The sequence below is a fragment of the Pseudomonas sp. 31-12 genome (genome assembly GCF_003151075.1).
Taxonomy (GTDB): Bacteria; Pseudomonadota; Gammaproteobacteria; order Pseudomonadales; family Pseudomonadaceae; genus Aquipseudomonas.
On sequence record NZ_CP029482.1, the window covers coordinates 4,231,030 to 4,287,681 of the forward strand.

A 56,652-nucleotide genomic window follows, 5' to 3' on the forward strand; every position below is an offset into this window, starting at 1 on the left:
TGTGACCCAATTGCGGATTACCACCATGGTCAGTGCTCCACACGTTGTTTTCGTCTGACTTGTTCCAGCGGCTCCATCCCGGACTTCAGCCCGCCAGAATGGCCAGGACCCTGCTTCCGCAAGCACACAGAAAAACTCAGTTCAGACTTGCCTGTCAGTGTCCGGTTTTACGGAAATGGGTTTGATGGGATACAGCCGATCATCGAATTGACTCAAGCGCGGGTACTCAATGGGCTCATCCGCATCGATGTTCTCCAGGCGCTGGCGATAGCTGAGCAAAAAATCTTGTCGAGCCTCAGCACTGATGTACGGCACATGCCAACTGACAAAAGGCTTCAGCACCTCCAGCCCAACATAAGCCAGAGTCCCGCGCAAGAGCGGGCGCAACATCTCTTCCAGGGAACCATGGATCGCGCCCTCGCCGAACATATGTTCGCGCCCGCCCAGTGTCACCGCTACCAGAGCTTTTTTGCCGCTCAGGCCTCCCTGGTCGTAGAACCGTTTACCGCCATAGCAGATGCCGGACACCAATACCCGATCTATCCAGCCTTTGAGAATGGCCGGTGTCGAGAACCAGTAAATCGGAAAATTGAGGATCAGCAGGTCTGCCCATAACAACTTCTCAAGCTCCTGTTGTATATCAGCGGCGAGGGCTTGTTCTTTGCTGTTCCGTCGCTGTTCGAGCGCGTAAACCAGATACTCGGGATTCTCTCTGATAGAGAAATCCTCAGCACTGGCCACCGGGTTCCAGTCCATCTCGTAAAGGTCGGATACCCGGACCTGATGCCCCTGGGCCTGCAAAGTCTCAACGGCCTGGTCGCGCAGCGCAGCGGTAAAGGATTTTGGCTCGGGATGGGCATGCACGATTAAAACGTTCATGGTAATTCCTTGATATTCAGGTGGCGTGATACATGCCGCATCAAAATTGATCGGCATTTAGCATGTACAGGCTTTCGCTACCGGCCTTCACCGACGCGCTCAACGAATGAATACGCGGCAACAGACGGGCGAAATAGAACCGCGCCGTGCCCAACTTGCTCGCGTAGAAATCGTCCTGCGCTTCTTTGCCCAGGGCTGCCTTGGCCATGAGCGCCCACATGTAGGCGTACGCCACGTAACCGAAAGTTTGCAAGTACTCGACCGACGCCGCGCCGATTTCGTTCGGGTTGTTTTTTGCCCGGTCCAGCAACCACGAGGTCAGTTCATCGAGGGTGGTCACGGCATCGTTGAGAGGCTTGGTGAACTCTGCCAAGTCAGCGCTGGCACTGGCGGTGAAGTGACGGATTTCGTCCGCAAACAGGTTGTAGAACGCTCCGCCGGTGCCGACGATCTTGCGCCCTACCAGGTCCAGCGCCTGAATACCGTTGGTGCCTTCGTAGATCTGGGTGATGCGCACATCACGAACCAGTTGCTCCTGGCCCCACTCACGGATGTAACCGTGGCCGCCGAACACTTGCTGGCCGTGAACGGTGGTCTCCAGACCGAGGTCGGTGAGGAACGCCTTGGCCACCGGGGTCAGCAAAGCGACCAGATCTTCCGCACGCTTGCGGGTGGTCGCGTCTTCGCTGAACTTGGCGGTGTCCAGTTGCATGGCCACGTAAGTGGAGAAGGCACGACCGCCTTCGTTTGAGGCTTTCATGGTCAGCAGCATGCGACGCACGTCTGGGTGGACGATGATCGGGTCAGCGACCTTGTCCTTGTTCTGCGCGCCGGTCGGCGAACGGCTTTGCAGACGGTCGCGGGCGTATTCGACGGCGTTCTGGTACGAGCGCTCGCCGGTGGCCAGGCCCTGAATACCGACACCCAAACGCTCGTAGTTCATCATGGTGAACATCGCCGCCAGGCCTTTGTTCGGCTCGCCGACCAGGTAACCCACGGCTTCGTCGAAGTTCATCACGCAGGTCGCGGAGGCCTGGATGCCCATCTTGTGTTCGATCGAACCGCAGTTCGCCGGGTTGCGCGCGCCCAGGCTGCCATCGGCATTGACCATGAACTTCGGCACAAGGAACAGCGAAATACCTTTTGGCCCCGCCGGTGCGTCCGGCAGTTTGGCCAGCACCAGGTGGATGATGTTTTCGGTCAGGTCGTGTTCGCCACCGGTGATGAAGATCTTGGTGCCGCTGACTTTGTAGGAACCGTCGGCCTGAGGCTCGGCCTTGGTGCGGATGATCCCCAGGTCCGTACCGGCGTGCGGCTCGGTCAGGCACATGGAGCCGGCCCAGACCCCGGCGTACATGTTTGGCAGGTACGCGGCTTTCAGCTCTTCGCTGGCGTGGGCGTTGATCGACAGGCAGGCGCCCGCGGTCAGCATCGGGTACAGACCGAAGGACAGGCTGGCGGAGTTGACCATTTCTTCGACTTGCGCGGAAACCGCCTTGGGCATGCCCATGCCGCCGTAGGTCGGATCGCCACCGACACCGACCCAGCCGCCTTCGGCATACGTCTGATAAGCCTGTGGGAAACCGGCCGGAGTGGTGACGGCACCGTCCGCCCAATGGCAACCTTCTTCGTCAGCCGCACGGCTCAGGGGCGCGATGCTTTTGCTTGTGACCTTGCCGGCCTCTTCGAGAATGGCTTCGACGGTTTCCGCATCGACGGTCTCGGCCAGCGCCGGCAACTCAGCCCAGAGTTTGGCGACCTCGAAAACTTCATTGAGGACGAAGCGCATATCGCGCAGGGGTGCTTTGTAGTCAGCCATGATGAAATCGCTCGCTTGGAGGTTGGACATTGCACATTCAGGATTCGCCAGTGCCGACAGAGAGGGCTGCGACTTGACCTTGCGGGACAACCGTTTCTTTGCTGCGTCGTTCACCGTTCAGGAGGAAGTACGACAGCGCCGGAATCAGGATCAGCGCCCCGAGCATGTTCCACAGGAACATGAAGGTCAGCAGGATGCCCATGTCGGCTTGGAACTTGATGGGCGACCACGCCCAGCAGATGACCCCGGCCGCCAAGGTAATACCGACTAGCCCAACCACCCGCCCGGTAAATGCCACCGCATTGCGGTAGGCCTGCGATAGCGACAAACCCTGGCGTTGGTACTGCAGCTGTACGCTGAGCAAGTACAGCGCATAGTCCACGCCAATGCCGACACCCAAGGCAATCACCGGCAAAGTCGCCACCTTCACGCCGATGCCCATGGCCACCATCAAGGCTTCGCAAAGGATCGACGTCAGCACCAGCGGCAACAGCGCAACCAGCGTCGCGCGCCAGCTGCGGAAGGTGATCAGGCAGAACAACGTCACCGCCAGATAGACGTACAGCAGCATGGTGCGGTTGGCCTCGCGCACCACGATATTGGTCGCGGCTTCAATTCCGGCGTTGCCGGCGGCCAGCAGGAACTGGCGATCGCCGGTGCTGTTTTCCTTGGCGAACTGGTCGGCAATCGCCACCACCGCGTCGAGGGTTTCGGCCTTGTGATCCTTGAGGTAGGCGATCACCGGCATCAGCGAACAATCGGTGTTGAACAGCTCCGGAGCGTTGACCGAGGCCTGTTGCGCAGCGTAATTCAGCACGTCCTGGTTGCGCTGGATGTTGTTTAGCTTGGGATTGCCTTCGTAGGTGCCAGCGGTGATCTGTCGTACCGCGTTGACCAGTGACACGGTGGTCTGCACACCCGGATGCTGTTGCAGCTTCCAGGCCAAGCGGTCGGCCAGCACCAGGGTCTTGTAGTTCAGGCAGCCTTCCGGCGCGGTCTTGATCATCACCGCGAACTGATCGCTGGACAGCGCGTAATGGCTGGTGATGTAGGCGTTGTCGCGGTTGTAGCGCGAGTCCGCGCGCAGCTCCGGGGCACCGCTGTCGAGGTCACCGATTTTCAGTTGCAGGCTGACCACGAATCCACCGACACCCAGCATCAGCGCCACCAGCACGGTCCCGGTGGCCCATTTTCGCGTGGTGAAACGGTCGAGCAAATCCCATAGTTTGCCGAAGCCTTTGTGGTGTTCGGCGCGGTTGTCGATTTTCAGCGCACGCTCGGCAGCCTTGCGCCCGACGCCGATGTAGGACAGCGCTACGGGCATCAGCAACAGCGAAGTGAAGATCAGCACTGCGACACCGATGCTGGCAGTGATCGCCAGGTCCTGGATCACCGGAATATCGATCAGCATCAGCACGGCGAAGCCTACGGCGTCGGCCAACAGTGCGGTGACGCCAGCGATAAACAAACGGCGGAAGGTGTAGCGCGCGGCGATCAATTTGTGCGTGCCACGAGCGATGTCCTGCATGATGCCGTTCATCTTCTGCGCCGCGTGGGACCCACCGATGGCGAAGATCAGGAACGGCACCAGCACCGAGTACGGATCGATCGCGTAGCCGAGCCAGGCAACAATACCCAGTTGCCAGACCACCGCGATCAGCGAGCAGCCGACCACCAACAGCGTGCTGCGCACGCAACGGGTGTAGGCGTAGATGATCAGCAACGAGGTGATGACCGCGAGGCCGAAGAACATCATCACCTGAATCAGGCCATCGATCAGGTCGCCCATCAGTTTGGCGAAACCGATCACCCGGACCTTGTACTGGCCCGTGCCCTCCTCCCCGGCCTTGTGTACGGCGCCGTTGGCGAACTCGAACTTGTCACGCAAGCGCTCTTCGAGCAGACGGGAAAACTGGTGGTAGTTGATGCCCTGGCCGGCGGCCGAGGTTTTATCCAGCAGCGGCACGATCAGCATGCTCGACTTGAAATCACTGGCCACCAGGCTGCCGACAATGCCGGCGCGGCTGATGTTCTGCCGCAGTTGTTCGATGTCCGATGGCGAGCCCTTATAGCTGTCCGGCATCACCGCGCCGCCCTGGAAGCCTTGCTCGGTGACTTCGGTCCAGCGCACGGCCGAACTCCACAGCGATTTCATCCAGGCGCGATCGACGCCCTGCATGAGGAACAGTTCGTCATTGACCTGCTTGAGAACCGTCAGGTAGTCCGGATCAAAAATATCGCCCTGGGTGTTCTCCACCACCACGCGCACCGTGTTGCCCAAACCTCGCAGCGACTGGCGGTTCTCCAGGTAGTTCTGGATGTAGGGCTGGCTCTGCGGAATCATTTTTTCGAAGCTGGGGCGCAGCTCCAGACGCGTCACCGCCATGAAGCCCAGCACCACTGTGGCCAGCGCCATGAGCAGCATGAACAGCGGGCGATGGTTGAATACCAGCCGTTCCAGCAGATTGCCGGAGTGCCGGTCGAAGTCCGGCAGTTCGCGGATCACCGGCATGGTGTCTTGCTTCAAATTGCCCATGTCTGGGTACTCACTCTGATTCTTATAATTATTCGACGGACAGCGTACGCACACCGCGGCCACCGACCAGCACCAGCGGACCATTGCCGGCCAATGCTGCACCGGCGACCGGCGTTTGCCCGGCCTGCGGCATCAATTGCAGCGCGGCATTGCCGCCTCGGCTCATGAGCATGTGCCCGGCCTGGGTGAACAGGCGGAAATGGCCATCGGCGTCCAGCGTGGCAGCGGTGACGCTGACCTGTAGGCCGCTATCGAGCCGGGCCCAGCTCAGCCCGCCATCGGTGCTGCGAAACACATGCCCGCGCAGGCCATAGACGAGCACTTCGCCAGGCTGGCCGACTACGCCGAAAAAGCTGCCTTGATAGGGTGTCGCAACGGCTGCGAAGCGTTGGGCGTTGTCATCCCATTTGAGCAGCAGACCTTGTTCGCCGACGATGTAGAGCGCATCGCCCGTGTAGGTGATGGCGTTGAGGTGAAAGCCTTGCGGGTTGTCGGTGCGATCCTGAAACGGAACCCAGTGCTGTCCACCGTCTTCGGTGCGCAGGATCAGGTTGAACACCCCGATCGCATAACCGAGTTTGTCGTTGGCGAACCAGACGTCGAGCAACGGTTTGTCGGCGCCCTCCTCGATCCACCGCTGGCCATCAGCGGCCAGCACGGCCCACTGTTCGTTGTCCGGTTCAGCCTCCGCCAGAGCGGTGTAATGCTTGAATATCAGCTCGCCGATCTGGCGGCCGTCAAGTTGTCGGGTCCAGGTGACACCGGCATCGCTGCTGTGCAACACCACGCCATCGTTGCCGACCGCCCAGCCTTGGGTGGCCGAAGGACAACTCACCGCCGTGAGATCGGAGCTGACCGGTACTGCGGCCTGCTGCCAGTTCTGTCCGACGTCATCGGAATAAAGAATGTGTCCGCGCTGCCCCACTGTGACCAGACGCTGCCCCGCCTGGACAACACCCAGCAAGGGACTGCGCGCCGCCAGGGCACTCGACTGGGCCGGCAAATCCAGCACGTCAACGTAGGTCGATGCCAGCGCGCCGCCCTGCAGCAACCCCAGCAGCATTCCCAGCACCAGTGGCGCGATCTTCTTGTTACAGGAGCCCATGTTGCGCCCTCTTGGCAAAAAGGCGCCGGGAGGTACGTACGACCCGGCGCAAAAACTGCTCGATTGACAATCGGCAGTAGCGACGAAGGTGTTAACGGATACCGGCACCTGCCAGCGATTCCGGTGCCCACTGGGTCTTGCTCAGCGCCTCGCTGTACTTGATACCGCCGTATGGGCCTGGGAAGCCGACGGCGCTGTAGGTGCCGCCGACCAGATCGTAAATCAGATAAGGCGAGGCATCCGGCACCTGTTGGTCGTAGCTTTGGCTGAGGAAGCTGTAGACGCCGCGGTACAGCTGGCCGTTGGCATCGTATTGGTCGGATGCCAGAGCGACCCAGGTGTCTTCATCCAGATAGAAGCGGCGCTTGGCGTAAATGTGCCGTGCCCCCGGCTTGAGCGTCGCCTCGACCACCCACACCCGATGTTTTTCCCAACGAACGAACTCGGGGGCCAAATGGTTGGGGGTCATTACCGGTTTCAAATCGCGCTGGTACGTCACACGGTAAGTGTTGTACGGAACGATCACTTCCTGTTTGCCCACCAGTTTCCAGTCAAAGCGATCCAGCGCACCGTTGAACACAAAGGAGTCGTCCCACGTTGAGGCCCCGGCGCTGCCCGGGTTAGGCGTGTCGTAGGCCAGGCTCGGTGCCAGTTTCACGCGGCGTTGCCCCGGCAGGTATTGCCAGCCACGGCGCGGTTGCACCAGCGGGTTGACCGAGTCGCGCAGCATCACAGCCTCACCGGCACGACGGGCCGGGCCGGTGAAGGTCAATTTGGTCTGGTAATAAGTGTCCGCGGCCGCCAGCTGTTTGGACAGGTCGTCATAGGCGGCGTAGTTGATCTGCGCGATACCGGTCGTGGCCAGACTGGCAACACCCGCGGAGTCGACGTTCCAGTTGTCATACTTGACCTGGAGATTGACGCCCTGGTAGCGCAGCAAGTGGTTCCAGATGGCTTCGGCGCCTGTCTTCGGGATCGGAAATGGAATGCCTGGCAGCGCATTTTCGATGGAGTTGCCGCCTTCGGTGGAGCGCGCCGCAGTGGCATTTTTTACTGTGTTGTCCAGCACGCCTTTAGGCAACGCGGCCGTGCGGTGGGTCGGGAACACCTCGACACGGAAGCTCGGATAACGCTTGACCAGTTCGGCGGTCACTGCGGTCAGTTGGCCCTTGTATTGATCCACGTTCTTGCCATCGATCACCAGCACTGGCTTTTCAGAAGCGAACGGATCAGGGCGCGATTTGTCGCCCGTCTTGAAGCTGGCCGGCGGGGTAGTCAAGCCCCCCTGATACGCAGGAATGGAACCGTCGGCATTACCGGCTTTTTCGGCACCGACCAGGGTCAATTGAGTGCCCAGTTTCGCAGCTTCCGAGGCATCGACAGCAGCGTGGGTCGGCCCGGCAAGGGCCATGGCCAGGGAAGCGGCCATCAGGGTATAGGCGAATTTCATCTTGGTGTTCTCCTGCTTTCGCGAGGCTGGGTGAATCAGAAGGTGGTTTTCAGGGTCAGGTAAAGCGCACCCCGATCCTCGGTGGCACCGGAGCCGGACGCCGACGCCAGACCGCCCGCGTAGCAGGTGTAGCGCTGTGTGCCGTCAAGGGCGTTAGGGGTCGAACCATCGTTTGCGCCGTCGTCGCAGTCAGTGGTTTTGCCGAAGGCGTCGACGTACTTGAGGTCGACGTAATACTTGTTGTAGATCGCAGCGCTCACCCCGACGGCGTAGTTGCCGGCATCTTCCGCGCCGCCCGCTACCACAGGTGAAACACCGTCGATACCGACGTTGACCGACATCGGAGCGCTCAGGTCCACACCGGGAAACACCTGATACCAGGTTGGTGTGAAGTTGACGGCGATGCCCCAGTTGTCACGGGTGGGTTGGTCGATGCCGCGATAGGTGTCCTCGCCCTTGTAGAGCGCCTTGTTTTTGCTATCGAGGCTCAGCAGGTTGCTGTAGTACAGCTCGCCCAACAACGTGGCGGAATCGAACAGCGGCGTGTCGGCGATTGCCACCAGGCCATTGATGGTCCAGTGCAGCGTGTCGCCCGTGGCGGCCAGGCTGTCACCGTCCCGTGGCACATCGGTGATTACGCCGGTACCCGCGCTACGTGCCGGGAGCAAGCCAAGACCCGCCTGCAAGCCGCCAGGCCCCGGGGCACTGATGATCGCCGGAATACTGGCCAGCGGCATGTTGTGGCGAATGTTCAAATCACTGCCAACGCTGACCCCGCCCACTTCCTTGGACAGGCTCAGGCCGTAGATATCGATGTCATCGCCATAGGCGAATTCATAGGTGGCGGTACCGATCGAGTTACGCAGCCCCGCGACCCCGCCCACGCTGGTCAGGCCCCGGGTATCGAGGACGGCTTGCGGGAGAATGTCCGAGGTCTTGCGGTAGTACGCACTCAGCGTCCCGTCCAGCCACTCGGGCGACCATTTGAGCATCAGGCCCCAATCACCGCGATTGTCCGGGGTGTAGTCATGTCCGCGCCGAACGGTGGTCAGGGTGCCGTTCGGCCCCGCCAGCCCCGCGCCGCCGGTATGCCCTAGCAGGAACGACTGCGCACCGAAGCCGACCACGTCGGAACCGCTATAGAACGTACCGGCCTCAGGCAGGCGAGCACCTTCCCAATCCAGGAAATACTGGGCGCCGAAGGTCAGTTCGGGAGTGAGGGTGAAGGTGCTGGAAATCTGGTTGCGCGGAACGAACAGTTCCTTAGCTTCGGTACCGGGCGAAGCCGCCGCCTTGGCCAAGTCGAGTGATGCCTGGCCATAGCTCAGCGAGTGCACCGGGTTGAGTACCGTCTCGCCCCAGAACACGTTGTGTTGACCGGCCTTGATACTGAGCTGGGAATCGTCGCCCACCTGGGTGTTGTAGAACACGAAGGCATCGAGCACTTCGCCGGACGGCCCGCTGTAGTAGCGCTGGGCATAGTTGCTCAGGTGCGGGCTGCCGAAAATGGCCGGTGCCACCGGACGCCCGCCAAACCCGGAAATCGACGAGTATTCATCGTTGCCGTTCACGAACGGGTTGGAGTTCGAGCCGGTGTTGTCATAAGCCTTGTCGTACCAACTGGCGGTGCTGACACGAAAGCCGGTTTTGTTCTGGTAGATCACATCCAGTTCGGTTAACAGGTCGACACGGTTGGTGATGTTGGTGCCGGCCTTGCGGAAGTTGTAATCACCGTCGTTGCTATTGGGCGTCCCCAGAATGCGCTTGTCGGCACTCTCCGTACGCACGCCATAGTTGTATTTGACGGTGTTGTCGAAACGAATGGACCAGTCCTCGCTGCCCATATCCAACTCGACAGCGTGGGCGGCCGGCAGACTCGAGGCCAGGATAGCGGTGGCGAGCAGTTGGCGCCGCGCGCAGAGATTGCGACTCTTCATCGGGTGATACACCTTTATTGTTTTTGTTGTGGCTTGCCGTCAGACCTGGCGGCTAACGACGGGTAATGGGGTTTCAGGCTACGGATGGGTACGCGCTAGTCCCGGAACCCACTCTAAGAGCAGCGCGGTGATCGGGATTGACTTATCGGGGCAACGGTTTGACATTTCGGGACGTCCGACAGACCGTCCCGAAAACTCAGATGTAGGTGCCGCCACCGGCGTTGATGATCGAACCGACCAGGTAACACTCGTCCGACGCCAGGTGGGACACCAGCGCCGCGTACTCCTCGCCCTTGCCCAAACGCCCCAGCGGCATGACCTGTTTGAACACACTGAGTTGCTCGGGCGATTGCTGTTCCAGGTAGCGCTCGAAGGCTGGCGTCTGGACGCCACCCGGACAGATCGCATTGACCTGCACATTGGCGCCGGCCACTTCATAGGCCACCGCACGGGTGAAGGCGATAACCGCACCTTTGGCTGCCGAGTAATGCGGGCTGTGCGCGCCCATGGCGGAAATGCCGGCAATGCTGGCGATGTTGATGATTTTGCCGTAGCCCTGGGGCTCCATGCGCTGCAAGGCGGCGCGGGTGCAATAGAAAACGCCGTCGACGTTTACCGTCCAGAAGCGCTTCCATTCTGCATCGTCCATGTTGCGAGTGATCTCCAGCGACTGACGGGGCAGCGGTTGGGTCACCAGCGCGTAATGGCGCTTGCGTCGCTCGTCATCATGGGGTTTGTCCGGCACCAACGCAGCATTGTTGACGAGGATGTGCAGCGTGCCGAATCGCGCATCGATCCGGTCGAACATGGCGTTCACTTCAGCGCTCGACGAGACATCACATCGCACTGCCAGGCATTGCGCGCCCAGCTCCTCGATCATGCCGCGTGTGGTTTCAAGCGCCGCCTCGTTGATATCGCAAATCACCACATTGGCCCCTTCGCTGGCCATGCGCAGGGCAATCGCCTGGCCCAACCCACCTGCACCACCGGTGATCAACGCAACTCGACCATTCATTTTCATGAGGCAACACTCCGTCTTATGGAAGACGCAGTGTCGCCCAGCCTTGGGGCTTGAGCCTTGACCTGGCGGGACATCGACCGTTCAGGTGGATGAATCGTTGCCAGCCTGCTTGCTGCGGTTGCGCCATTCCCGTGGCGAACAACCGAATTCAGTGCAAAACCAGCGCGTAAACGACGTCGGAACCGCGTAACCGATCATCATGCCCACACGCTGCAGGGAATAATTTTTGTTTGCCATGTAATGCAAGGCGAGTTCGCGACGCACAGCGTTGAGAAGTTCGGAAAATGTCAGGCCGGCCTCATCGAGTTCTCGTTGCAGGGTTCGCACGCTAACGCCTTTGGCATAGGCAACCTGATTGATGGTGGCGCGCCCGACCGGCATCAGCAAATAGATTGCCTTGCGCACATCGAAAATCACCGAGTGCTCGCTGGCGTCTGCCATCGAATCCATGAACTGGCGAGCGTAAACAGCCATCGCCGGGTCGGCCTGGGGATTGAGTTGATCAATATCCTCGGCGTCGCAAACGATGCCATCGAACTCAGCGTCGAACACGACCCGGCAACGAAAGAATCGCGTGTGCTCCTGCTGGCTTGCCGGGGCCTCATGGCTGAAATGAATGCTATGCGGATGCCATTGACTGCCCATCAGCGATTTGCAGGTGCGATGCAGTATGCCGATCGCCAGTTCGGCCGCCTGGCGCTTGGGTACGCCCGCCTCAGCCATGATTTCATCGCGGATCAGCACCGTGTTTCCCACCGTTTCCAGGTTCATGGCCAGTGTTCGGTTGAGCAGGTGTCGATACTCGATGCTGGTGAGCAGCATGTCTCGCAGTGTGCGCTGATGACTGAATAGCAAGCTGATGGCGCCGAGATCCGAGAGTCGTCGAGCGTCTGCCATGCGCAGGCCAAAGGCCGGGCAGGATGATTGAGCCGCGGAGGACTCCAGCAGCTTGAGTGCCGCCTCCAGCGGCAGCATGCATTCCGGGTCATTCAACATGACGGGAGTCAGGCCGACGCCACGCAGCATCTCGCCCGGATTCAGACCGAGGCTCTGGGCAATCTCCGTGTAGTTCTTGAGGGTTGCAGCCCGTACAAACGCGTCCATCGCACCTCCTCCCGTGATCTCCAATAGCTTCTGCAATCGATTATATGGGCACTCATTGAACACTGGTATTGGCACGTATTGAAAGGTTTTTGGCACGTGATGAGAGGTTTTCATCCGCTGGCTGCAGCAAAGTACAAGCCATGCACCACCGACAACGACACCCTCAAAGCACAAAAATAACAACCGATTGGAGACATGCATGAACTTTCTTGACGGATCCATGTACCCCGAAAACCAGCAAAAACTAGTCATTACCGCCGCCCCGTTTGCACCTTCCTGGATTCCAGCGGACTTCCCGGAAGAGATTCCAGTCACGATGGAAGAACACATTCAGATGGCCGTCGACTGCTACAACGCCGGGGCCACGGTGCTACACCTGCATGTGCGCGAGTTGGACGGCAAGGGCTCCAAGCGTCTGTCCATGTTCAACGAGTTGATCGCCGGCGTGCGCGAAACCGTGCCGGACATGATCATCCAGGTCGGTGGCTCGATCTCCTTCGCCCCGGAAGATGATGGCGATGTTGCCAAGTGGCTGTCGGACGATACGCGGCACATGCTCGCCGAACTCTCGCCCAAGCCCGATCAGGTGACGATTGCGATCAACAGCAACCAGATGAACGTCGTCGAGCAAATGCTCGAGGCCGACATTGCCGGTACCAGCATGGGCACGCCCGAGGGCTTTCGTGCCTATCGCGAGATGACCATCCCGGCCGGCCCGGAATGGGTCGAGGAGCACATCAAGCGCCTGTCGGCCAACGGCATTCAAACGCAATTCCAGCTCGGCAACATCCCTTCATTCGAAACCGTCGAGCGGATGATGCGCCGCGGCGTCTGCAACGTGCCGCTGATCCTCACCTGGGTGGCGATTGGTGGTGGTGCCGACTCCCCTAACCTCTACAACCTGGCGAATTTCGTGCGTGCCTGTCCGGACGGTTCCGTGCTGACACTGGAATCCTCCGTCCTCAACGTGCTGCCACTGAACGTGATGGCGATTGCCCTGGGCCTGCATGTGCGTTGCGGCACCGAGGACAACATCTGGACCCAAAGCCGCGATCGCAAGATGGGCACAGTGGAGCAGATCGAGCAACTGGTGCGCATTTCCCGGGAAATGGGTCGCGAAATTGCCAACGGCAAAGAGGCTCGCGAGATCTACAAGATCGGCACGTTCTACAAGGACGCTGATGAGACGCTGGCCGAGAACGGCTTCGCGCCTAACCGCAAATCCGGTCAGAAAGGCTTTACCCAATTCGGCTAAGTCGAACCTTGCGGGGCACACGCTAGCAGTACCTGCGTGCGTCCCGCGAGTCCCGCTACACATCATTTCAAGAGCTGCGAATGAACGCGGCCGTAACAAGAGGAAAGACTACGTGACTTTGCATGCTCCAATGGAAGTACGCAGTGACACCTGGCGACGTGTCGCACGACCCTACGCCTGGGTGGTCTTCGCCCTGACCTTCGGCCTGTTGCTGTCAGACTTCATGTCCCGACAGGTACTAACGGTGGTTTTCCCGCAGCTGAAAGCTGAGTGGGGTCTCTCCGATTCCGAACTCGGCGCCCTCTCCGGCGTCGTCGCCATCGCCGTCGGCGTGCTGGCCTTCCCTCTGTCGGTCGTCGCTGATCGCCTCGGTCGCATCCGCAGCCTGATCCTCATGGCCGCGATCTGGAGCTTCGCCACCCTGATGTGTGGTTTTGCCTCCGACTATCAAGAGATGTTCGTGGCGCGCTTTTTCATTGGCGTCGGTGAAGCGGCCTACGGCAGCGTCGGCCTTGCCGTGGTGCTGAGCATTTTTCCGCCGCAGCAAAGGTCCACGATCACCGGCGCGTTCCTGGCCGGGAGCATGGTCGGTTCCGTACTTGGCATTGGCCTCGGTGGCGTCCTGGCGACACATTTCGGCTGGCGTGCGTCCTTCGTTGGCATGGCGATTTATGGTATCGCGCTGACGGCGGTGTATGCGCTGGTCGTCAGGCCTGGCCGCCTTGAATCGCCGCGCCCGGCTGCCGGCTCGGATCAGCGTCAGGTTCTTCCTCCGCTCAGGAGCCTGTTCTCGACGTCTTCCGTCTTGAGCATCTACATCGGCAGCGGCCTGCAATTGTTCGCCATCGCCGCCCTGCTGACCTGGCTGCCCAGCTACCTGAGTCGCTTCTACGACATGCCGCTGACGAAAGCCGGTGCGGTCGCGGCCATTTTCATGCTCTGCACGGCGGTCGGCATGCCTCTGTGTGGCGCCATCGCCGACCGCTTGTGCCACGGTTCGCCGACGCGAAAAATCAGATTGACCATGGGGTACTGCCTGCTCTGCAGTGCGCTGTTGACCGTGGCCTTTCAACTGCCGGTGGGCATTGCTCAACTGGTCATGATTGGCCTGGCGATGTTCATTGGCGGTGGCATCGTCGGCCCGTCCGGCACCATGGTCGCCGACCTGACGCCACCTGCCTTGCACAGCACCGCGATGGCCACGCTGGCCATTGCCAACAACCTGCTGGGCATGGCTCCGGGCCCCTTCGTCACCGGTTTGCTCGCCGATCGCATCGGCCTGGCCTCAGCGCTGCAACTGCTGCCATTGGCTGGCGTTGCCGCCGCGCTGGTCCTGATGGTGGGCGTGCGCAACTACCAACAGGATCTTCAGCGCGTCTGTGTTCAACCCTGCTCCTGAGGCATGCACGATGACATGTAACGCCCATCGTCGAAGCATCCTCACCTTCTGCGAGACCTTGTCATGAACAACACCCTGGAACTGCCGGTCTCTGTCGATCCGGGTATCGGAAAGCGCACGCGCGTGCAGGCCGACGGTCGCTATATCGCGTTGTTCAATGTCGAAGGCCGGATTTACGCCATCGACGACAGCTGCCCGCACAACGGCGCCTCGTTGTTGTTCGGCCAAGTCGATGGTTGCTGGGTGCAGTGCCCTGCCCATGGCCTGCGTTTCGACCTGGCCACCGGCTGCATGCGCGGTGGCGGGTTGAATGTACGCACCTATCCCGTCGAGGTTGCCGAGGACTGCATTCGAATCACCCTACCCACTCCAATCACCCGCCACCAATAACTTCAATAGCAGGTTGATCATGACCCAATCATTCACCACCGCCCGTCATTGGCAACAGAGTTACGACGCCCGCGTACCGGCGGATATCAACCCCGACACCTGGCCTTCGGTGGTCGCGATGGCCGAAGATGCCATGCAGCGTTACGCCAGCCACACGGCATTTCACTGCTACGACCGTTCACTCAGCTATGCCGATGTCGACTCGCAGTCAGGCGCGTTTGCCGCTTACCTGCAACATCTTGGTGTGCAACGTGGCGACCGTATTGCGGTGATGCTGCCGAACATCCCGGCGTTTCCCGTCGCCATGTTTGGCGTCCTGCGGGCCGGTGCGGCGCAGGTCAATGTCAACCCGACGTACACCCCGCAAGAACTCTTGCACCAGCTCAACGATGCCGGGGCCCAGGTCATTGTCATCATCGCCAGTGCCCTCCCTGCACTGGAAGCGATCCTGGTCAGCACGACCATCAAAAAAGTCATCGTGGTACAGCCGCGCGACACTCTGGACGGGCCCGTCGGAACCGGCGATTTTGACATCCCGTCATCATCGGCATTTCCAATGACGCGTTTCACCGCTGCCCTGCACGAGGGCGGCAAGCTACCGCTGACACCGGTCGAGCTGACGGGCGATGACTTGCTCTTTCTGCAATACACCGGCGGGACGACTGGCCCCTCGAAAGGTGCTGCGTTGTCTCACCGCAACCTCATCGCCAACATCATGCAGGCGCGGGCATTTCTACCCGACATGTTTGACCCCGACGGAAACAACGTGGTGGTCACGGCGCTGCCGCTGTTCCACGTGTTTGCCCTGACGATCAATCTGCTGATCGGTTTTTCGGCCGGGGCCGAGAACTGGCTGGTCCCCGATGCACGCAACAGCGATGACCTGGTCGGTACGTTGATCAAGGCTCGGCCGACGCTGCTGACCGGGGTCAATACCCTGTACGGCGCGCTGGTACGCCACCCGCGCATTGGTGAAGTGGATTTCTCGCGCCTGCGCCTGGCCATCGGCGGCGGAGCAGCGGTATTGCCGGCTACCTCGACGCTGTGGAAGAACATCACCGGCCAGGAAATACTCGAAGGCTACGGCCTCTCCGAAACCTCGGCCATCCTGTGCCTGAATGTCATGGGTCGCAGCCAGTTCTCGGCGGCCGTCGGACTGCCATTGCCGTCGACCGACATCGTGTTGCTCAAGGATGATGATCAACCCGCCGAGTTAGGCGAGGCGGGAGAAATTTGCGCCAAGGGGCCGCAGATCATATCCGGCTACTGGCACAAGCCCACTGCCAACGCCAACGCGTTCACCGCCGATGGTTACTTTCGCACCGGTGACATCGGCATCTTTGCCGCCAACGGCCTGCTCAAGATCGTCGATCGCAAAAAGGACTTGATCATTGTCTCGGGTTTCAACGTTTACCCCAACGAGGTCGAGGTCGTCGTCGCCAGTTGCACAGGTGTCAGCGAATGCGCCGTGATCGGCATGCCGGATGAGCGCAGCGGGGAATCCGTGTGCCTGTACGTCGTCAAAGCCGCCAACGCCACGCTTGATGAAGCCCTCCTGATCGAACACTGCCGTGCCCACCTGGCGGCCTACAAAGTACCTCGCCAGGTGCGGTTCCTTTCGGCGTTGCCCAAGTCCACGGTGGGCAAGATATTGCGCAAGGACTTGCGCGTACTTGCTACTGCGGGCAGTCCGACTGAAGCGACCATGGCCAGTTGAAGCACGCCGCTTCCACGCCTTGATACCCCTTCTCAACCCAGCCATCCCATAGGCGAATGAAGGCCCCTGCCCGTTTCCATTCGCCATCACTGCCTCCCGTTCCTTCGGCCCATACGACGGCATTTGGCACCAAATGAAAGGTGGCTGGCACCAAATGAGAAGTGCGCAACCCGCCATCGCCCTAGAGTAAATCAACGACCACATCGCCACCTGCCCGATGCCATATCCCCATGGCTTCGCCTGCGAGGACTTCATTTCATGAGCTCAATCGCTCTCGTCAATATTCACTCTCGCGCCCTCGAACTGGCACCGGGATTTTTCGTCAGCGTGATCGTTGCCACGGCGGCGACCTTCCTCTCAGAGCACTATGGCGCCCCCGTAATGCTGTTCGCATTGCTGCTCGGTATTGCGGTGAATTTCCTGGCCGGCGAAGGCAAGTGCAAGGCCGGTATCGAGTTCACCGCGCGCACTGTCCTGCGTCTGGGTGTGGCCCTGTTGGGGATGCGCATCACCTTGGAACAGATTGCGACCCTGGGCTGGAGGCCGGTGGCCTTGGTGGTGATTGTTGTGGTGGTGACCATTGCAGTTTCCGTAGTCGCAGCCAAGGTCTTGGGCTTTAAACGCCTCTTCGGCATGCTCACCGGTGGCGCCACGGCGATTTGCGGCGCCTCGGCGGCACTGGCCCTGGCTGCCGCGCTGCCCAATCACCCGCAAAAGGAACGCGCCACGCTGTTTACCGTGATCGGCGTGTCGGCGCTGTCCACGCTGGCGATGATCCTCTACCCGATGATCGCCAATTGGTTTGCCTTGTCGCCGCAGGAGGCCGGGGTGTTCCTCGGTGCGACCATCCATGACGTGGCCCAGGTCGTTGGCGCCGGTTACAGCATGTCTACCGAGACCGGTGACACCGCCACCGTGGTCAAGCTGATGCGCGTGGCGATGCTTCTGCCGGTGATCCTCTGCGCCACGCTGATCACACGCGCGCAGGGTGCGGACCCAACGGGTAAGCGCCCTCCACTGCTGCCCATGTTCGCTGTCGGCTTCCTGGTCCTGGCGTGTATCAACAGCACCGGTTGGATAGCACCGGCGGTGCAGGGATTCGTCAATGAATTGTCGCGTTGGTGCCTGGTAATTTCCATCAGTGCCCTGGGGATGAAAACCCAACTGAAGGAACTCGCCTCAATCGGCATCAAACCGATCCTGTTGATGGTCGGCGAAACCGTGTTTCTCGTGGGCTTGGTTCTTCTATTGCTGCACTGGGGGCTGTAAATCGCGGGTTTGCGAAGGCCGACCCGGCCTTCGCATCAGAGCAAGAGGTGACGTGATGACTTCAAAAGGTGCCTGCGACCGGCCCCTCGTCGGCCAGTTTTTTGGCTTCCTCAATGAGGATCGGGGCGCCGAGCGCCATGCTGTGGATGCCCAGAATCGAGGTGAGCTGCAGCACCGCCAGGATTTCCTCGACGGTGACGCCCAGCTCCAGTGCCTTGCGGATGTGGCGACGCACACCGGGGGCATACAGATGAGTGCAGGAAGCATCGACGGCGATGGCGATCAGTTCGAAGGTCTTGGGGTCCAGAATCCCCTTGCGAATAGGGTGCGTAGCCATGCCGAAAAACTTTTCCACCCATTGCGCGTCCAGCTCGGCCAGCGGGTCCCAGGCGGGATTCCAGCTGCCGGCGTCACGCATGGCATCGCAGGTTGGGGTGCCAGGGTTGGTCTGTTCTTCATTCATTTGCAGTTCCTCAAGGTTGAATGGTTGCTTTCAACTCTAACGCTGCCGGTGCCCTCTGGCTTGACTCCAGGGGGCAGCGGCGTGACATCTCGGGACACGTGCAACGTATGGGTAATCGCTCAATGAAAAGTCTTGTTCGCAGTGCCAGCCTCACCAACTACGCGGAAATTGCCCGCTCGTTGAACGTCGATCCCATGCAGCAGTTGCGTCTTGTCGGCCTTGACCCGCGCTGCTTGCTGCAACCGGACCTGAAAATTTCCATCGAAGCCGTAGCACAGTTGCTCGACAGCTCGGCGCGAGAGGCGGGCGTGGAAGATTTTGGCTTGCGCATGGCGGAAAGTCGCAAAGCCTCCAACCTCGGCCCCCTGGCGTTGTTATGGCGCGAACCAACCCTGCGCTCAGCCTTGAAGGCGCTCCAGCAATTCCTCCATCTGCACAATCAGGGGCTGGTGCTGGACATCGAGGAAAGCGGCGGTGTGGCGGTGCTACGGCTGGAACTGGTGTCGGTCAACCACTTGTTTGTACGCCAATCAGTAGAGCTGGCGGTAGCGGTGACCCACCGAATGCTCAAGGCTTTGCTCGGCAACCATTGGCATCCATCCGCGATCTGTTTCCGTCACTGCAACGCGCTGGACGATAGCCGGCATCAGCGTTTGTTCGGTACAACGGTACAGTTCAACTGCTTGATGGACGGCATCGTCTGCCGCACCAGCGATCTCGACCGCGCCCTGCCCAGTGCCGATCCGGAAATGGCCCGCTACGTACAACAGTACCTGAACAGCATTCGCGAAGATTCCCGAACAGCGTTGCTGGAGCAGGTGCATCAAATGATCTGGATGCTGCTGCCGACTGGGCGCTGCTCGGTGGAACAGGTCGCCGCGCACTTGGGACGCGACAGACGGACGTTGCATCGACAGCTGACGCGAGAGGGTGAGACGTTTTCTTCGCTGCTGGATCAAGTCCGCAAGGAACTTGCATCACGTTACCTGGCAAATCCCCACCATCCTTTGAGCGAAATTGCCGCCGTTCTCGGTTTTTCCGAACTGAGCGCCTTCTCCCGCTGGTTCAGCCGACTGTTCGACTGCAGTCCATCATCCTGGAGAACCCAGCCCTCCCCGATCACCCCAAGAAAGTCGTCTCTTGGGTTATTCAATTAGAGGCTGTCCCAATGGACAGCCCATATAAAGCAGAAGCTAGCGTGCGCCAGAACGCGATGGCTTCAGAATTACCAAGACCAATCGGCCGATGCTCGAAACTAGCCAATTGCGACAGGCAGCAGTCGGCCGATTCTGTTGAAAAAGTCGGCGTGCGGATTCGGTCTCTTCTACAGAGCCGATCCATAACGGCCGTTCCATCAGAGTTTCGGGCATCATAACGACCTTAAAAAACAGAACCTCGAACATGAATCATGAATCATGAACTTTGGCAGGAACCTGATGGCTGTCAGACCTTTTGTCTAGCCGGTGCTCAAGGTGATGGTGCGCGTGCGCTTATGCATTCGGAAGCGAAGCTAGTTTGGGAGGTCGAGGCTGAAAGTCATTTCGAAGCGATGACCAAATATTATGCGCACATGCAGTGGGGCGAATACCTGACGGACTTTCCCTTACAAGACAAGACTTCCTACAGAAAACTGGGCTGGGAATGACCAGTCAAGAGTCGGATAAAACTGCGGAGTCCTCTCTATCTGATAACCACTTGCCATGGTCTGCTTTGGGTCGACTTTGCTAAGAATGGCGCTCCTGTGTCGCCTACGGCAAAATCACTCCATCGGCCAGCGAGAGAGTACGCAGCATGATGGGACAGTTATCGAGTGGGAAGGAGCGACGGTTTTACTCGTTCAACCTTGAAGATCACATCCCAGCCAATCACCTTCTGCGCAGCATTGATCGGTGTCTCGATCTGAGCGATCTGCGCCATTACCTCGCCGATTTTTACAGCCCGATTGGGCGTCCGTCGATTGATCCAGAACTAATGATTTGCATGCTGATCGTGGGCTATTGCTACGGCATTCGCTCAGAGCGGCGGTTGTGCGAAGAGGCCCATTTGAACCTGGCGTATCGCTGGTTCTGCCGGTTGAGCCTTGAAGACGAAATCCCCAGCCACTCGATCTTCTCCAAAAATCGACACGGCCGTTTTCGGGACATTGATCTGTTTCGCTGGTTGTTCAATGAAGTGCTGCGTCGCTGCATGGACGCCGGTCTGGTCAAGGGCGAAGGCTTTGCCGTGGACGCCAGCATCATCAAAGCGGATGCGAGTCGGCAGCGCGGCGTACCGGGTGATGAACCGGTCAACTGGAGCGATCCGGCCCTGAGCACCCGCGCCGTGCGTGAGTACCTTGAAGGCCTCGATGAAGAGGCTTTGGCCGAAACGCTACCGAAGCGCCTGTCGCTGACGGATCCTCAAGCCCGCTGGACCGCTGCTCCAGGCGGCCCAGCTTTCTACGCTTACGCCACGAATTATCTGATCGATACCGAGCTCGGCGTGATCATGGATGTGGAACCCACACCGGCTCATCGAACCGCAGAAGTCGAGAGCACCAAGACGATGATCGATCGGGTCGAAGCGCAGTTCGACATCAAGCCGGAGCGCCTCATTGGCGACACCGCTTACGGTACCGCGCCGATGCTGGCCTGGATGGTGGAGGAAAAAGACATCGAACCGCATGTGCCGGTGTGGGACAAAACCGAGCGTAAGAACGACAGTTTTTCGAGCAACGATTTCCACTGGAATGAAGAGGCTGAGGAATACCGCTGCCCGGCCGGCAACCCATTGCGCAGCGAATGGCGAGCCTTCAAGAATGAGCGTTCACACGTCACCAAAGCCAACACCATCATCTTCCGATCCCGGCAGATCGACTGCGCTACGTGTCCGATGAAAGCAAAGTGCTGCCCGAACACAGCGTTCCGCAAGATCGCTCGCAGCGTCCATGAAGCCGCTCGCGATGTGGCTCGACGCATTGCAGCAACGCCGGCATATCAGCGCTCTCGCCACGAACGTAAAAAGGTCGAAATGTTGTTTGCCCACCTCAAGCGCATCCTGACATTGGATCGCCTGCGGCTAAGTGGCATGAGTGGCGCGACGGATGAATTCGCGCTGGCCGCTGCGGTGCAGAACCTGCGACGGTTGGCCAAATTTTCATCTCAAGGGCCACCAGTCACGGGATAGGTGCGCCTGCACCAAGCAAAAAACCTCAAATTAACCTAATAACAGAGCAGCAAAGGTCACCGAAGGGCCGAAAAACCACTCAATGTGGTGAGTAGGTTCTCCGGTGGTGGTCGTGCCTGAGTTCAGGCCATTTGAAAATCCGACTTTTTCAACAGAATCGGCCGATAGCTGCCCGTCGCGAAGGGCTGAAATCGGCCAGAACCGGACGGTCACTACGTGTCCCAACCGATACCGATAAGAGGCAATCCGCTAAACGCTCTTGAGAAACCTGCGCCATGCGTACTGGTTCGTATGTATCAATCGCCGTGGTGACGGTTTACGGGACTGCATCAGGCGTTTGACGTGTGTCAGGGTCTATACTAATTTCGCCCTTTTAATCAGATCCACCCTTGATCACCGCACAGCCCACCAGGCAGAACACGTGAAACATTCGACACTTACTGCCGCGCTGCTCTGCCTATTACTTGGCACTCCCGTCAGGGCCGAGCAGTATCAGGTCGTTACTGAAGAGTGGGCGCCGTACAACTACCAGGAGAAAAATCAGCTCACCGGCATGGCCACGGAGATCGTTCGAGGCATAATGGCGCTGACCGGGGATGACTTTGAGGTGGTGCTGCTGCCCAGTATGCGAAGCGCCCGTGCATTGAAGACCCGGCCCAAGACCATCATGTATTCACTATTCCGCACGGCAGAGCGCGAACCGTTATACAAGTGGGTCGGACCGATCGTGGAAGAGTCCATTCACCCCTATCAGTTAGCCAATGCGCAGCAGCCGGTGAATTCCTTGGAGCAGCTACTGCACGCCCCAAAAATTACGACGAGACATGCCGGCCTGATACCCGAGACTCTGCAGTCGCGGGGCTTCAACAACCTCGAAAAAACTGCAACCGAGAGCCTGCAGCTCTATCGCATGCTGCTAGCCGGGCGCACCGATATCATCATAGGCGACACCGATGCGGGAGTGGCTTACTACAGCCGCCAGTTGAACATCGCCCCCGGCACGCTGCGGCAGATTCCCATCGAGCTCTATCGCTCATCGCTGTACATCGCCTTCAGCCGCGACTGTGACGACGAACTGGTAGCCTCCTGGGCCCACGCCCTGGAGCAACTGCGCCACTCGGGCGAGCTGGAGCGCATCCAGGATCGATACAATCAACCCATCGGGCAATGAAAGCGCGGAACCAGCGCAAGCCCGCTTCGCACTTATCCAGCCTTGCTCTCACTCAACGCGGAGGATAAGTCATGAACATTTTTGCAACATACAGCTATCAGCCTTGGAACAAGGGAATGGCTTAACCCAGCCACGCCAAAGGAGCTTGCGGAACAGATGATGCTTCACCAAAGTGAGCAGTCAGAGGTGCTCGAGTGGTTCAGGTCGACACTGCCGTTGGGAACGCTCGGAACAACGGACCGGATCTGATCATTGCGAAGTAGCTTGGCCATAGTGGTACCCGCATGCTTGTCCAGCGCCCGCACATCCTAAGGACTGCTATCGGCCAAGAGCAGACGTTCGAACCTAAGGTAATGCGATGAAGAGAAAAACAAGAATGACTGCACCTCTGACCAGTAACGCAGCAACCCAGCCTGGGCCTGGCTGGACGTTTGACCCTGATCGCATGATCCGAATAGCCAATTGTCATTCGATCATCGAAGTACTTCGCCACATCAAACACAGTGGGCCGGAATGGGCGCATCGTAATGTCCATATTTGCTTTCCCGGCCCATCAAATGCCTGGGCTCTGGTGTACCCGCTTCAGAATGCCAGTGCCCCGTACTTTGACTTCATGTATACCCACAAAGAGCATCCTCAGGAAGCGCTGTCCGCACTGCTAAGGAAGTATCCACAGTGTTCCGTCATCGACTGGTCGCCCGGACGCTTGGCCTGCATCGAAGCTCAGGGGGTGGATGTTGAGACGCTCGCTGAAATTATCCGGGATCTAGCTGAAGCTGCTTGGGATGAGCACATCACGTTCGTCGATGCTTCGTACGAGGAAATGGGTAAAGCGTGACCCAAGAGCGGACAGTCGACCTTAGCTTCCCAAGCGCGTGCGCAAAGACCAGGTCTTGGGCAACAATCGACCAGACGGGAACGGAACGCAGGTCACCATAATCGAAGGAATGTTTGTTATGAGCCACCTTAACAACGACTTGAGGGCCGATTTCGTTGAGGCACTTGAGGAAATCTCGACGCTGATGTCCATTGCATACGACCAGCTCGGCCCTGTACCGGAAGACCATGCATTAGCTCAGGCAGGTTTAGAGAATGGTGGTGAAATAGTTCTGGATTATGTCGATCACAACGAGGCTGGAGTAGCGTTCGAACACCTGCTTTACATGATTGACGAACCACCGCTCGTCGTTTCTGAAAAATGCATAAAAATTTTAGCTCGGATCGCAAAGTCCTTGAAGATGCCATTCACGAGGTGACAAAAATTTACCCACCTGAAGGTCAGCTTTGGGTCGATCTCTGCCGGTCATGGTTTCATTGGTAACTTCGTCAGCTGATCTCATGACTGAACCAATCTCAATTATTTTGGCTAGCGCCCCCATGCACCCATTTCAGGTCGCCCCCCAAGAGGTAACCTTCCACATTTTCTATGGAAAGGGCTTCGAACAGCACCTGCTCCAGGATGGCAAAAAAACATTTAATATGAGCCTGTTTCAATGCCTGAGGCCGGGTCACCAGATAGACTTCCATATCTGGAAGTTGGAGATCCGGGAACAACTCGATCAGGTCCTTCGCCAGAATACGGGGCAGTACTGCCACACCCATTCCTCGCCTCACCGATTCGAGCTGAACCGCGAACGAGTTCACGCTGATCTGCGCGCGTTCCAGACCCGCGGCCTTTGCCGCACGCATTTGCGGCAACATGTCCAGCGGAGGAAGCAAGGCAATATTGACCGCAGTGGCCGGAGTCACCCCTGGATACCGTTTCAGATAATCTGCATCGGCGAAGACACCGTAAGCGAGCCTGCCTAATGGTCGATAGATCAGCGACGGTTCGCCTAGATGAGCTGTGCGTACAGCAATGTCTGCCACGCCGCGGACGATCTTGTGAAAGTCGGCTGTTGCCATCAACTCCACCGAGCAACGCGGGTGAAGAGAGGTGAAGCGACTCGCAGCCTCCAGCACGCAAGACGAAAATCCCTCTCCTGCACTGACCAGGACACTGCCAAATAGCTCTGTGTGTAGCCCGGATATGGCAGCAACGGTTTGACGCCTCAAGCCCGCCTCCGCCACTAAGGCAACTTCCACGAGGGATTGGCCGCGCGAGGTCAACCAGCATCCTTCAACGCCCCGCTCGACGAGTAGCTCGCCCAGGGCTCTCTCAAGTTGGGTCAATCGGCGGGACACAGTAGACGCCGCAATACCCAACATCTGGCCAGCTTGAAGAAAGCTGCCACGCCGCGAGACTGCCAACAACAGACGAAGATCGTCCCAATTTGCTTGCAACGCCATGCTTCATATCCTCCCTGGTCTGCATATGTGCAAATCCATTATGCAGTAGTCGCTGTTTTTCGGGAGAGGCCTCAAAGGTATATCTACAAGCCCTCGAAGACGAATGGAATGGACTGTATGACTACTGGCCCCAACGACTATGCGGAACGCGCCGCCAGTGCCTTCAATCGCCGTGATGTGGAGGCGATGCTTGCGCTGGTTTGCGAAGACTTCATCTACCTCGATAGCATGGGGATACAAACCGGTCGCGAAGCCACGCGCAAACGAGAGATCGCATTGCTCGAAGCGCTCCCCGATGCCCAAGTGATTTTCAGCCCATTCGCCGTCGGTAACGATCGTTTGGCGCTGACTGCCATCCTGACCGGCACATTCGCCGCACCCTTGGTGCTGCCAGGCCGGGTGATTCCACCTCATGGACGCCATATTACCGCGTACTACGCCGCACACTTTACCTTCAGAGACGGGCTGGCCATCCGTGAAGAGGCCTTCTTCGACAGTGCGGTGCTGATGCCGTTAGCCTATCCAGCTGAGGGTTGAGCCATGCACAGCGCATTCGTTACTGGCGCAACCGGCTTGTTGGGCAACAACCTGGTGCGTGAATTGGTCGCTCGTGGCTACGCGGTCAAAGCGCTGGTCCGTTCAAGAGCCAAAGGTGAACAGCAGTTCAACAATTTGCCGGGGGTGGAACTGGTCGTTGGGGACATGGCCGATGTCGACGCATTTGCAGCGTCGCTGCAAGGCTGCGATACGGTGTTTCACACCGCGGCGTTCTTTCGCGACAACTACAAGGGCGGCAGCCACTGGAAGGAACTCGAAAAGATTAATGTGTCTGGTACGCGGCGCCTGCTAAACCAAGCCTACCGCGCCGGTATACGACGGTTCATCCATACGTCTTCCATTGCCGTGCTCGACAGCGCACCTGGCACGTCCATCGATGAGACATGTCTGCGGGCCGACGCCGATGCGGATGACTACTACCGTAGCAAGATTCTCGCCGACCGTGTCGTCTTGTCGTTCCTGGAGGGCCATCCCGAGATGCATGCCTGCATGGTCCTGCCTGGCTGGATGTGGGGGCCAGCCGACATGGGCCCCACCTCCTCAGGACAGTTGGTTAACGATCTCGTGCTCGGCAAACTGCCCGGACTGATCCCCGGTAGTTTCTCCGTTGTCGATGCCCGCGATGTGGCATTGGCGCAGATTGCCGCAGCCAAACATGGGCGGCGAGGTGAGCGCTATCTCGCGGCGGGCCGGCATATGACAATGCGTGAGCTGGCGCCTATGCTTGGACGTATAGCAGGCATCAAGACACCCGTTCGACAACTACCGCTCCCCTTTCTATACACGTTGGCGGCTGTGCAGGAGATGTATGCGCGTATTACCAGCAAGCCCATTCTGCTGAGCATGGCCACGTTGCGCCTGTTGGTACGAGAGAAAGACCGCACCTGTTTCAACCACAGCAAGAGTGAACAAGAGCTTGGCCTGAGTTTCCGGCCACTAGAGCTGACAATCACCGACACGGTGGCGTGGTACCGCGATCACGATTGGTTTGAGAGTCAAACCTTAAGTTCCCGGAACCGCACTCCTTCCACATTGACCGCACACCTGAACAAGGACGTAAACATACAGTGAATAGGGAAATAATCCTGATGCGTCACGGCCAGCCAAAACTGGTCGCAACCGACAAAATGTCAGCGCTCGATATGAAAGACTGGATCGAGCAATACAACCGGTCCGAAATTACCAACCAACCCGTCCCGGATGCCAGCATCCGGCTCGCCGCAACCGCCAAGGTGATTGTCTCAAGCAGCGCGCCTCGTGCGCTGACCTCCGTCCAGGCTCTTGGCCTGACGCCCGCCCTTGTCGACGCGCTTTTCTGTGAAGCGCAACTGCCTTATGGTCACTGGAAACTGCCACGGCTATCGCCGTTTACCTGGGCATTTATCCTTCGAGTCTTATGGTTGTGCGGTTACTCACGCAGCGTCGAATCCGCCGGAACTGCGAGGATGCGCGCCAGCACGGCAGCTCGACGACTTCAGTCCCTTGCCAACGAAGGACCGGTTCTGCTGCTCGGTCATGGCTTTATTAATCGAATGATCGCTAAACAACTGGTGGCCGATGGATGGGTTCGCCAAAAACGTAACGGCAGCCAGTATTGGAGTGCGACGGTGTATCAATATAGCGGTGTTTAAAAGTGCCATCTGGCGCGGAGATTAAACGAAGGGAAAGTTCAGGTTGGTCGTTCATTTGTAGAGACCTCTTTGGGACGCGAAAACCACGTTTTTCTACTCGCTCGGCCCCGTACAAAGGCGGGGGCTTGGAGTGTAGGTTGGCGATTTGTCTCGCTGGACAGATACCTATTGCTGCTGGTGGCGACAGGCAGAAAACGGCCGATACTGTTGAAAAAGTCGGTCTGCCCAAACTGCCTGATCATTGAGTGGTGAAAACGCCTTTTTTGCACGCTGCTACGTGAAATCCGAGTCCGGAAGCCCCTGCAAAAAGTAAAGTTCTCAATCTCGGACGCGTACTTTTCTGACGCGTAAACCATGGCCGACTTTTTCAACAGAATCGGCCAATAGCGGTCTATCGACAACCGCACACCCAGCATCGAGAATGATCTGGCTTTTAACCAACAACTCAAGGAAGAAACCATGCAACCGTTACTCAATCGGATAATGCTGTATGTCAAAGATGTTCAGGCAACTTGCGATTTTTATGAGCGCCATTTCGGTTTCGTCAGCGAGCATTTTGCTGATGATCGGATTGTCGAGTTGAGGTCTGCGAATGGTGGTGCGACTTTAATGGCCCACCCAGCAGCAAAAAGCGTCAAGACAGGACAGGTTACTGTCAAACTTGTCTTTGATATTGAGGATGTCGATGGCTTCAAGGAGCGATGCCTGGCACAGGGTCTGAAGTTTGGAGCCACGCACAAGGCCGATGGCTATACCTTCGCCAATGCCAAAGATCCTGACGGTAATTCGATTTCTATCTCAAGTAGAGCGTTTGCTGCCCCCAACAACTAGATGCTGCATCATCTTGGTCGAGTTCCTTAGGGTTGTTGTCTTTCGCGATCGGCAGCAATGGGTCGTTTTGAGCCGGTTACGACAGGCAGAAAACGGCCAAGTGTAGACACGCGACAAAGGCACGATTGCTTTAGGAAAGTATTGATCAAATCTGCAACAACTCTTGCCAAGGATTTCATGCGATGGATTGCCCCCCGACGCTATACACCAGCCGTCTTATCCTCACGCCACTGCGAATGACTGATGCAGCCGCGATACAACAGCTGTTTCCCCAATGGGAAGTGGTCCGCTACCTTGACAGCCGTGTGCCATGGCCCTACCCGCAGGATGGGGCGCTGGTTTACGTGCGCGATGTCGCTCTTCCCGCCATGGCTAGAGGACAAGAGTGGCACTGGATGATTCGCACGCGCGCGCAACCTGAGCGCAGCATCGGGAGCATCAGCCTGTATGACCAGCCAGATAACAATAGGGGGTTCTGGCTCGCGCCTCTGTGGCAGGGCAACGGCTATATCCGCGAAGCCTGCGAGGTCGTCAACGCTTACTGGTTCGCGACATTACTACGTCCTGTCATGCAAGTGCCCAAGGCTGTCGCCAACCACGCTTCGCGCAAGGTATCCCAACATGAAGGCATGCGGATGATCGGGACGCGGAACGGGCATTTTGTCTCGGGACCCATGCAGGTCGAAGTCTGGGAGATCACACGGAGCGAGTGGCTTGGCGCGCGCGCTGAAACTTGACCTGAAATTTGTGCCTGTCCGATTGACGGGCTGCTATCGGGTCGATTTCAGCCGGTTGCAAATGGCCGAAAACGGCCAGAAGCTGCCATTGCGCCCCAAGATTCAGGCATCGGATGATCCAGAACGCCTACACAGCAAATGCCTCAAAATACATAAAGTCGGACGTCGGCTTGGACAGCGTGGATCAATTTCATAAATACCCTGCCGCTCCCAGAGCCTCAATCAAACGCAACAATGCTGGTTTTTCGGCTGGTTTTTCGCCGATGCAACACACTTCTGGGTTGCTGAGAGAGCACCAAACCGACACCGGGTCGCCTACCTTCAGCCCGTATGAGGCTTTACGGAGAGTTGCAGTTGACCAAGCGTCAATGGTTTCGTTGAGAGACTTGTGAAACCGCTTCCCATTGGCGCTATAGCTGAAGCTCATGAACTGCGCTCCGACCCACGATCCCTCACTCCCTACAAAGGTTACGTAGCCTCGTACCACTTGGCCCACAGGTATGTCGCCAGCGCTCATAAATTACCTTCTGAGAATATGCCCGAAATGCAGGGACGACGCGGTCATCCATGTTCCGCTGCCAACATTGATCTGAACTGAGAGATGATCTCTGAAGATAGCCCGGCACTTTCGAATACTGCGCAGGTGAAGCTAACGGGGGCGGCCCCTGGAGCAGTAATGATGCGGTCTGTAATCACAGCTACTGAACTGCTTCGATAAAGTGTGCGGCCTTCATAACTTACGGCATTCTGTTGTAAGAAATCAGCGCTGTTCGAGGTATGAGGAACCGTGTCTAGAAGCCCGGCCCTCGCAAGTGCCAGCGTTCCCCCACAGATACCGGCAATTACCGCTCCACTTGAACGACTAGCATGAAGAAAGTCTCGAATATCCGGGGCTTCGGCACGTTCCCAGATCATTCCTCCAATGACGACGACAACATCCGGTTTCCAGTCCAGACATTGTTGCAAGCTGCTATCGACAGTTACAGCCAATCCACCCTGCGAACGAAACTGCCCCGTAGCAGAAGCGAAAAACCTGACGTCGATCCCGTAAAACGGGTACGCAGTTCCAGCAATGAAAGCATATTCCCAGTCCGCAAAACCGGGTGTCAGTATCAAACCCACGCGTGCCATCAGTCAGAATCCTCCATGAATGCCAGTAACATATGACGACAACCAATAGACATCAAGGCTGCTTCGGGCCGAGGCTGTGTAAAAACGTTTTCGATCTGTGGAGGCAGACGAAAACAGCCCAAAAATCGCATCCCTATGCAAATTTCAGGTCTACTTACCAAACGGTCGACGCCAGATTTCACGTAGCAACGCTGACTTCAAAGTGACGAATGCGTGTTTACACGGCCTGGGTCAATTGCAGCCCTTCACGACACATATTGATCAGGTCAAAAGCGGTTAATATCGCTCCGCTTCGTCTACCCTCACAAAACGCCACGCGGCAATCAGCTAGTGCCCGGCGCCTCGATATTCATCTGTTCATTCACCGGAGAGCTTCTATGCTCAAGCGTACCCTGGCCTTGGCCGTCGGCTTTACCCTGTCTTTTGGCAGCTTGTTAGTGCAGGCCGCTGACACACTCAAAGTCAGTGCGATTCCCGATGAAGCCCCGACTGAACTGCTGCGCAAGTTCAAGCCGCTAGGCGCTTATCTGGAGCAAAAACTGGGCATGAAGGTCGAGTTCGTGCCCGTGAGCGACTACCCGGCCGTGGTCGAGGCGCTGGCCACTGACCGCATCGATATGGCCTGGCTGGGCGGTTTCACATTTGTGCAGGCGCGGCTGAAAACCGGTAATGCGATTCCGTTGGTGCAGCGCGAACAGGACGCCCAGTTCACCAGCAAATTCATCACCGCCGACCCGAACGTCAAATCCCTCGCCGACCTCAAGGGCAAGACCTTTGCCTTCGGCTCGGTATCGTCCACGTCGGGCAGTCTCATGCCGCGTTATTTCATGCTGAAGGACGGCATCAAGCCGGAAACCTATTTCAGCCGCGTGGGTTACTCCGGCGCTCATGACGCCACCGTTGCCTGGGTCCAGGCCGGCAAGGTGGACGCCGGGGTCCTGAACGCCAGCGTCTGGGAAAAACTGGTCGCCGCCGGCAAGGTCGATACCAGCAAGGTCAAAGTATTTGCGACCACCCCGGCCTACTTCGACTACAACTGGACAGTGCGCGGCACCCTCGACCCGGCGCTGGCGGCGAAGATCAAGGCTGCCTTCCTCGCACTCGATCCGGCGAACCCGAAGGACAAGGAAATCCTCGATTTGCAGGCTGCCAGCCGCTTCATCGAGACCAGTCCTGACAATTACAAAGGCATCGAGGAAGCCGCACGCGCCGCCGAACTGCTGAAATGACATTGCGTCTGACCCAGGCCAGCCTGACCCACGTCAACGGCGTCCAAGCGTTGCGCGGCGTGAATCTGCACATCGGTGCAGGCGAACAGGTTGCCATTATCGGCCCTTCCGGTGCCGGCAAGTCGAGCCTGCTCAACTTGCTGGCCACCGCGTTGCGACCGGACAACGGCGAACTGCAGGTGCTCGGCGAGCGCGCATGGCATCTGTCTGCCCGGCAGCGCCAGCGTCTGCGCGCGCGCATCGGGCTGATTCATCAATCGCCGCCTCTGCCACCGCGCCAGCGTGTGGTCACTGCGGTGCTGGCCGGCAAACTGGGTCAGTGGGGTTTGGGCAAGAGCTTGCTGAACCTGGTCCATCCGCTGGACATTCCGGGCGCACGCGCGGCGTTGGCCAGGCTCGACCTGGGCGACAAGTTATTCGCGCAATGCCAGCAACTGTCCGGCGGACAGCTTCAGCGAGTGGGCATTGCCCGCGTCTTGTATCAAGCGCCCGAAGTGTTGCTGGCCGATGAGCCGGTTTCGGCGATGGACCCGGTGCTGGCCGAACACACGCTGTCGGTACTCTGCCGCCATGCCCGGGAACACCAGGTCACCCTGGTCGCCAGCCTGCATGCGGTGGAGCTGGCCCTGGCGCACTTTTCGCGGATCATCGGCCTGCGTGACGGGCAGATCCTGTTTGACCTAGCGGCAAGCGACGTCGACCGCGAGTTGCTCGACAAGCTCTACGCCAACGAGCAACTGCAATCCTCGCCGGTGCCCCCAGTGTCCTTGAGTGTGCAGATCCCCCGATGCTGACGTCTGCCACCCGCGACCCCGCCGCCCTGCCCCGTTTGCTCCTCAGCCTGCTGGCGATTGCCCTGTTGTGGCCAGGCATCCACTTCAGCGAGTTGGACCTCAGCGTTTTAGTGGCGAGTGACAGTCAGAGCGAGATGGGCCGGTTTGTCTCGGCCTTCTGGCCGCCAGCCCATGGCGCGGAATTCATCGAACTGCTGTTGCAAGCCACCCTGCAGACCCTGGCCATCGCCACGGCTGGCATGGCGCTGGCGCTGTTGTTGGCCGTTCCCGCCAGCCTGCTGGCCAGTCGCGCCCTGTCGTTGTCGGCTGCCTCCCGTGCCGGTCGCCCAAACTTCGGCGGTCAACTGCTGCGTTGGCCGGTACGCGGGTTGCTCATCTTCCTGCGCAGCGTGCCGGAAATCGTCTGGGCCCTGCTGTTCGTGCGTGCCGTCGGCCTCGGTCCGACCGCCGGGGTACTGGCGATTGCAATTACCTACAGCGGCATGTTGGGCAAGGTCTATGCGGAAATTTTCGAGTCGGTGGACCAGCGCCCGGCCCACGCGTTACTGCGCTCAGGCAGCGGTCGGCTCGCGGCGTTTTGCTACGGGATTCTGCCGAATGTCGCAGCGGAGCTGATGTCGTACACGGTGTATCGCTGGGAATGCGCGATCCGCGCCTCAGTGGTCATGGGTTTCGTCGGTGCCGGCGGTCTGGGACAGCAGATGGATTTGTCGTTGCGCATGTTCGCGGGCGGTGAAGTGGCCAGTCTGTTGCTGACCTTCCTTGTCCTGGTGTTGCTCGCCGATCAACTCAGCCGTCTGCTGCGCTGGAGGCTGACATGAATCGCCTGATCAACCTGGCCCTGCTCCTGTTCATCGGCGCAGCGGTGGTCGGTTCGTTCATCTATCTGGGTATCGACCTCAGCGAGCTCGGCGGCGCCGGCAACCTGAAGCAGATGGGGGCCTATGCACAGCGTTTTCTCAGCCCGGACCTGAGCGCGGGTCATCTGCAAGCCATCGGCCACGGCGCGCTGGAAACCATTGCGATGTCCGCCCTGGGCACCCTGCTCGCGGCAGTATTCGGTTTGCTGTTGGCATTGCCCGCGGCCGGGCGTTTCGGCTGGCCTTTTCAGAGTGCGTCGCGTCTGGTGCTCAATGCCTTGCGCGCGGTGCCGGAACTGGTGTGGGCTGCGCTGATGGTGCTGGCCGCCGGACTCGGTCCCAATGCCGGCACGCTGGCATTGGCCCTGCACACCACTGGCGTGCTCGGCCGGCTGTTTGCCGAAGCGCTGGAAAACACCCCGCCGGGACCGGCCGAAGCCATTCGCCTGCAGGGCGGCAATGCCGTCTGGGCGTTCTGTTACGGCACACTGCCCAACCTGTTGCCGCAGCTGCTGGCCTACACTCTGTACCGCTGGGAAAACAACATCCGCATGGCCAGCGTGCTCGGTTTCGTCGGCGCCGGTGGTTTGGGGCAAATGCTCTATGTCAGCCTCAGCCTGTTTCAGGAAGCTCAAGCCAGCACGGTGATCCTGGCCATGTTGCTGCTGGTGTTTGCCGTCGATTCATTGAGTAGCTGGAGCCGTCAACGCTGGGTCAAGGCCTGATAGCGGGTCTACTCCTCCAAGCGCCCCGTACCCTCACGATCGTTCTCGTAATGTCTCGCGAGCGCAAACGCCGGCAACCAGGACTCGCGACGCACAATACAGCTTTCGTAGGTTGGCCTCAGTTGGTCAGGGGCATCGAGAGATCCCAGGTTCACTTCGATTTCGTCAGCGCTACGAGCGAAAACGGAGGAGCCGCAGCGCGGACAAAAATGCCGCCCGGCGTAGTCACGTGTTTCGCCCGCGATCTTCACCGCCTCCTGAGGGAATATCGCGCTGGCGTTGAAAAGCGCCCCATGATGCTTGCGGCAGTCCAGACAGTGACAGAGGCCGACCCGGTAGGGCCGCCCTGACGCCTCGATTCGAACATTGCCGCACACGCAGCCACCGGTGAATCGGTCCATGTTGCGTCTCCTCTGAATCAAGCGGTCGAGTCAGTGAAAATAGCATCTGAACGAATGCAGTGGTCCAGAGACCCTAGCCGCAGGTAAAAGCCGGACACACGCCATCACCCGCGCATAAACCGTTTCACTGTTTCCCTCCGTGCCCGCCTTGGTGCTAAATAGACCACCCAGATGATAAGTCCAGCCCCTGTCGTATTGCCGTGCAACGAGAAATCGATATGAACACCCATTTTGAGACAAGTGCTGCCCCTGCGCCCAACACCCGGCAAGGCGCAAACACTCCCCCCCATCAGCCATCGGTGGTAACAGCATGATCGAAGTCACCGAACTGTCCATCGCCCAATTGCGTGCCGCATTGGAGTCTGGTCAAACCACAGCGGTGGAGCTGGTCCAGGCCTATCTCGCCAGGATCGACGCCTACGACGGCCCCGACACGCCGACCGCGCTCAACGCGGTAGTGGTTCGCAACCCCGAGGCGCTCAACGAAGCGCAGGCGTCCGATGCACGTCGGGCCAAGGGCCAGACGCTCGGCCCGCTGGATGGCATTCCCTACACGGCCAAGGACAGTTATCTGGTGAAAGGCCTCACCGCGGCCTCAGGAAGTCCGGCCTTCAAGGACCTGATTGCCTATCGCGATGCGTTCACCATCGAACGGCTGCGCGCCGCCGGGGCGATCTGCCTGGGCAAGACCAATATGCCGCCGATGGCCAATGGCGGCATGCAGCGCGGGGTCTATGGCCGTGCCGAGAGCCCGTACAACGCTGATTACTTGACGGCCCCTTTTGCCTCGGGCTCATCGAACGGCGCCGGGACGGCCACCGCCGCCAGTTTCGCGGCCTTCGGGCTTGCTGAAGAAACCTGGTCGAGCGGACGCGGTCCGGCCTCGAACAATGGCTTGTGCGCCTATACGCCTTCGCGCGGAGTGATATCGGTGCGCGGCAATTGGCCGCTGACGCCGACGATGGACGTGGTCGTGCCGTACGCCCGAACCATGGCCGACCTGCTCGAAGTGCTCGACGTGGTGGTGGCGGATGATCCCGACACCCGGGGCGATCTGTGGCGGATGCAACCGTGGGTGCCGATTCCGAGCGTTGCTTCGGTGCGCCCCGTTTCTTATGCCGATCTGGCCGTAAAGACCGATGCGCTTGCCGGAAAACGCTTCGGCGTTCCACGCATGTACATCAACGCCGATCCTGAAGCGGGCACCAGCGAGTCGCCGGGCATCGGTGGCCCGACGGGGCAGAAAATCAACACCCGTCCTAGCGTGATCGGCCTCTGGGAAGAGGCTCGCAAGGCACTAGAAGCGGCGGGCGCCGAAGTGGTCGAGGTCGATTTCCCGTTGGTCTCCAATTGCGAAGGTGATCGTCCGGGCGCGCCGACCGTGTTCACCCGTGGGCTGGTGTCGAAGGAGTTCCTGCACCATGAGTTGTGGGACCTGTCGGCTTGGGCGTTCGATGATTTCCTGCGGGCCAACGGTGATCCGAAACTGAATCGCCTGGCCGACGTCGACGGGCCGCTGATTTTCCCGCACGACCCGGGCACCCTGCCCAATCGCGAAGACGACCTTGCCGCGGGCATGGACGAATACGTGAAGATGGCCGAACGCGGCATCACCCCCTGGGACCAGATCACCACCGTGCCGAACGGTCTGCGTGGATTGGAAGAGACACGTCGGATCGACCTTGAAGACTGGATGGATCGACTGAACCTTGATGCGGTGCTGTTTCCGACAGTGGCTGACGTCGGGCCGGCGAATGCCGATGTCGATCTGCAGTCGGCGGACATCGCGTGGAGCAACGGTGTGTGGGTGGCTAACGGCAACCTCGCCATCCGGCATCTGGGTGTTCCGACGGTGACGGTACCGATGGGCGTGATGCCCGATATCGGCATGCCGATCGGGCTGACCTTCGCCGGTCGTGCCTATGACGATTCAGCGCTGCTGCGATTTGCTTCGGCGTTTGAATCGGTCGGCAACAAACGGATGATCCCGCCTCGGACCCCGCCGTTGCAGGGCTGAAAAAGCTACGCGCGGGACTTCAGCCGAACAAGCCCCCTGTGGCGAGGGGGCTCGCGCTAAGTTAGCGCCATTTCACTGGTGCACGGCGCTTGTGACGTTTCAATCAGCAACTGATCGACAACGTCCGACAGAGCGCTTGGCACATCCTCTCCCCCGCGCAAGGCTCGCGCATAGACGCTGCGCTGCCGGTCCGCACTGGTGCCGTCCTGTAGAATCCGGCGCCCCTGGGCAAACACGTTCTCCACTCCCAACTTCTGCGCCGTATCTCCAAGAATCTGTTGCGCCCTGAACAGCCATTGCCCGGCAGAGAATGGCCGGTCGTAACCTTCCATGATGAATGAAGCGTGGATCCCGGACCGTTTCGCCCGCCACCTGTTTTCCTTGAGAATCCACTGCGAGGCTTGCGAATAACCCGATCCCGGGCGAGGTTGCTCAATGGCATGGGCCACCAGCAATCGAAACAACGAGACCACGCACAAAACGTCATCCAGGCGCGGACAGGCATCGGTCATGCGCATCTCCAGCGTCGGGTATTTCGCGGCGGGCCGCAGACCCCACCAGCAGTCGCCCGCCTGTTTGATCGTGCCAGTGCGGATCAGCAAGGCGACGTAGGCGTCATAGGCACGTTGATCTTCGAAGAACTCCGGAATGCCCATCCGCGGCCACTCATCACACGCAGTCTGCCGGTAGCTCATGAAACCGCTGTCGGCACCGTCCCAGAAAGGTGAAGAAGTGCTGAGTGCCAACAACAACGGCATCCACGGCAAGACTTCGTTCATCACCTGAATACGATCCACATGCCCGGGCACTTCAACATGCACATGCAGGCCGGACAGCAGGCTGCGCCTTGCCACGCGCTGGTAGTCTTCAAACAGTTGAAGAAAGTGCGGATGGTCCGTGGACTGCTGCAGGCGCCAATCCGCCAACGGATGGCTACCGGCACTGAGCAGTCCCAGACCGTACAATTCGAGCGTTTGCCGCAACCTGGTGCGCGCCGAAAACAGGTACTCGGTTGCTTGTGCGATGCTGGTAAAGATCGGGGACGCGACTTCGATTTGTGCCTTGAACATCTCATGGGCAAAACACTCGCCCAACACTGCCTGGCACGCTTCAATCGAAGCACCGGGAGGGTTCTCGGACATGCGCCGGGTGTTCAGGTCGGTGATGAAGTATTCCTCTTCAATGCCAAACTTCAGGTGTCTGTTCATCGCTTCACCCCTCGCCTTGCGCCCTTGAATATAAGCCTAGCCCAACGCCGTATCGAGAAACATCATGAGCCCGAAACCCAGCATCAGGCCCAGCGTCGCCGGGGTTTCGTGACCGTTACGGTGTGTCTCGGGAATCACTTCATGGGAGACGACGAAGATCATCGCGCCCGCCGCCAGGCCCAGGGCAATCGGGTAACCCAGCGCGAAGCCCGTGGAAATGCCGAGGCCCACGACCGCCCCCAAGGGCTCCATCAGCCCTGAGCCGACTGCGATCAGCGCCGCTCGCAACGTCGAGATCCCCGTCACTCGCAGCGCCAGGGCAATGGCCAATCCTTCGGGGATGTCCTGAATGGCAATGGCCGTGGTCAATGGGAAACCTACCTTCATGTCGCCATTGGCAAAACTGACGCCGATGGCCATGCCTTCCGGCAAGTTATGCAGCGTGATAGCCAACACGAACAGCCAGACCCGATTGATGCGCTGCGCTTGCGGCCCTCTGCGCCCGATCTTCTGGTGCTCATGGGGGACAAAGCGATCCAGCCCGATCATCAGTGCCACGCCCAGGCCCAACCCCAGGACCACGACACACGCCGCCAGCAGCTTGTTACCGCAAATTGCCTGCGCCGCCGCGATGCCCGGCAGGATGAGCGAGAAAGAACTGGCGGCGAGCATCATGCCGGCGGCGAACCCCAGCATGATGTCCTGGGTCCGTGCGGCAATGTCGCGCAAGACCACGGCTAACACCGCGCCGAGCGCGGTCGCGGCGAAACCCGAGACGCCGCCCAGGAACGCATACTTCAGGTTGACGCTGTCCGCCCCGGTCAAGGCGCTGTACCCGCTGACCAGCAGCAAAATGGTGACCCCCACCAAGGTCGACCAGAACAGAATACTCGGCCAACGGCTGCTTTTTCCTGGGTCAAACCAGGCACGCCATGGTGCTTTCACGGGCGAAGAATGTTCCGACATAAGGACACCTATTTTCCGTTGGAACGCTACGCCACACAAAAACCACGCCGAGAGGGACACTCACCCGGTGAAAGCCCCAATGCGCCGCCCACAGTTATCTGAAGGTGTTGTGCCTGAGAAAATTTTAAAAAGATTAGCCGCTCGCGACGGGCGGCATTGGAGAGCGGTTTTTGTGCGGTTTTTTCACCAGTCGTCGGCGCTCAATCAATCGATTCAAACTTTTGTCTGCCTGTAGATCTCCACCGTAGGCACGAGCGTTTTCATCGTTCGACCGTCTGCACAAACCCAAAGAAAAACGGGAAGCGGCATGACTCAAGCACAGAGGTCTGCCCCGTCGGAAGGCCGAGCGCAGGTTCTGCGCAGTGGGCTACCGCGGCAGGGATGCCGCGGTAGCCCGCCGCTACCGCAGAAACGGATATCCCCCCGAAAGCGTCACAACAACGAAAGCGTGTAGTTAATGATGAACCGATTCTGATCCACATCCCTCCCGGCATCCGTATTCGACTTGCCATTACGCAAACTGAACCCAAGCCCCTTGAGCGACCCCGATTGCAGCACGTAATCAAGCGTCATATCACGCTCCCACTCAGACTGATCCCCCGCATTTTGCGCCTTGATCCCCGTCCCCTTCAGATACGCGATCGTAGCCTTCAACCCCGGCACCCCCAACGGCGCGAAATCATAGCTGTACTGCCCAAAACTGGTCTCCTCACCCGCCCGGGCAAAGCTCTGGATCATCCGGTCCGTAGGCAGATAAACGCTACCACCACCCGCCCCCTTATCAATCAGGCTGCCCTGGTTCGGCTGTACAAAGTTGCTGCCATCACCCACCCGCTGATGCCCCACCGACACCGCATGACCACTGTTCGCATAGGTAACCATCGCCACCCAGGTGTTGTTGTCGATCTCACCGTTGTTATCCTCGGTAAAACCCGACACCCGATACCCTTGCGCCCTGCCCGCCGCAGAACTGTTGGCACCGGTCGACGTGGTACGGAAATAACGTAAGTCAGTGGTAAAGGAGCTTTTGCCATCGATCGGCAGCACATGGGTCAGGCCGAAGAAGTTCTGGTTGTAGAAGTCTTCCATCTGCGCAAAGTAATACTGCGCCTTCAAGTCCTTGGTGACGTTGTAGTCACCCCCGGCGAAATAGAACTTGTTGCTGTCCTGAGTGCTGCCCGCCACCGACAGTCCAGTGCGGTCAGTCGAAGCACGACCGACCGCGTGTTCAAGCACACCACTGGTCAACATCAGGCCATCGATGTCGTTCGAAGTGACCTGCGCACCCGTGAACGATTGCGGCAACACCCGGGCATCGTTCGAGATCAGGATCGGCAATTTCGGCAGCAATGTGCCATAGCGAAATTCGGTTTTTGAAATGCGCATCTTCGCGGTTGGGCCGAAGCTGCTCCAGGCATCCGCCGCGCCGTCGCCAGCGGTCGGGATCATGCCGCTGCCGTTGTGGCGGCCGGTCCCGCTGTCCAGCGTAACGCCAAGCAATGCCTGGGCATCGACCCCGAACCCGACCGTGCCTTGGGTAAACCCGGACTCGTAGCGCAACACAAAACCCTGCGCCGCCTCCTCGGTTTTCGAAGGCTCGGCCGCGCCGTCGCGGTTGTCGCTATTGAAATACAAGGTGCGCATCGACAGGCTGGCTTTGCTGTCTTCGAGAAAACCATGGCCGGCAGAGTCGGCTGCCTGTGCGCACATCGAACCGGTGGCCAACAAAAGTGCGGTGGGGATTGCTCGCTTGAACATACGGTGCTCCAGGGTGATTTTTTGTTTTTTTGAGTTCTTATGCGACCGCGATCCGCCCCTGGCACCCAACAGCGGCGCGCACAATCACGCGCTCCATGGGTGACCATGAGCCTTGAGGAAAGCGATCGGAGTGTTCGAGTTAGATCAAGTAAGAGAGACCCAAGGTCAGCGCAAACGCCACCACCGAAATAATGGTCTCAAGCACGGTCCAGGTCTTGAACGTCTGGGCAACGGTCATGTTGAAGTATTCCTTGATCAACCAGAAGCCGCCGTCGTTGACGTGGGAAAAAATTACCGAGCCGGCGCCGGTCGCCAGCACCAGCAGCTCCGGATGCGGATAACCCAGACCGATGGCCACCGGCGCGACGATGCCCGAGGCGGTGGTCATCGCCACCGTGGCGGACCCGGTCGCGATCCTCATCAACGCCGCAAACAGCCAGCCCATGATCAGCGGTGACAGGTGGAATTCATCGGCGAGGCTGACGATCTGGTTGGTCACGCCGGCGTCCACCAGAATCCGGTTCAAACCGCCGCCAGCGCCCACCAGCAAGGTGATGCTGGCGGTCGGTGCCAGGCATTCGTTGGTGAACTTGAGGATCGATTCGCGGTTGAAACCCTGGGCGATGCCGAGGGTCCAGAAACTCAGCAGTGTCGCCAGCAGCAGCGCGATCACCGAGTTGCCGATGAACAGCAGAAACTGGTTAAAGCCGCTGCCTGGTGTGGAAATCAGGTTGGCCCAGCCACCGATCAGCATCAGCACCACCGGCAACAGAATGGTCGCCATGGTGATGCCGAACCCCGGCAGGCTGTCGCGCGGTTCGCGGTCGAGAAACTGGCGTTCCAGCGGGTTCTCCGCCGGCAGTTGAATGCGCGGCACGATGAATTTGGCGTACAGCGGACCGGCAATGATCGCGGTCGGAATGCCGATCAGAATCGCGTACATCAACGTCTGCCCGACCGACGCCCCATACACCTGCACCGCCAGCATTGCCGCCGGGTGCGGCGGCACCAGCGCATGCACCACCGACAAGCCGGCGACCATCGGCAAGCCGACCATCAGGATCGACACGCCGACCCGGCGCGCCACGGTAAAGGCGATCGGCACCAACAACACAAAACCGACCTCGAAGAACAGCGGCAGCCCGACCAGAAACGCGATGCAGACCATGGCCCAGTGCGCATTCTTCTCGCCGAACCGGTCGATCAAGGTGCGCGCCACCTGCTCGGCACCGCCGGACTCGGCCATCATCTTGCCGAGCATGGTGCCCAGCGCCACCACCAGCGCGATGTGTCCCAGGGTCTTGCCGACCCCGGCCTCGTAGGCGCCGACCACGCCGGACGGCGGCATGCCCGCCAGCAAGGCGAGGCCGATGGACACGAGGGTGATGACAATGAACGGATTAAGTCGGTAACGGGCGATCAGAACGATCAGGGCAATGATGGCGATGGCGGCATACACCAGCAGCCAATAGCCGAAGGACAGGGTCATGCGGTACTCCTCGAAAGGGTCACGTCGAATGGGTTGTGAAACTCATAAAACATTTCGAGGCGTGATTTTCAAACGAGGCGAAACTAATTTTCGTAGAGGGATAAGGGTTGTCGCGCAGAGGCATGAAGCCTCGGTGTTTTTGAAACTGGGTCAGGCGGATTTTCATCACGCCTGACCCAAAACGTCAGGCTTTGGCGGCCATCGCGGTGACTTCCACGCGCATGCCTTCGACTGCCAGCGCGGCCACGCCGACGGCGGCACGAACCGGCCACGGCTTGGCGAAGAAGCGCTTGTACACTTCGTTGAACGCCGCGCGGTCGGCCATGTCGGTGAGGTAGATGGTCAGGTGCAGAACCCGGTCCATGGAACTGCCGGCGCCTTCTAGCGCGACCTTCAGCGCCTGCAACGTGCATTCGCTTTGCAGCGTGATGTCGCCCAGTTCCAGGCTGCCGTCGGCGCGGGTGGGAATCTGCGTGGAGACCAGAATGCCGCCGAAGCCGGTGACGTCGGAGGAGATGGAATCCGCGTCAGGATCAGGAGTAAACGCGATGTCTTGGTTTGCCATGGGGGATCTCGTGCTTGAGGAGGTAAAGAGGCGGTCGATGCCTTTTGCGCGGACAGTTTACAGCCCGCAGGCTGGAATGCATGCGCGGCTGCCCCCAGGAAAAAATCTCGAACTCCCTCCCAGGTGCTGCATCCAATGTGTAGGTCAACGGAGGTACGCACGATGAACAACGATGACAGTGTCAGTGACACCGAAAGGGATCGCAAAGACAGGGACGCCGAAGAGGTCGATGAAACAACGCCTCCCGAAGAGAATGAAGCCGAGGCGCTCCAACGGAAAATAGACGAGATAGAACGCAAAGTCGCGGATGGGAACTAGCGTGAAGGCCATCCCCGCGTGTGTTCAGCGGGGATGGCCGCATGCTCCGCACCTAGTTTGGGTCCAGCAACCCGCCACTCCAGTTGCGCGAAATCCGGCTTCCGGTGAATTTCGCGACCACCATGCCCTGCGACACCAGCCGGTCCCGGTAGCGAGTAACCATCCGCCCCGCTTGCTCGGCCACCAGCACCACTTCGGAAGACGGATCACCGGGCCGTCGCAGAATCCGCGCAAACCGTTGCCCTTCCTCGACGAAATCACCCAGTTCCTTTTCAAAGATCAGCACCCCGGGTTGCGGCGCGAGGATAGTTTCCATCTGCCCCATTTCCATCACTTCGACGGGCCAGTCAGCGGGTGACAGCGCTTCGTCGATGACCCCGTAACTGCACAGCCAAGCGTACAGCCCTGCGGCATCCTGCTCGGCCAACCGGTCACTGACATCGCCCTGCCCGCGCAACTCCAGGGTCGCGGCCATGCGCTGGTCGGTGACGCCTTCGCGCAGCCACGGCGCAATGATGGTTTCTTCAAAGGAGCCGTCGCCGCCGTCATCCCAGATGATCGCCACGTCCATCTTCATCGCCGCCGCCAGTTCGCGGCCACGGGGCCAGAAACGGCGGTGCACGTAGAGGTACGGCAAGGCTTCGTCATCGGTGTGCAGGTCGAGCATCACTTGCGCCGTGGACGCCAGTTGCACCAGTTTTTTCTGCCATTCCTGGACGTTGGTCGATGGTCGCTCCATCGCGGCCGACTGGTCGAACCCGCGGTTGAAGTTATGCCCGGTTGCATCGTGGAAACGACCGAGAATCCGTCCCTGGCGAAACTGCCCGATGCCCAGGGGATTGGCTTGCGGCACCACGGTCACATCCCCCTTGAGCCGGCCCTCGGCCTCGGCGACCTGAAGCCGTTGCATCAGCAGATGCAGCACCAGCATCCCGGCGATTTCGTCGGCATGCACCCCCGCCTGTAAATGCACCGTCGGCCCGCTGCCGTCGCCCTCGAAGCGCCAGGCGCCGACTTGCACCGCGTCGCCGTTATTGTTGCGAACACCGAACGAAATATCCTGCGCCATCTGCTTGTCCTCCCCCGTCTTGACCGTTAAAAACCGATGCATCGCTGCCGATACTGGAGATTGAACGCACGTTCAACTAAGCTCGCCAGCCAGGCACCGCACCCAAGGATTCCCTTGTGACAACCACCCCTCCTAAAAACCGTCGCGCAGAACCCGATGAGCGTCGCGAAATGCTGGTGGCCGCCACCTTGCGTTGCCTGGTCCGTGACGGGCATGCCGGCATTTCCGTGCGCCGCATTGCCACGGAGGCCGGGGTGTCCGTCGGCCTGCTCAATCACCATTTCGGCAGCATCGATGCGCTGATCGCCGACACTTATCAGAAGATCGCCAGCGAACTGACCACCGCCCTGCTCCAGGAAATCCAGCAGGCCGGCACGCCCGCCGAAAAGATGGACGCGTTCCTCAGCGGCTCTTTTTCGCCTCGGGTCATGGACCCTCAGTTGTTGGGCGCCTGGGTGGTGTTCTGGAGCCTGATTCGTCACTCCGAACACGTCAGCCAGTCCCACGAAAAAAGCTACAGCGCGTATCTCGATCTGCTGCGCCAGTTGCTGGATGACATGGCCGCCAGCGAAGGCTTCGTGATCCACGACACCCGTCTGGCCGCCATCGGTTTATCGGCGATGCTCGACGGACTCTGGATCGAGTGGTGCCTCAACCCCGAAACCTTCAGCCCCGCCAACGGCCTCCACATCTGTCGTTGCTGGATAAAGGGGCTGCGTCACGGAGCATTCAGCACCGACGACGTCCTGTGACGGGTGGCGACCGAAGATCATCGCCAGGGTGCCGCTGACCGCGATCAGCCCGGCACCGATCATCAGCGACACATCCATCAGCGTGCCCCAGATCAGGCTTGACAGCAGGAACGCCCAGATCAATCCGGTGTATTCGAACGGCGCCAGCAAGGTGGCGGTAGCTCGCTGAAAACTGGCGAACAGCAGGAACTGACCGATGCCGCCCACCAGCCCGGCAACCAGCATGCCCAGCCACGCCGGGGTCGGTGCCGGGGTGAACGTCCACGGCAATGCGACGGTCATGCACAGCACAAACACCACGTTGGTGATCAGCATCTGCTCCAGCACTGACGTCTGGTCATCCACCTGGCGCAACTGGATGTAAGTGAACGCCCAGCACATCGCCGCCAGCAGCGTCAGCACGATCGGCCACGGATCGGCGATGTTGCTCGGGCGACAGGCGATGATCACCCCGACAAACCCGAGGATCAGGGAAAACCACTGCCAGCCGCTGGCCCGTTCCTTGAGAATCACCGCCGCCAGCACCGTGACCATGATCGGCGCGGAAAAATACAGGGTGGTCATTTCCGCCAGCGACAGGTCCCGGGCGGCCGTGTAATACAGCAGCCAGGCGACAATCGACAGCAAACCGCGCACCACCAGCAAGCGTCGGCTCGGCGAACGCCAGGCGCGCTGGACCAGGCGCAGACGCCCCGCCAACAGACACGCGACGACCACCACCAGGCTGCGCCAGAACAGGATGGTGACCACCGAATAATCGGCCACCAGCCACTTGATGACCGCGTCCTGCAACGTCAGGAACGCGTACCCCAGGGTGCACAGGCCAATGCCCTGCAGCGACCGGTCGACGACCTGCGACGTGCTCATTACACCGACCTGCGCACGGGCGTCCCGCGCCGTTCGGCCAAGGCAAACAGCGCCTCGATCAGGAACGTCAGGCAGACATAGACCCCGGCCACCAGCAACAGCGGCTCATAAACCTGCAGGGTTTGCGCCCGCACCACGTTGGCGGCGCCCAGTAGATCGACAATCGCAATCGTCGAGGCCAGGGCTGTGGATTTCAGCAACATCACGGTCTCCCCGGCCAGTGTCGGCAACAGCAACCGCAGCGCCCGAGGCAGGCGCACCCGCAGCAGCGATTGACGCGGCGTCATGCCAAACGCCGAGGCCGCTTCCATCTCGCCTTTGGGCACCGCCAACAGACCGCCGCGAATCACTTCGCCGACATAGGCCCCCACCGATACCACCAGGGCGAACACGATGTACCAGTAGCCATCACGCAAATATGGCCAGAGAAAACTGCCGCGTATCAGCGGGAACTGCGCAAACAGGCTGCCTAGCCCGTAGTAGAAGATGTAGATCTGGATCAGCAACGGCGTGCCGCGGGTCACGCTGGTGTAGAACAGGCTGACCTTGGCGATCACTTTGTTTTTCGAGATCCGCGCCAGCGCCACCAGCACCGCCAGCGCAAAACCGAACACGCTGGAAATCAACAGGATGGTGATGGTCGTTTGCAGCCCCCGGCCCAACAGCGCCGCGTATTCAACTATCCACGCTGGAATCATTTCATTCACTCAGCCAAAGGCATCCAGCGACGAATACGCCGCTCGAGCCGTCCAGACAGATAGTTGGACACCAACGTCACCGCGTAATACAACGCTGCAGCCGTGAGGTAGAACAACAAGTAATGACGCGTCGAGCCCGCGCCTTGCTTGGCGGTGTACAACAGCTCATTGGTGCCGACCACGCTGATCAAGGCGCTGTCCTTGATCAGGTTGATCCACAGGTTGGCCATCCCGGCCATCGCATACGGCGCCATGATCGGCAGCGTGACGCGGCGGAACAGGCCGAAACCGCTCAGGCCGAACGCCTTCGCCGCCTCGATCTGGCCGAAGGGAATCGCCTGGATCGCCGCGCGGAAAATCTCCGAGGCGTAGGCGCCCTGCACCAGTCCCAGCACCACGATGGCGGCCAGCGGACCGCTGACATTCACGGTGCCGTAACCCATCTGGGTCATCAGCGAATTGAGGAGCATGGAGCCGACGTAGTACAGCAACAGGATCAGCAGCAACTCCGGAATCGCGCGGAACAAGGTGGTGTAACCGCGCATCAGCGCAGCAATTGGTTTTGGCGCGCCGAGCTTCAGGCAGGCCACCACCAGACCGATGAACAGCCCGAGCACAAAGGCCCCGGCCGATATTTGCAGGGTCATCCAGAGCCCCTTCAACAGCGCACCGCCCCATCCTGTTTCGCTGAAGTTGATCAATTCGAACATGGCTGGCATTTCAGTCTCCGGTTAGCGCAATCACTGTCTGATGCAATCCCCTGTGGGAGCGGGCTTGCTCGCGATGGGGCCCTTGAGGCCGCCAAAAGCATCGCGGGCAAGCCCGCTCCCACAGGGATTTGTGTTCAGGTCAGAACGCGGGTTTCACGCTGGTACCGAAGTAGTGCTGGGACAGGTCGTCATAGTCTTTGCTGGCCAGTAAAGAGGAGATGGCCTTGTCGAGTTTGGCCTTGAGTTCGGCGTCATCCTTGCGCAGACCGGCGCCCACGCCCTTGCCGAAGATCGGGTCATACGGCACGGCGCCCAGATACTCGAGGTTGCTGTTGCGGGCATCCGGGGTCTGGACGAAAGCCGCCATGGCCGTACCGTCCGCCATCATCAGGTCGATGCGCCCGGCAATCAGATCGGCGTTGGCCGAGTCCTGGGTGTCGTAATACTTCACGTCAGCGATTTTTTCGTAGTACTGCTTGAGGTAGCTCGCGCTCACCGTCGAGTTCTGCACACCGATGATCTTGCCCTTGAGGTCATCCGGATACTTTTTCACCGACGCGCCTTTGGGCCCGACAATCGCAATCACAGAGTCGTAATACGCTTTGCTGAAGGCGATCTGTTTTTCCCGTTCTTCTGTCACCGACATCGAAGAGAAAATCACGTCGATCTTCTTCGCCAGCAACGACGGAATGATCCCGTCCCACGCCACTTCCTTGATCTCGCACTCGGCTTTCATTTCGCTGCACAGCTTGTGGATCAGATCGACTTCAAAGCCTTTCCACTCACCGTTGGCCTGCTTCTCGGTGTACGGCGGATAGGGTTCCGCTGCGACCGCGAACCTGATCGGCTGGGCCTGGGCTGCGCTCATCCCGGCCAGCAACACGCAAGCCACGCCCGTCATCCAGTTTGCCAAACGTCGATTTCCCATGATTTTGCCCCGTCTTTTTATGATGTTTTCAGCGAGTCTGATGAGCGTTGACGAACTGCCGGCAACGCTCGCTGCGTGGGTGTACGAACACTTCGTCCGGCGAACCGGTTTCCTCGATCAGCCCTTGGTGCAAGTAGGCGACTTTGGAAGAGACATCGCGGGCAAACGCCATTTCATGAGTCACCAGAATCATGGTCCGGCCTTCTTCCGCGAGGGAGCGGATCACCCGCAGCACTTCGCCGACCAGTTCCGGGTCGAGTGCCGAGGTGGGTTCATCGAACAGCATGACCTTGGGCCGCATGGCCAGGGCCCGGGCGATGGCCACCCGTTGTTGCTGTCCCCCGGAAAGAAACGCCGGGTACTCGTTGCGCTTGGCTGATAGCCCCACGCGTTCGAGCAAGGCTTCGGCCCGCTCGGTGGCCTCCGCACGGCTTTCACGCAGGACCTGGGTCGGCGCTTCGATGAGGTTTTCCAGCACCGTGCGATGGGGCCAGAGGTTGAAGTTCTGGAACACCATGCCCAGGCTGGAACGGATGCGCACCAGTTGCTTGGCATCCTTCACCAGCGGTGCACCGGGACGGTCGAAGTTCAGGTGGATGCTTTCGCCGTCCACCAGAATGCGCCCCTGGTCCGGCACTTCGAGCATGTTGATGCAGCGCAGCAAGGTACTTTTGCCCGAGCCGCTGGCACCGATCAGCGAGATCACATCGCCTTCACGGGCCGTCAGGGAAACGCCTTTGAGCACCTCGATATTGCCGAAGCGTTTGTGCAGGCCATCGACCTCGATCATGGTCTTGGCCTTGATCGGTTCAACCGCCACTTCGCAGGTAACACGGCTGATCACCGGACGCGGCGCTTCACCTTTCAACACCAGGACAAAGTCGCGGATGCGCTGGCAGGCTTGGGCCAGTCGTTCTTCACCCAGGGTGAATGAAAGCCGCACAAAGCCTTGGGCCGGCTCGCCGAAAGCGGCCGCGTCCAGCACCGAGACGCGCGCCTCACGCAACAGCCGCCAGGCGAACTCCAGAGAAGTCAGGCCGGTTTCTCGCACGTCCACCAGCACGAACATGCCGGCATCGGGGTTGAGCACTGAAATGCCCGGGCACTCCGACAGGCTGGTCACCACCAGATCGCGGCGACGCCGATAGATGTCGCGCATGCCGTGGGTCACGTCTTCATGGGCCTGAACCGCCTTGAGCGCGGCCTCCATGACAAAGCCCGGCAAACCGTAAAGCATGCTCAACACCAGGGTTTCGGCGTGCGCCACGAGGGCTTCATCGGCGACGATCCAGCCGGTACGCCAGCCGGTCATGGCGTGGGATTTCGACAGGCTGCCGACCACCACGCAACGTTCGGCCATGCCCGGCAACGCCGCCAGGCTGAGGTGCTCGCGTTCGAAGGTCAGGCTCTCATAGACCTCGTCCACCACGACCCACAGGTCATGCTGAATGGCGAGGTCGGCAATGGCTTGCAGCTCTTCGCGGTTGAGCACCACGCCGGTAGGGTTATTCGGATTGGAGAAGAACAGCGCCCGGGTGCGCGGGGTGATGGCCTTGGCCAGCACGGCGGCATCGAGGCGAAAACCTGAATCCGCCGCGCACGGCACGCGTACCAACGTGGCGCCGGAAGCCTTGAGCGTCGCCTCGTAGGTCACATACATCGGGTCCAGGGCAATCACTTCGTCGCCGGTATTGAGCAGGCACATCGAGGTGATGAACAGCGCGTTCTGTGCCCCCGCCGCGATGATCACGTTGGGTGCCGTCACCTCGCGGTCGAACAGCAAGCTGTATCGGGTGGCGATGGCTTCTCGCAACGCCTGGCGCCCGGCGATTTCGGTGTAGTGGGTGTCCCCTTCGCGCAGCGCATGAATCGCGGCATCGGTGATGAAATCGGGGGTGGGAAAATCCGGATCGCCGACGCTGAGAATGATCACATCCTCACCACGGCGTTGGGCTTCAAAGGCCGCATTGTGAATATCCCAGGCGGCAACGCCGTCGCCTGAAATCCGCTCAACAAAGGGTGAAAACCGCATGCCAGTGCCTCGTTCGAATAGAAGAAACGCAAGCCCGCGCTACCAGCCGGGGAGGTGGAACGAACATAGTCGAAGCTGAACACTCGTTCAACAGAAAAGTGACCAGGGTTCGCGTTCAGCGTAAACAGGTCGTTTTTACGACAGTCGTGCCGTTTCCAGGCCGACAAAACGAAAGGCTTCGACAAGCGGCTCGCCGCCGTCGACAAGACGTTTAAAAGCCAGTTGCTAGCCATCTGCCATCAACCGATAATCCTGCCCCCGCAAACACTCACGCAAGGAAACGCCGTGAAAAAGTCCCTACTGTTAGTCCCCCTGTTCGCCCTGTTGCTGCAAGGTTGTGGCGTGACCATGACCCGTTATGAGCCGAGCTTCGAAAACGTCCAACAACTCAAGCAGACTCCACCCCTGCAATCGATCAGCAATGCTCAGGTCAAGGCAGATGCCGGTCAGGGCTCGTTGACTGTCCGGGCCAACCCGATCAGCTCGCCGAGTGGCAGCATCACGCAACATATACAGGATGCCATTACCGAAGAGCTGGGCCGGGCGGGCCTGGTGAACCCGCAAGCTCAGCGACATCTGGATGTGTTGGTGGTCAAGAATGAGCTGACTGCAGGCATGGGCACCGGAACGGGCCAGCTTGCGGCGCGCTTTACGTTGCTCAAGGGTAATGAGGTGGTTTACGACGCGACCAAAGATGTCAGCCGCCAGTGGGACAGTAGCTTTTTCGGCGCCATCGCGATTCCCAATGCCGCCAATGCCTACAACCCGATGGTTCGTGATTTGCTGAAGACGTTGTACAGCGACCCGCAGTTCATTCAAGCCCTCAAGTAAGGGCAAAAAAAAGAGCCGCTTGTGCGGCTCTTGTTTTTTGTCAGGCACGCGGCACGTTTGCATCGAGTGCCGAGTACTTCAGGCTTTTGCTCTCGACGACTTGCTTGAGCAGCGCATTGACCTGGCGGCTGAAGGTATCGCTGATTGCCTCTTTCGGGGTGTTGGCCATCAACGGCACAAACCAGATGCCCATCCAGGTATTGATCCCGTCATGGTTGCTCGCGGTTGTCAGCGTCTGCCCTTGCGAATCCAGCGTCTCCAGGCTCATGGTGTATTGGTCGGTCGCCATGGTCGGAATGACGGTAAACGTCAGGCCGCTGATAAAGGCCATGACCATCTGACCACCGCCCGGTGGATGGTTGTAAACCTTCAAGCGCAGGTTGTAATCACCCGGCTGCTTCTGGAACTCGTCCAGCGTGACGCGACCGAACAGACCGGAATCGCTCAGCACTTTTTGCAGTTCGGGTTTTAGCATGTCGCGTGCTTGCGGCATTTCGACGGCTGAAGCGCTTTTCGGCTCGCCTTGATAGAAATCGAAGTCTACATAGACGTTCGGTTTGTTCGAATAACTGGACATCGACGGCAGGTTGACCGGAGCGACTTCGTCTTTGGTGAAGCTGGCGCAACCACTTAGCCCGAGCACCAAGGCCAACCCTAGAACTTTCCCAAATTGCATGACAACTCCCTTAGATGATGGCATAGCGCCTCCATGCGGGAGGCTGGCCGCGATTCTAGAGCGTTGTCAGCGATTGTAAAAGGCCATCACTTAAAAACGAGCTGCCTCACGCCCACCCTTCCAGCCGCAACGTGGCCCTGACCAGACGCTGCTCTTCGCTTTCGATTTCCCTGAGGTTCTCGCAGATGCTCTGGATGTGCGCGATGGCGGCCTTGCGCGCCTGCTCGGGCATGCGACCGGTCACGGCGTTGTAGAGCCGGGCGTGCTGCCGGTCGATCTGGCGCTTTTGCGGTGCGCGGTGGTAGAGGTTGTTGACCGAGGCGAACACCGTGTTGAGCAGCAAATCTGTCAGCGAGCGCAAGGTTTGCACCAGCACCGGGTTGTGCGAGGCCTCGCAAATCGCCAAGTGAAAGGCATGATCGAGCCGCGCGTGTTCGCTCGCTTCCATCGACCGCGTGTGAGCATCGAGCAAGGCTTCATAGCTGCGGGTGATGAGGACAAAATCCGCCTCGGTGCCCCGTAAGGCGGCCAGCCGAGCGGACTCGCCTTCCAGCAGGCTGCGCACCTCGAACAAATCGTAGAGCGTGCGCGGTTGCGAGCTGAACAAATGCATCAGCGGCGATGCGGCCCCCTGCCCCGACAGATCCGCGACAAACGATCCCTTGCCCTGCTCCGTCTTGATAATCCCCCGGGCTCGCAGCAATTTCAGGCCCTCGCGCAGCGCGGTGCGCGAGACGCCGAGCTTTTCGGTCAGGCGCCGTTCCGAGGGCAACAGCTGCCCGGTCTTGAGGACCCCGTCCACGATCAGGCGCTCTATGCGTTCACAGACCACGTCTGCGACTTGAGGATTGCGGGTCACTTGCGCACTGTCCATCGAGCCTCCAACTGGTATGACCAGCGTTGCCGGCAAAACCCGACACGTTCGAATACAACTCTAACTGCCTGTTTAGACGCTTATTTTTTCCATGAACTCGGAAATCACCGCCAAGGAACTGGTTCGACCACTCAAACAACCCATGGACAGTAGGACGCGCCAGGCCAATGATGCAAGTGAGCTTTCACCAGAAACAGGCCTCTAATAAAAACAACGGAGGGTCGTGAACTGCCTATGAACATCCTCTACGATGAGCGCGTCGACGGCGTTCTGCCTGATGTCGACCGAGCGGCACTGCTCCAGGCATTGCGCACTCGCTTGCCAGGCCTGGAAGTCCTGCATCAGCAGGAAGAACTCAAGCCGTACGAATGCGACGGACTTTCCGCTTACCGCACCACGCCGATGCTGGTGGTGCTGCCGCGCCATCTCGACGAAGTCCAGGGCGTGCTTAAACTCTGCCATGAATTTCACGTCCCGGTGGTCGCTCGCGGCGCCGGCACCGGGTTGTCCGGCGGTGCGTTACCGCTGGAGAAAGGCGTGCTGCTGGTGATGGCGCGCTTCAATAACATCCTGCACATCGACCCTGCCGCACGCACGGCCCGGGTCCAGCCGGGTGTGCGCAACCTGGCAATTTCCCAGGCCGCCGCGCCGTTCGGCTTGTACTACGCGCCGGATCCCTCCTCGCAGATCGCCTGTTCCATCGGCGGCAACGTCGCCGAAAACGCCGGCGGCGTGCATTGCCTGAAATACGGCCTGACCGTGCACAACCTGCTCAAAGTCGACATCCTCACCGTCGATGGCGAACACCTGAGCCTGGGCTCCGAAGCGCTCGACTCCCCGGGTTTTGATCTGCTGGCGTTGTTCACCGGTTCCGAAGGCATGCTCGGGGTGATCACCGAAGTCACGGTCAAACTGCTGCCCAAACCGCAAACCGCCAAGGTGCTGCTGGCGGCGTTCGATTCCGTTGAAAAAGCCGGTCGCGCCGTGGGCGATATTATTGCCGCCGGCATCATTCCCGGTGGCCTGGAGATGATGGACAACCTGGCCATTCGCGCCGCCGAAGATTTTATCCACGCGGGGTATCCGGTCGACGCCGAAGCCATTCTGCTGTGCGAACTCGATGGCGTCGAAGCCGACGTTCACGATGACTGCGACCGCGTGCGCCAAGTGCTGGAACAGGCCGGCGCCACCGAAGTGCGCCAGGCAAAAGATGAAGCCGAACGCGTGCGCTTCTGGGCCGGGCGCAAGAATGCGTTCCCGGCGGTGGGTCGCCTCTCGCCGGATTATTACTGCATGGACGGCACGATCCCGCGCCGCGAACTGCCCGGTGTGCTGCAGGCGATTGCTGCGCTGTCGGCTGAATACGACCTGCGCGTGGCCAACGTTTTCCACGCCGGCGACGGCAACATGCACCCGCTGATTCTGTTCGATGCCAACCAGCCCGGCGAACTCGATCGCGCCGAAGCCCTGGGCGGAAAGATCCTCGAATTGTGCGTGAAAGTCGGCGGCAGCATCACCGGTGAACACGGGGTCGGCCGCGAGAAAATCAATCAGATGTGTGCGCAGTTCAACAGTGATGAGCTGACGCTGTTCCATGCCGTCAAAGCCGCGTTCGATCCGGGTGGCCTGCTCAATCCGGGCAAGAACATTCCAACCTTGCACCGCTGCGCCGAGTTCGGCGCGATGCATGTCCACATGGGTCAGTTGCCCTTCCCGGACCTGGAGCGTTTCTGATGCGTAGCGAACACGATATCGATGACAGCGACAGCCTGCTGGAGCAGGTCAACCTGGCTCTGCAAAACGCCATCCCGTTGCGCATCCAGGGCTCCAACAGCAAAGCGTTCCTGGGCAGGATCGCGGCGGGAGAAGTCCTCGACACGCGCAGCCACCGCGGCATCGTCAGCTACGACCCGACCGAACTGGTAATCACCGCACGCTGCGGCACGCCACTGTCTGAATTGGCCGTGGTGTTGGACGCGGCGCAGCAGATGCTGCCGTGCGAACCGCCCTCCTTCGGTGACGGCGCCACCGTGGGCGGAATGATTGCCAGCGGGTTGTCGGGACCGCGGCGTCCGTGGTCAGGATCGGTCCGGGACTTCGTCCTCGGGACACGGGTCATCACCGGCCACGGCAAGCATTTGCGCTTCGGCGGCGAGGTCATGAAAAACGTCGCCGGCTACGACCTGTCGCGCTTGATGGCGGGCAGTTATGGCTCCCTTGGCGTGATCACCGAAGTCTCGCTGAAGGTGCTGCCCAAACCTCGGCAAGCGTTAAGCATCAGTCTGGAAATGGACAGTGATCGCGCCTTGCTGCGCCTCGCCGAATGGGGCCAGCAACCGCTGCCGATCAGCGCTGCGTGTCACGACGGTCAGCGCCTGCACCTGCGGCTTGAAGGTGGCGAAGGCTCGGTGAAAGCGGCGCATGACCGCTTGGGTGGCGAGTTGCTGGAGGGTTCGTATTGGGCGGATCTCAACGAACATCGGTTGAGTTTCTTTGATGAAGACCAGCCGCTCTGGCGCTTGTCCGTCCCGCACAACACCCCACGGCTTTCCCTGCCCGGCCTGCAAATGATCGACTGGGGCGGCGCCCAGCGCTGGCTTAAATCAGATGCGGAAGCCGCGTTCATTCGCAAAGTCGTCGATGAAGTCGGCGGGCATGTGACCTGCTACAGCCACGGCTTGATCGACAGCCCGTTCCAACCGCTGCCCGCAGCACTGATGCGCTACCACCGCAACTTGAAGGACCAACTTGATCCCCGGGGCCTCTTCAACCCCGGTCGCCTGTACGCGGAGCTTTGACCCATGCAGACCACCTTGAGCGAACAGGCCCGCCAACTGCCCCGCGCCGAAGAAGCTGAAAGCATTCTGCGCACCTGCGTGCATTGCGGCTTCTGCAATGCCACCTGCCCGACCTATCAACTGCTCGGCGATGAACTGGACGGACCGCGCGGGCGCATCTACCTGATCAAGCAAGTGCTGGAAGGCAACGAGGTCACCCAGAAGACTCAACAACATCTGGATCGCTGCCTGTCATGCCGTAATTGCGAAACCACCTGCCCCTCGGGCGTCGACTATCACAACTTGCTCGACATCGGCCGCGCGGTGGTCGATGCAGCGGTGCCGCGCTCACTCGACCAGCGCTTGTTGCGCGAAGGCCTGCGCGGCATCGTGCCCAATCCGGGGCTGTTCAAAGCATTGGTCAGCAGCGGCCAGGTGTTCCGTGCGCTGCTGCCCAACACGCTGGGAGCCAAGTTGCCGCGCCACGTGTATCCGGCCAAACAACGCCCGACCGCCCGCCACACCCGGCAAGTGCTGATGCTTGAAGGCTGCGTGCAGCCGAGTCTGTCGCCGAACACCAACGCGGCCACCGCGCGTGTCCTGGATCGACTGGGGATCAGCGTTATGCCGGCTCGCGAGGCCGGGTGCTGCGGCGCGGTCGATTATCACCTGGACGCACAAGCGGCCGGCCTTGATCGCGCGCGCCGCAATATCGACGCGTGGTGGCCGAGCATTGAGCAAGGCGCCGAGGCAATTGTGCAAACCGCCAGCGGTTGCGGCGCCTTCATCAAGGACTACGGCCACCTGCTCAGCGCCGATCCGGCGTATGCCGAGAAGGCCAGGAAGGTCAGTGCGTTGGCCAGGGATCTGGTTGAAGTACTGCGCGACGAGCCGCTGGAAACGCTCGGCATCCACAGCGACCAACGCCTGGCGTTTCATTGCCCCTGTACCTTGCAGCACGCACAAAAGCTCGGCGGAGCGGTTGAAGCGCTGCTGACGAGGCTGGGTTTCAACCTGACGTTCGTTCCTGATGGTCATCTGTGTTGCGGCTCAGCGGGCACCTATTCGTTGACCCAACCGGAGCTGTCCCGGCAACTGCGCGACAACAAACTCAATGCGCTGGAAAGCGGTCATCCCGAAGTCATTGTCACGGCCAATATCGGCTGTCAGTCGCACCTCGACGGGGCGGGCCGAACCCCGGTCCGGCACTGGATCGAGCTGGTCGAAGCCGCGTTGCCCCCATCGAGCCCCGGAGTATTCCCATGAAAAGCAAAGCCGTACTGAGCCAGACCGAAGTCAGCCGGATTCTCAGCGCCGCCCGCAGTGAAGCGCAGAACAATCAATGGGCCGTGACCATCGTGATTGTCGACGATGGAGGCCATCCTCTGGCCCTGGAACGCCTTGACGGTTGCGCGCCGATCGGCGCCTACATCGCCACCGAAAAGGCCCGCACTTCCGCCCTTGGCCGGCGTGAATCGAAGGGTTATGAAGAGATGGTCAACGGAGGACGGTCCGCGTTTTTGTCGGCGCCGTTGCTGACTTCCCTTGAAGGTGGCGTGCCTATTATTGTCGACGGTCAGGTGATTGGCGCGGTGGGTGTGTCTGGCGTCAAGGCCGAGCAGGATGCGCAAGTGGCCAAGGCCGGGGCGCAGTGCCTGAATTGAGATAAATCTAATCAACGCCACAGAACCTGTGGGAGCGAGCTTGCTCGCGATAGCGAACTTGTATTCAACGCAGATGTTGTCTGACAGTTCGCTATCGCGAGCAAGCTCGCTCCCACAGGTTCTGCGTTGTTCCAGGCGCCGACTGGCATCAGCCCTCACCCCACTCTTTTCACTTACGCGCCAACTTGTACCGCACGCACTCCTCATAAAAACTCTGCCGGACATCCGCCGGCTTGAATCGCGACTTGCTGTCGTAGGTCTGCTCGGTGATGCCCATCGCCATCATGCGCATCCACGCCTTGTTGAATTTGTACGCCTGAATCTTCTGCCGGGCGGCATACAGCGAGACCCCGGCCAGCTTCAGTTCCTGGGCCCTCGCTGCCGTTCCCGCTCCCCAGCTGCACATATACCGATCATTGGAGGCCAGCTCCTTTGCCTGGGCAGTGGCTGCAACGCTGGCCAGGGCAAACGAGATCATCGTGACAAATACACTTCGCAATTGCATTCCGCCTAACCACCTGAAAATGAAGTGATTTTGGCGACAACTTTGAAGCTTCGGGGCCAGCAAAATGCCTCTTTTGCCAGTT

54 protein-coding genes and 1 pseudogene are annotated in these 56,652 nt (G+C 59.6%); 28 read left to right on the top strand and 27 right to left on the bottom strand.

Annotation, left to right across the window (positions count from 1 at the left end; all coding sequences use genetic code 11):
* Positions 1–141 precede the first annotated feature (141 nt).
* The 8 genes from DJ564_RS19985 to DJ564_RS20020 form a co-directional block, all read right to left on the bottom strand.
* Entirely contained in the window at positions 142–879 is a 738-nt protein-coding gene (locus tag DJ564_RS19985; protein WP_109632674.1) for an NAD(P)H-dependent oxidoreductase, read from the bottom strand.
* Between the two features lie 40 nt (positions 880–919).
* Positions 920–2,698 carry an acyl-CoA dehydrogenase C-terminal domain-containing protein gene (locus tag DJ564_RS19990; RefSeq protein ID WP_109636127.1) on the bottom strand — a complete coding sequence of 593 codons (1,779 nt, stop codon included), beginning with the start codon at positions 2,696–2,698 and terminating at the stop codon, positions 920–922.
* A gap of 37 nt (positions 2,699–2,735) precedes the next feature.
* On the bottom strand, positions 2,736–5,234 hold the full coding sequence (locus DJ564_RS19995) for an RND family transporter (protein WP_218277761.1): 2,499 nt from the start codon (positions 5,232–5,234) through the stop codon (positions 2,736–2,738).
* 28 nt (positions 5,235–5,262) lie between these two features.
* Complete coding sequence (locus tag DJ564_RS20000) at positions 5,263–6,339, bottom strand: YCF48-related protein (protein WP_109632676.1); 1,077 nt, start codon at positions 6,337–6,339, stop codon at positions 5,263–5,265.
* Positions 6,340–6,430: 91 nt separating this feature from the next.
* Positions 6,431–7,789, bottom strand: coding sequence for a DUF1329 domain-containing protein (locus tag DJ564_RS20005; RefSeq protein WP_109632678.1), 1,359 nt, complete (start codon positions 7,787–7,789; stop codon positions 6,431–6,433).
* A 35-nt stretch (positions 7,790–7,824) separates the two neighbouring features.
* On the bottom strand, positions 7,825–9,726 hold the full coding sequence (locus tag DJ564_RS20010; protein WP_109632679.1) for a DUF1302 domain-containing protein: 1,902 nt from the start codon (positions 9,724–9,726) through the stop codon (positions 7,825–7,827).
* Positions 9,727–9,922: 196 nt separating this feature from the next.
* Complete coding sequence (locus DJ564_RS20015) at positions 9,923–10,747, bottom strand: SDR family NAD(P)-dependent oxidoreductase (protein WP_109632681.1); 825 nt, start codon at positions 10,745–10,747, stop codon at positions 9,923–9,925.
* Positions 10,748–10,828: 81 nt separating this feature from the next.
* Complete coding sequence (locus tag DJ564_RS20020) at positions 10,829–11,851, bottom strand: AraC family transcriptional regulator (protein WP_109632683.1); 1,023 nt, start codon at positions 11,849–11,851, stop codon at positions 10,829–10,831.
* Positions 11,852–12,050: 199 nt separating this feature from the next.
* Between DJ564_RS20020 and DJ564_RS20025 the strand changes: the two genes are divergently transcribed.
* From DJ564_RS20025 to DJ564_RS20045, 5 genes are all read left to right on the top strand, one after another.
* A complete protein-coding gene (locus tag DJ564_RS20025; RefSeq protein ID WP_109632685.1) occupies positions 12,051–13,106 on the top strand; it encodes a 3-keto-5-aminohexanoate cleavage protein in 1,056 nt (351 codons plus the stop codon).
* A 130-nt stretch (positions 13,107–13,236) separates the two neighbouring features.
* A complete protein-coding gene (locus DJ564_RS20030; protein ID WP_109632687.1) occupies positions 13,237–14,505 on the top strand; it encodes an MFS transporter in 1,269 nt (422 codons plus the stop codon).
* 63 nt (positions 14,506–14,568) lie between these two features.
* Positions 14,569–14,895, top strand: a complete 327-nt coding sequence (locus DJ564_RS20035) for a Rieske 2Fe-2S domain-containing protein (RefSeq protein ID WP_109632689.1) — start codon at positions 14,569–14,571, stop codon at positions 14,893–14,895.
* A gap of 19 nt (positions 14,896–14,914) precedes the next feature.
* Positions 14,915–16,612: an AMP-binding protein gene (locus DJ564_RS20040; RefSeq protein WP_109632691.1), complete on the top strand. Its 1,698-nt coding sequence runs from the start codon at positions 14,915–14,917 to the stop codon at positions 16,610–16,612.
* A gap of 258 nt (positions 16,613–16,870) precedes the next feature.
* Entirely contained in the window at positions 16,871–17,881 is a 1,011-nt protein-coding gene (locus DJ564_RS20045; RefSeq protein ID WP_109632693.1) for a YeiH family protein, read from the top strand.
* Positions 17,882–17,942: 61 nt separating this feature from the next.
* Here the strand turns inward: DJ564_RS20045 and DJ564_RS20050 are convergent, their stop codons facing one another.
* Positions 17,943–18,344: a carboxymuconolactone decarboxylase family protein gene (locus DJ564_RS20050; RefSeq protein ID WP_077182624.1), complete on the bottom strand. Its 402-nt coding sequence runs from the start codon at positions 18,342–18,344 to the stop codon at positions 17,943–17,945.
* Between the two features lie 122 nt (positions 18,345–18,466).
* On the opposite strand from DJ564_RS20050, the gene DJ564_RS20055 reads away from it, so the two are divergent.
* The 6 genes from DJ564_RS20055 (at position 18,467) to DJ564_RS20085 (ending at position 23,936) form a co-directional block, all read left to right on the top strand.
* On the top strand, positions 18,467–19,501 hold the full coding sequence (locus DJ564_RS20055) for an AraC family transcriptional regulator (RefSeq protein ID WP_109632695.1): 1,035 nt from the start codon (positions 18,467–18,469) through the stop codon (positions 19,499–19,501).
* 251 nt (positions 19,502–19,752) lie between these two features.
* A complete protein-coding gene (locus tag DJ564_RS20060) occupies positions 19,753–19,989 on the top strand; it encodes a hypothetical protein (protein ID WP_109632697.1) in 237 nt (78 codons plus the stop codon).
* A 146-nt stretch (positions 19,990–20,135) separates the two neighbouring features.
* A complete protein-coding gene (locus tag DJ564_RS20065) occupies positions 20,136–21,509 on the top strand; it encodes a transposase (RefSeq protein ID WP_109632698.1) in 1,374 nt (457 codons plus the stop codon).
* 421 nt (positions 21,510–21,930) lie between these two features.
* On the top strand, positions 21,931–22,680 hold the full coding sequence (locus tag DJ564_RS20070) for an ABC transporter substrate-binding protein (RefSeq protein WP_109632700.1): 750 nt from the start codon (positions 21,931–21,933) through the stop codon (positions 22,678–22,680).
* A gap of 376 nt (positions 22,681–23,056) precedes the next feature.
* Entirely contained in the window at positions 23,057–23,518 is a 462-nt protein-coding gene (locus DJ564_RS20080) for a hypothetical protein (protein ID WP_256597438.1), read from the top strand.
* A gap of 118 nt (positions 23,519–23,636) precedes the next feature.
* The gene (locus tag DJ564_RS20085; RefSeq protein ID WP_016984859.1) at positions 23,637–23,936 is read left to right on the top strand and encodes a MafI family immunity protein; all 300 of its coding nucleotides are present in this window, start codon (positions 23,637–23,639) and stop codon (positions 23,934–23,936) included.
* A 97-nt stretch (positions 23,937–24,033) separates the two neighbouring features.
* Here DJ564_RS20085 and DJ564_RS20090 read toward each other — a convergent pair whose 3' ends face one another.
* Positions 24,034–24,969, bottom strand: coding sequence for a LysR family transcriptional regulator (locus DJ564_RS20090; protein WP_109632704.1), 936 nt, complete (start codon positions 24,967–24,969; stop codon positions 24,034–24,036).
* Between the two features lie 117 nt (positions 24,970–25,086).
* Here DJ564_RS20090 and DJ564_RS20095 point away from each other — a divergent pair, with 117 nt between their 5' ends.
* From DJ564_RS20095 to DJ564_RS20120, 5 genes are all read left to right on the top strand, one after another.
* Complete coding sequence (locus DJ564_RS20095) at positions 25,087–25,506, top strand: ester cyclase (RefSeq protein ID WP_109632707.1); 420 nt, start codon at positions 25,087–25,089, stop codon at positions 25,504–25,506.
* 3 nt (positions 25,507–25,509) lie between these two features.
* Positions 25,510–26,598: an SDR family oxidoreductase gene (locus DJ564_RS20100; protein ID WP_109632709.1), complete on the top strand. Its 1,089-nt coding sequence runs from the start codon at positions 25,510–25,512 to the stop codon at positions 26,596–26,598.
* 17 nt (positions 26,599–26,615) lie between these two features.
* A complete protein-coding gene (locus DJ564_RS20105; RefSeq protein WP_109636131.1) occupies positions 26,616–27,158 on the top strand; it encodes a histidine phosphatase family protein in 543 nt (180 codons plus the stop codon).
* Between the two features lie 459 nt (positions 27,159–27,617).
* The gene (locus tag DJ564_RS20115; RefSeq protein ID WP_109632713.1) at positions 27,618–27,989 is read left to right on the top strand and encodes a VOC family protein; all 372 of its coding nucleotides are present in this window, start codon (positions 27,618–27,620) and stop codon (positions 27,987–27,989) included.
* Between the two features lie 182 nt (positions 27,990–28,171).
* Positions 28,172–28,726 carry a GNAT family N-acetyltransferase gene (locus tag DJ564_RS20120; RefSeq protein WP_109632714.1) on the top strand — a complete coding sequence of 185 codons (555 nt, stop codon included), beginning with the start codon at positions 28,172–28,174 and terminating at the stop codon, positions 28,724–28,726.
* A gap of 190 nt (positions 28,727–28,916) precedes the next feature.
* Here DJ564_RS20120 and DJ564_RS20125 read toward each other — a convergent pair whose 3' ends face one another.
* Both DJ564_RS20125 and DJ564_RS20130 read right to left on the bottom strand, forming a co-directional pair.
* A complete protein-coding gene (locus DJ564_RS20125; protein WP_256597439.1) occupies positions 28,917–29,153 on the bottom strand; it encodes a hypothetical protein in 237 nt (78 codons plus the stop codon).
* A 134-nt stretch (positions 29,154–29,287) separates the two neighbouring features.
* Entirely contained in the window at positions 29,288–29,857 is a 570-nt protein-coding gene (locus tag DJ564_RS20130; protein WP_109632718.1) for a DJ-1/PfpI family protein, read from the bottom strand.
* Positions 29,858–30,234: 377 nt separating this feature from the next.
* Here DJ564_RS20130 and DJ564_RS20135 point away from each other — a divergent pair, with 377 nt between their 5' ends.
* Genes DJ564_RS20135 through phnE form a run of 4 tightly spaced genes read left to right on the top strand, consistent with a single transcriptional unit; the run spans position 30,235 to position 33,465 of the window.
* Positions 30,235–31,086, top strand: coding sequence for a putative selenate ABC transporter substrate-binding protein (locus tag DJ564_RS20135; RefSeq protein ID WP_109632720.1), 852 nt, complete (start codon positions 30,235–30,237; stop codon positions 31,084–31,086).
* Positions 31,083–31,880, top strand: a complete 798-nt coding sequence (locus DJ564_RS20140; protein WP_109632722.1) for a phosphonate ABC transporter ATP-binding protein — start codon at positions 31,083–31,085, stop codon at positions 31,878–31,880. The genes DJ564_RS20135 and DJ564_RS20140 overlap by 4 nt, the downstream gene beginning before the upstream one ends.
* Positions 31,874–32,701, top strand: coding sequence for an ABC transporter permease (locus DJ564_RS20145; RefSeq protein WP_109632724.1), 828 nt, complete (start codon positions 31,874–31,876; stop codon positions 32,699–32,701). Before DJ564_RS20140 ends, DJ564_RS20145 begins: the two co-directional genes overlap by 7 nt.
* On the top strand, positions 32,698–33,465 hold the full coding sequence (gene phnE / locus DJ564_RS20150; protein WP_109632726.1) for a phosphonate ABC transporter, permease protein PhnE: 768 nt from the start codon (positions 32,698–32,700) through the stop codon (positions 33,463–33,465). Before DJ564_RS20145 ends, phnE begins: the two co-directional genes overlap by 4 nt.
* A gap of 8 nt (positions 33,466–33,473) precedes the next feature.
* Here the strand turns inward: phnE and DJ564_RS20155 are convergent, their stop codons facing one another.
* Positions 33,474–33,866 (bottom strand): GFA family protein, encoded by a 393-nt coding sequence (locus DJ564_RS20155; RefSeq protein WP_109632728.1) that lies wholly within the window; start codon positions 33,864–33,866, stop codon positions 33,474–33,476.
* 310 nt (positions 33,867–34,176) lie between these two features.
* Between DJ564_RS20155 and DJ564_RS20160 the strand changes: the two genes are divergently transcribed.
* Positions 34,177–35,883, top strand: a complete 1,707-nt coding sequence (locus DJ564_RS20160) for an amidase (protein WP_109632730.1) — start codon at positions 34,177–34,179, stop codon at positions 35,881–35,883.
* Between the two features lie 56 nt (positions 35,884–35,939).
* Here DJ564_RS20160 and DJ564_RS20165 read toward each other — a convergent pair whose 3' ends face one another.
* From DJ564_RS20165 to DJ564_RS20185, 5 genes are all read right to left on the bottom strand, one after another.
* On the bottom strand, positions 35,940–37,091 hold the full coding sequence (locus tag DJ564_RS20165; protein ID WP_109632732.1) for a carboxylate-amine ligase: 1,152 nt from the start codon (positions 37,089–37,091) through the stop codon (positions 35,940–35,942).
* Between the two features lie 36 nt (positions 37,092–37,127).
* Positions 37,128–38,057 (bottom strand): ZIP family metal transporter, encoded by a 930-nt coding sequence (locus DJ564_RS20170; RefSeq protein WP_109632734.1) that lies wholly within the window; start codon positions 38,055–38,057, stop codon positions 37,128–37,130.
* A gap of 432 nt (positions 38,058–38,489) precedes the next feature.
* Positions 38,490–39,815, bottom strand: a complete 1,326-nt coding sequence (locus DJ564_RS20175; RefSeq protein ID WP_109632736.1) for an OprD family porin — start codon at positions 39,813–39,815, stop codon at positions 38,490–38,492.
* Between the two features lie 139 nt (positions 39,816–39,954).
* Entirely contained in the window at positions 39,955–41,304 is a 1,350-nt protein-coding gene (locus DJ564_RS20180) for a gluconate:H+ symporter (RefSeq protein ID WP_109632738.1), read from the bottom strand.
* A 184-nt stretch (positions 41,305–41,488) separates the two neighbouring features.
* Positions 41,489–41,869, bottom strand: a complete 381-nt coding sequence (locus DJ564_RS20185; RefSeq protein ID WP_109632739.1) for a RidA family protein — start codon at positions 41,867–41,869, stop codon at positions 41,489–41,491.
* Positions 41,870–42,031: 162 nt separating this feature from the next.
* Here DJ564_RS20185 and DJ564_RS32190 point away from each other — a divergent pair, with 162 nt between their 5' ends.
* Complete coding sequence (locus DJ564_RS32190) at positions 42,032–42,187, top strand: hypothetical protein (protein ID WP_178082311.1); 156 nt, start codon at positions 42,032–42,034, stop codon at positions 42,185–42,187.
* A gap of 52 nt (positions 42,188–42,239) precedes the next feature.
* Here the strand turns inward: DJ564_RS32190 and DJ564_RS20190 are convergent, their stop codons facing one another.
* Positions 42,240–43,256 carry a succinylglutamate desuccinylase/aspartoacylase family protein gene (locus DJ564_RS20190; protein WP_109632741.1) on the bottom strand — a complete coding sequence of 339 codons (1,017 nt, stop codon included), beginning with the start codon at positions 43,254–43,256 and terminating at the stop codon, positions 42,240–42,242.
* Positions 43,257–43,426: 170 nt separating this feature from the next.
* Here DJ564_RS20190 and DJ564_RS20195 point away from each other — a divergent pair.
* A pseudogene (locus DJ564_RS20195) lies at positions 43,427–43,912 on the top strand (TetR family transcriptional regulator C-terminal domain-containing protein); the annotation flags it as partial.
* Here the strand turns inward: DJ564_RS20195 and DJ564_RS32515 are convergent.
* The 5 genes from DJ564_RS32515 to DJ564_RS32650 form a co-directional block, all read right to left on the bottom strand.
* Positions 43,868–44,875 (bottom strand): DMT family transporter, encoded by a 1,008-nt coding sequence (locus DJ564_RS32515; protein ID WP_109632744.1) that lies wholly within the window; start codon positions 44,873–44,875, stop codon positions 43,868–43,870. The pseudogene DJ564_RS20195 and the gene DJ564_RS32515 overlap by 45 nt on opposite strands.
* Positions 44,875–45,573 carry an ABC transporter permease gene (locus tag DJ564_RS20205; RefSeq protein WP_109636133.1) on the bottom strand — a complete coding sequence of 233 codons (699 nt, stop codon included), beginning with the start codon at positions 45,571–45,573 and terminating at the stop codon, positions 44,875–44,877. Before DJ564_RS20205 ends, DJ564_RS32515 begins: the two co-directional genes overlap by 1 nt.
* A 5-nt stretch (positions 45,574–45,578) precedes the next feature.
* A complete protein-coding gene (locus tag DJ564_RS20210; protein WP_109632746.1) occupies positions 45,579–46,292 on the bottom strand; it encodes an ABC transporter permease in 714 nt (237 codons plus the stop codon).
* Between the two features lie 130 nt (positions 46,293–46,422).
* Positions 46,423–47,211: a transporter substrate-binding domain-containing protein gene (locus tag DJ564_RS20215; protein ID WP_109632747.1), complete on the bottom strand. Its 789-nt coding sequence runs from the start codon at positions 47,209–47,211 to the stop codon at positions 46,423–46,425.
* A 28-nt stretch (positions 47,212–47,239) separates the two neighbouring features.
* Positions 47,240–49,243 carry an aminotransferase class I/II-fold pyridoxal phosphate-dependent enzyme gene (locus DJ564_RS32650; RefSeq protein WP_109632749.1) on the bottom strand — a complete coding sequence of 668 codons (2,004 nt, stop codon included), beginning with the start codon at positions 49,241–49,243 and terminating at the stop codon, positions 47,240–47,242.
* Between the two features lie 285 nt (positions 49,244–49,528).
* Here DJ564_RS32650 and DJ564_RS20225 point away from each other — a divergent pair, with 285 nt between their 5' ends.
* Positions 49,529–50,074 carry a hypothetical protein gene (locus DJ564_RS20225; protein ID WP_109632750.1) on the top strand — a complete coding sequence of 182 codons (546 nt, stop codon included), beginning with the start codon at positions 49,529–49,531 and terminating at the stop codon, positions 50,072–50,074.
* A gap of 40 nt (positions 50,075–50,114) precedes the next feature.
* Here the strand turns inward: DJ564_RS20225 and DJ564_RS20230 are convergent, their stop codons facing one another.
* Positions 50,115–50,750, bottom strand: coding sequence for a hypothetical protein (locus DJ564_RS20230; protein ID WP_109632752.1), 636 nt, complete (start codon positions 50,748–50,750; stop codon positions 50,115–50,117).
* A 106-nt stretch (positions 50,751–50,856) separates the two neighbouring features.
* Positions 50,857–51,624, bottom strand: coding sequence for a transcriptional regulator GlcC (gene glcC, locus DJ564_RS20235; RefSeq protein WP_109632754.1), 768 nt, complete (start codon positions 51,622–51,624; stop codon positions 50,857–50,859).
* Between the two features lie 234 nt (positions 51,625–51,858).
* Here glcC and glcD point away from each other — a divergent pair, with 234 nt between their 5' ends.
* The 4 genes from glcD to DJ564_RS20255 are packed head-to-tail and all read left to right on the top strand — an operon-like array spanning position 51,859 to position 56,065.
* Positions 51,859–53,358: a glycolate oxidase subunit GlcD gene (glcD, locus tag DJ564_RS20240; protein WP_109632755.1), complete on the top strand. Its 1,500-nt coding sequence runs from the start codon at positions 51,859–51,861 to the stop codon at positions 53,356–53,358.
* Positions 53,358–54,422 (top strand): glycolate oxidase subunit GlcE, encoded by a 1,065-nt coding sequence (gene glcE, locus DJ564_RS20245; RefSeq protein WP_109632757.1) that lies wholly within the window; start codon positions 53,358–53,360, stop codon positions 54,420–54,422. Before glcD ends, glcE begins: the two co-directional genes overlap by 1 nt.
* A 3-nt stretch (positions 54,423–54,425) precedes the next feature.
* Entirely contained in the window at positions 54,426–55,667 is a 1,242-nt protein-coding gene (gene glcF, locus DJ564_RS20250; RefSeq protein WP_109632759.1) for a glycolate oxidase subunit GlcF, read from the top strand.
* Positions 55,664–56,065 carry a heme-binding protein gene (locus tag DJ564_RS20255; RefSeq protein ID WP_109632761.1) on the top strand — a complete coding sequence of 134 codons (402 nt, stop codon included), beginning with the start codon at positions 55,664–55,666 and terminating at the stop codon, positions 56,063–56,065. Before glcF ends, DJ564_RS20255 begins: the two co-directional genes overlap by 4 nt.
* 169 nt (positions 56,066–56,234) lie before the next feature.
* On the opposite strand, the gene DJ564_RS20260 is transcribed toward DJ564_RS20255, so the two are convergent.
* Positions 56,235–56,543, bottom strand: a complete 309-nt coding sequence (locus DJ564_RS20260; protein WP_371922084.1) for a hypothetical protein — start codon at positions 56,541–56,543, stop codon at positions 56,235–56,237.
* Positions 56,544–56,652 lie beyond the last annotated feature (109 nt).

Bases quoted from the DNA above. Each gene is read 5' to 3' on its own strand.
- DJ564_RS19985 (WP_109632674.1), bottom strand. From the start codon at position 879: ATGAACGTTTTAATCGTGCATGCCCATCCCGAGCCAAAATCCTTTACC.
- DJ564_RS19990 (WP_109636127.1), bottom strand. From the start codon at position 2,698: ATGGCTGACTACAAAGCACCCCTGCGCGATATGCGCTTCGTCCTCAAT.
- DJ564_RS19995 (WP_218277761.1), bottom strand. From the start codon at position 5,234: ATGGGCAATTTGAAGCAAGACACCATGCCGGTGATCCGCGAACTGCCG.
- DJ564_RS20000 (WP_109632676.1), bottom strand. From the start codon at position 6,339: ATGGGCTCCTGTAACAAGAAGATCGCGCCACTGGTGCTGGGAATGCTG.
- DJ564_RS20005 (WP_109632678.1), bottom strand. From the start codon at position 7,789: ATGAAATTCGCCTATACCCTGATGGCCGCTTCCCTGGCCATGGCCCTT.
- DJ564_RS20010 (WP_109632679.1), bottom strand. From the start codon at position 9,726: ATGAAGAGTCGCAATCTCTGCGCGCGGCGCCAACTGCTCGCCACCGCT.
- DJ564_RS20015 (WP_109632681.1), bottom strand. From the start codon at position 10,747: ATGAAAATGAATGGTCGAGTTGCGTTGATCACCGGTGGTGCAGGTGGG.
- DJ564_RS20020 (WP_109632683.1), bottom strand. From the start codon at position 11,851: ATGGACGCGTTTGTACGGGCTGCAACCCTCAAGAACTACACGGAGATT.
- DJ564_RS20025 (WP_109632685.1), top strand. From the start codon at position 12,051: ATGAACTTTCTTGACGGATCCATGTACCCCGAAAACCAGCAAAAACTA.
- DJ564_RS20030 (WP_109632687.1), top strand. From the start codon at position 13,237: ATGGAAGTACGCAGTGACACCTGGCGACGTGTCGCACGACCCTACGCC.
- DJ564_RS20035 (WP_109632689.1), top strand. From the start codon at position 14,569: ATGAACAACACCCTGGAACTGCCGGTCTCTGTCGATCCGGGTATCGGA.
- DJ564_RS20040 (WP_109632691.1), top strand. From the start codon at position 14,915: ATGACCCAATCATTCACCACCGCCCGTCATTGGCAACAGAGTTACGAC.
- DJ564_RS20045 (WP_109632693.1), top strand. From the start codon at position 16,871: ATGAGCTCAATCGCTCTCGTCAATATTCACTCTCGCGCCCTCGAACTG.
- DJ564_RS20050 (WP_077182624.1), bottom strand. From the start codon at position 18,344: ATGAATGAAGAACAGACCAACCCTGGCACCCCAACCTGCGATGCCATG.
- DJ564_RS20055 (WP_109632695.1), top strand. From the start codon at position 18,467: ATGAAAAGTCTTGTTCGCAGTGCCAGCCTCACCAACTACGCGGAAATT.
- DJ564_RS20060 (WP_109632697.1), top strand. From the start codon at position 19,753: ATGAATCATGAACTTTGGCAGGAACCTGATGGCTGTCAGACCTTTTGT.
- DJ564_RS20065 (WP_109632698.1), top strand. From the start codon at position 20,136: ATGATGGGACAGTTATCGAGTGGGAAGGAGCGACGGTTTTACTCGTTC.
- DJ564_RS20080 (WP_256597438.1), top strand. From the start codon at position 23,057: ATGACTGCACCTCTGACCAGTAACGCAGCAACCCAGCCTGGGCCTGGC.
- DJ564_RS20085 (WP_016984859.1), top strand. From the start codon at position 23,637: ATGAGCCACCTTAACAACGACTTGAGGGCCGATTTCGTTGAGGCACTT.
- DJ564_RS20090 (WP_109632704.1), bottom strand. From the start codon at position 24,969: ATGGCGTTGCAAGCAAATTGGGACGATCTTCGTCTGTTGTTGGCAGTC.
- DJ564_RS20095 (WP_109632707.1), top strand. From the start codon at position 25,087: ATGACTACTGGCCCCAACGACTATGCGGAACGCGCCGCCAGTGCCTTC.
- DJ564_RS20100 (WP_109632709.1), top strand. From the start codon at position 25,510: ATGCACAGCGCATTCGTTACTGGCGCAACCGGCTTGTTGGGCAACAAC.
- DJ564_RS20105 (WP_109636131.1), top strand. From the start codon at position 26,616: ATGCGTCACGGCCAGCCAAAACTGGTCGCAACCGACAAAATGTCAGCG.
- DJ564_RS20115 (WP_109632713.1), top strand. From the start codon at position 27,618: ATGCAACCGTTACTCAATCGGATAATGCTGTATGTCAAAGATGTTCAG.
- DJ564_RS20120 (WP_109632714.1), top strand. From the start codon at position 28,172: ATGGATTGCCCCCCGACGCTATACACCAGCCGTCTTATCCTCACGCCA.
- DJ564_RS20125 (WP_256597439.1), bottom strand. From the start codon at position 29,153: ATGAGCTTCAGCTATAGCGCCAATGGGAAGCGGTTTCACAAGTCTCTC.
- DJ564_RS20130 (WP_109632718.1), bottom strand. From the start codon at position 29,857: ATGGCACGCGTGGGTTTGATACTGACACCCGGTTTTGCGGACTGGGAA.
- DJ564_RS20135 (WP_109632720.1), top strand. From the start codon at position 30,235: ATGCTCAAGCGTACCCTGGCCTTGGCCGTCGGCTTTACCCTGTCTTTT.
- DJ564_RS20140 (WP_109632722.1), top strand. From the start codon at position 31,083: ATGACATTGCGTCTGACCCAGGCCAGCCTGACCCACGTCAACGGCGTC.
- DJ564_RS20145 (WP_109632724.1), top strand. From the start codon at position 31,874: ATGCTGACGTCTGCCACCCGCGACCCCGCCGCCCTGCCCCGTTTGCTC.
- phnE (WP_109632726.1), top strand. From the start codon at position 32,698: ATGAATCGCCTGATCAACCTGGCCCTGCTCCTGTTCATCGGCGCAGCG.
- DJ564_RS20155 (WP_109632728.1), bottom strand. From the start codon at position 33,866: ATGGACCGATTCACCGGTGGCTGCGTGTGCGGCAATGTTCGAATCGAG.
- DJ564_RS20160 (WP_109632730.1), top strand. From the start codon at position 34,177: ATGATCGAAGTCACCGAACTGTCCATCGCCCAATTGCGTGCCGCATTG.
- DJ564_RS20165 (WP_109632732.1), bottom strand. From the start codon at position 37,091: ATGAACAGACACCTGAAGTTTGGCATTGAAGAGGAATACTTCATCACC.
- DJ564_RS20170 (WP_109632734.1), bottom strand. From the start codon at position 38,057: ATGTCGGAACATTCTTCGCCCGTGAAAGCACCATGGCGTGCCTGGTTT.
- DJ564_RS20175 (WP_109632736.1), bottom strand. From the start codon at position 39,815: ATGTTCAAGCGAGCAATCCCCACCGCACTTTTGTTGGCCACCGGTTCG.
- DJ564_RS20180 (WP_109632738.1), bottom strand. From the start codon at position 41,304: ATGACCCTGTCCTTCGGCTATTGGCTGCTGGTGTATGCCGCCATCGCC.
- DJ564_RS20185 (WP_109632739.1), bottom strand. From the start codon at position 41,869: ATGGCAAACCAAGACATCGCGTTTACTCCTGATCCTGACGCGGATTCC.
- DJ564_RS32190 (WP_178082311.1), top strand. From the start codon at position 42,032: ATGAACAACGATGACAGTGTCAGTGACACCGAAAGGGATCGCAAAGAC.
- DJ564_RS20190 (WP_109632741.1), bottom strand. From the start codon at position 43,256: ATGGCGCAGGATATTTCGTTCGGTGTTCGCAACAATAACGGCGACGCG.
- DJ564_RS32515 (WP_109632744.1), bottom strand. From the start codon at position 44,875: ATGAGCACGTCGCAGGTCGTCGACCGGTCGCTGCAGGGCATTGGCCTG.
- DJ564_RS20205 (WP_109636133.1), bottom strand. From the start codon at position 45,573: ATGATTCCAGCGTGGATAGTTGAATACGCGGCGCTGTTGGGCCGGGGG.
- DJ564_RS20210 (WP_109632746.1), bottom strand. From the start codon at position 46,292: ATGCCAGCCATGTTCGAATTGATCAACTTCAGCGAAACAGGATGGGGC.
- DJ564_RS20215 (WP_109632747.1), bottom strand. From the start codon at position 47,211: ATGGGAAATCGACGTTTGGCAAACTGGATGACGGGCGTGGCTTGCGTG.
- DJ564_RS32650 (WP_109632749.1), bottom strand. From the start codon at position 49,243: ATGCGGTTTTCACCCTTTGTTGAGCGGATTTCAGGCGACGGCGTTGCC.
- DJ564_RS20230 (WP_109632752.1), bottom strand. From the start codon at position 50,750: ATGCAATTTGGGAAAGTTCTAGGGTTGGCCTTGGTGCTCGGGCTAAGT.
- glcC (WP_109632754.1), bottom strand. From the start codon at position 51,624: ATGGACAGTGCGCAAGTGACCCGCAATCCTCAAGTCGCAGACGTGGTC.
- glcD (WP_109632755.1), top strand. From the start codon at position 51,859: ATGAACATCCTCTACGATGAGCGCGTCGACGGCGTTCTGCCTGATGTC.
- glcE (WP_109632757.1), top strand. From the start codon at position 53,358: ATGCGTAGCGAACACGATATCGATGACAGCGACAGCCTGCTGGAGCAG.
- glcF (WP_109632759.1), top strand. From the start codon at position 54,426: ATGCAGACCACCTTGAGCGAACAGGCCCGCCAACTGCCCCGCGCCGAA.
- DJ564_RS20255 (WP_109632761.1), top strand. From the start codon at position 55,664: ATGAAAAGCAAAGCCGTACTGAGCCAGACCGAAGTCAGCCGGATTCTC.
- DJ564_RS20260 (WP_371922084.1), bottom strand. From the start codon at position 56,543: ATGATCTCGTTTGCCCTGGCCAGCGTTGCAGCCACTGCCCAGGCAAAG.